The following is a 52,450-nucleotide window of genomic DNA, read 5'->3' as shown; positions in this document are numbered from 1 at the left end:
TCTTTTGTGTCAGCCGTTTGAGTGTTGCTCGCGGCGACAAGAAATAATATAACACGGTCAAAAAAAGATTGCAACCCCTTTTTTAAAAAAAGTTTACCCTCAGTAATATACTTCATTTACAGAAAAGCACCTGTAAATGGTTTATTCATATGTCGCTTTGTAATTGAAAATACTAGAATATTCGTATATTATTATTTACAGTTAACCTACTGTTTATTGACAAAGGAGTAATTGTGCAGCTGACTGTTCGCTCCATGACGATCAAGGCTGTCCCCTTCACTCGCACGCAGGATGGTCGAATGACCTTCGGCGGTGTCGTGTTCGAGAAGACAGATGAAGGTCTCACTCCTGTCTTTCAGGACTTTGAGATCAACGCAGACTGGCTCCGAGGAGTGAATGAAAACCGGTATCTTGAGGTGCAGAACGCTGGAGAGGCGATCGCATATCTCATGGTCAATGTGTGGCGAATCTCTATGGGGGACAAGTTCCTGATCTCTATTAGTACCGATGAAGAGGACAACCTCGTCATCACTGGTACACCTGAGCAGTTCAACTTCCTTTTCAAGAATAATGTCGTCTTCAAGGACTGACTAGAACTGCTGACGCGCCCCCCTGGAGCGTTCAAGGGGGGCGCGCTGATTTATTTTATCATTCATCCATTCAATAGACCTTCTTAATAAGGATCTGCTTCATGTCCTTTACTTATTGCTTCTTGTACTGCTTGTTCTCCTGCCCTACTTCCAAGAGACTTTTGACTAGAACCGCCTTTTGGAGCATGCTTTATCCCTTCTCGCAAACGGCGTCCATATTCTTCATCAGCTTTTTCCGCAAGTGCAATCATCGCTTCTTGTATACGATGATCACAAGGTGCTAGAGCCGAGATCAGATTCGTGATTAATTCATCTTTTTCCCATTGTTCAAACTGGCGATATGTTTCCCCTGCTTGCTTTGTATTATCTTGACGGTCAATCGATTGACGTACTAAATTTCCAGCTACAAGTGGAGTATGTTCTTTCCCAGACTGCGAAGCTTCCTTTAAACCACCTAAGAAGGAAGGCTCATAATTGATATGAGGGTTTTGAGTCATCCCGTTGTCCACTATATATTGCATTTGTCCGCCACTTTGATTGGTAGCAACTCGCTTTTTTGGTGCGTTGATCGGAAGTTGCAAATAATTTGCACCTACCCGATAACGTTGTGTATCGGAGTAAGAAAAAGTTCTTCCTTGAAGCATCTTATCATCAGAGAAATCCAAACCATCAACCAATACACCTGTCCCAAAAGCTACTTGTTCTACTTCTGTAAAATAATCCTCTGGGTTTTTGTCAAGCACCATTTTACCAACTGGCAGCCATGGGAACTTTTCTTCTGGCCATAGTTTCGTGTCATCGAGCGGATCAAAGTCCAGTTCTGGATGTTCTCCGTCACTCATAATTTGTACGAGTAATTCCCACTCTGGGTAATCCTTGTTTTCGATTGCTTCATACAAATCTTGTGTAGCATGATTAAAGTTTTTAGCCTGTATTTCCTCCGCATCTTCTTGGGTTAAGTTTTTAATGCCTTGTTTTGGTTCCCAGTGATATTTGACCAAAACTGCTTCGCCGTGTTCATTGACCCATTTGTATGTATTGACTCCAGATCCTTGCATCATACGATAATTCGCAGGAATTCCCCATGGTGAGAAGACAAACGTTACCATATGAAAAGTTTCAGGAGAGTTAGCACAAAAATCAAAAAAACGTTCGTTATCTTGTATATTGGTGACAGGGTCTGGTTTAAAGGCATGAACCATATCAGGAAATTTCATCGCATCACGGATGAAAAATATTTTTAAATTGTTACCGACCAAATCCCAGTTGCCATCTTCCGTATAAAACTTTACAGCAAAACCACGGGGATCACGCAGGGTCTCTGGAGAATGTCCTCCGTGAATAACAGAAGAAAACCGAACAAACACTGGAGTTCTCTTGCCTTTCTCCTGAAATAATTTTGCACGGGTATACTTGGAAACCGACTCTTTTCCTACTGTTCCAAAAGATTCAAAATAACCATGTGCACCAGCACCACGGGCATGAACAACTCGCTCGGAAACCCGTTCTCGATCAAAATGGCTGATTTTCTCAATAAAATCGTAGTTTTCTAACGTAGCAGGACCTCGATTACTAACCGTTCGGATGTTTTGGTTGTTTGTAATCGGATGTCCTTGCCGATTCGTTAATGTACCCCCTGAATTTTTTTGATCTTGGTTTCCTTGATTGTGTGACAATAAAATCCCACCTTTTTATGAAAATGTAGCTTCTCCTATCTATCGTAACCATATTTTTACAATCTACTCCAAATAAATTACCTGAAAATAAAAATCCCTGCCTTTGTTTTAGACAGGGACTAAAAAGGTTAGATATAAAATACCTAGCCTTACAAAGATCATACTTTGACTACCTTGTTCTTATAACATAATCTTTTTCCAAATTTGCTCCGTTTGTTGTAATGACATCTTGATACCAGAAGAATGACTTTTTCTTCTTTCGTTCCAATGTCCCACTGCCGTCATCCTGTTTATCTACATAAATAAATCCATATCGCTTTGACATTTCACCTGTAGAAGCGCTGACTAAATCAATACAACCCCAAGGAGTATAACCCATGAGTTCGACACCATCTTCAACTGCTTCAAGCATCTGTAAAATATGATCACGTAAATATGCAATACGATAATCATCAAAAATAGAACCATCTGCTTCTACTCTGTCTTTTGCACCTAAGCCATTTTCCACAATAAATAATGGTTTTCGATATCTGTCATACAACTCATTAAGCGAGATTCTTAAGCCGATCGGATCTATTTCCCATCCCCACTCACTCGCTTGTAAAAACCGATTTTTAACTCCTCCTAATATATTTCCTTCTCCTGTTTCCTCTGCATTTTTCTCCTTTTTTTCTGTACGCGACATATAATAACTAAGACTGATAAAATCAACAGGATACGTTTTCAACAATTCTAAATCACTTGGTTGAATGTCAAGTTGAATATGATGTTCTTTAAAATAGCGCTGAATAAAAGCAGGATATTCACCTCTGACTTGAACATCTCCGCAAAAATTATTGAACAAACGCGCTTCATCAAGAGCGTACATGACATTTTCAGGATTACAATCATATGAATACGTAGGTGCATATACAAGCATACAGCCAATTTTTGCATCAGATATGATCTCATGACATGCCTTCACAGCTAAACTACTCGCAACGAATTGATGGTGATAAGCTTGAAATGTTGGCTGGTATTTATCTTCTTCCTGATGAATAGCAAAACCTAGACCCATAATTGGCATTTCCAGACCAGCATTAATTTCATTAAAAGTTAACCAATACTTCACCTTATCTTTATAGCGGTGAAAAACAGTTTTTGCATATCTTTCAAAAAAAGCAACTACATCGCGACTTCTCCATCCTCCATAGTTTTTCACTAAATAAACAGGCATTTCATAGTGTGACAAGGTGACCACTGGCTCAATACCATGTTTTTGTAATTCATCGAAAACCCGATCATAAAAGGCTAAGCCTGCTTCATTTGGTTCTAACTCATCTCCATTTGGGAAAATCCTTGTCCAAGCAATAGACATGCGATAGCATTTGAATCCCATCTCTGCAAACAAAGCGATGTCTTCTTTGTAACGATGATAAAAATCAATCGCATCATGGTTAGGGTAGGTATATCTGTCGTTATGAATCTCAAAATCAAAACCAGTAGATTTTAAAATCTGCAGGCGCTCTTTTCCTCCTGGTAAAACGTCAGCAATATTTAGGCCTTTATTTCCTTCCCGAAATCCTCCTTCCAATTGATTAGCCGCAGTAGCCCCACCCCATAAAAATCCTTCCGGAAATCTCTTTTTATCATTCATTTTGTCAGCCTCCTTGGCAGCAAATAAAAAATACTTGATTAAAATAATTAATAGACTAATGTCAACAAAACATTTTTTTCGCGAATCGTTTCTTTGTCGGTTTCGATCACATCCACATAACGATTAGTATTTGTAATAATTATCGGGGTAATTACGGAATAACCAGCTTCTTTAATTTTCTCAATATCGAATTGAACCAATAGATCTCCTTGTTCTACTCGATCTCCTTGTTTGATCTGGGGTGTATAATATTTTCCTTCTAATTGAACCGTATTGATTCCAATATGAATTAAAATTTCTGCTCCATTATCAGAGGTAATACCAATTGCATGACCTGTTGGGAAAATAGTTGAAACTACACCATTTACAGGAGAAACTACTTTTCCAATCGTCGGCTCAATTGCGATACCCTTGCCCATTGCTCCTGAATTAAATACTTGATCATCTACTTCTGATAACGGCTTGACGATCCCCGTTAGCGGACTAATGATAGATTCTCTTTTTACCGTCAGTTGATCATTTGCTTCGATTTTTTCTCCTTCTTTCTTCTTTCTATCTTCATAACCGAATAATACAGTTAAAATCATGACCCCAAAAAAGGCTGTCAACATCGCAATTGCGTAAAATGCCATCGGTGTGACTGTTGGAATACTTGTAAAAGCAGGTGCGATAAATACTTTTGCTTTTGCTCCAACTGAACCAACGATTGCACCGCCAACCGCTCCGGCAATCACAACATAAGGAATAGTCTTTTTGTATCGAAGCAGCAATCCATAAAGAATTGGTTCTGTTATACCGGACAATACAGCAGGTAAAAACGCTGAGCCGGCAATTGTTTTTAAATTTTTGTCCTTTGTTTTTAAGAAAATACCGAGGGCAAGTCCCATCTGAGCAAAAGGAGCAGCACCTATCATCGCTAAAAGCGGATCGCCTCCAGATGTTATATTTTGTAAAAAGAGTGGCACCAAGCCCCAATGAAGACCTAATAGGGTTAAAAATGTCCAAGCTGCACCCATCACAGCTCCTGTTAAGATTCCACTTTTTGCACTCAAAAAGCTAACACCATGACTGATAGCATTTCCAAGATATACGCCAAATGGGCCAAATGCTATAACGGTCAATGGTACGATGATCATCAGCACGAGCATCGGAACCAAAAATATTTGTAAGTCTTTATGAATGATTTTCTTTAGAAATTTATCTAAAACCGCATATATACAGACAGCGATAAATACTGGAAAAACAGTAGATGAATAATTCATCAAAACAACTGGAATGCCTAGAAAATGTGAGATATCACCAGTATTTTTTAGCAAGCCAGTAAAGTTTGGTTCTAATAAGGCGGCCCCAATAATCCCCCCTACATAAGGATTCGCCCCTAGCTTTTTCGCCACTGTAATTCCTAGAAAAATAGGGAGGAAGTAAAAAATCGCATTTGCTGCTGCTGATAAAATAAAGTAAGTTCCACTTTTATCAGATAATAATCCTGTCATTGTTAAAATAGCTAATAATGCTTTTAGCATACCTGCTCCAGAAATCGCTCCTAGCAACGGAGAAAAACTACCCGAAATGACTTCAAAAATTTGTGTTCCCATATTCGACTTATTTTTTGATCCATCATTTCTTGCGTTATCTAGATCGGCGATTTTTTTAATTTCTTTATAAACCTCTGGAACATCGCTTCCGACCACAACTTGAAATTGTCCGCCACTTTCCACAACGCTTAACACACCCTGCAAATGCTGTAGATTTTCCTTATCTGCCTTCTTAACATCCTTTAATTTAAATCGCAAGCGAGTCGCACAATGTACAAGACTAGAAATATTTTGCTTCCCACCGACTAATTGGACTATTTCTTTGGCAAAGTCTTCGTAATTCATATTTACACTCCCTTATCTGAAGCTGTATTGTGTAGTCAAAAATAGGAATAAAAAAACCTAAGCAGCCATTCAAATGGAATGATCTGCTCAGGTTTTGCCCACAAGGTTACAACCCCTATTGTTCGTTATTATTTTTTACGACTCGCTCGATATGGATAGTCAAGTAAATCATTTCTTCATCTGTTAATTCGTAGGTATAACTATTTTCAATAAATTTCTTTATTTTCCGCGAACAACTATACGCTTCTGAGTACTTTTTTTGGATAATCTGATATAAATCATCATCCGTTTTACTATGATAATGACTTCCTTTGACTAAACGCTGGGAAAAAAACTTCAAATGAGTAATAAAACGATAATAGGTTAAGTTATTTTCATTAAAATCGATTTTAAAATGATAGCGTACAATCGTTAATATTTCTTGCAGTACTTTTGTCATATTTTTCAAAACAGGCATCTCTTCATTCAACTCAGCATTCACGATATGAAGCGCAAGAAAAGCAGCTTCATCTTCTGGTAAAATCACACCAAATTGATCACAAACCATATTTAATGCCTCTAAGCCAATTTCATATTCCTCTTTGTAAAATTGCTTGGTTTCCCATAGCAATCCATTTTTAATCGGTAAATTATTTTTATACCGATCGATAGCAAAATGAATGTGATCCGTCAAATGAATATAAATACTATCATTGAGCTTTTTTCCTAATTTCATTTTTGCATATGCAATTATCTTCTCAGATAACTCCATATATTCAATAGGCATATTCGTAATCAAGGACTTGAACTTTTTCATCGTATCTTCGTTTTCCAAAGTGAAAATCTTATCGATCTGCTGCTGGTCAATCTCATCTCCAACACGCTTACTAAAAGCAATTCCTCGTCCAATAACGATAATCTCTTGTTTATCTTTACTTGAGATAACTGCATTATTGTTTAATATTTTACTAATTTTCACCTTGTCACCTCCGATAACAGAAAAAGGCAAGACCTTACCTTTTCCAAGGTGATCGGTTTTGCCTGATTTAACAGTTACAATCCGTTCTGTATACGCTTTCATAAAGATTAGCACATCTTATATGAATTAACAATACTTTTATACTTATTTATAATGAAGTATACCTATTAAAGATTTAATTATTCATTTTACCTATCGATCTCCACATTAATAATTGATAATTGCCTTGCAAAAATAGCAACATTTCTAACTTGAACCATCTTATCAGAAGGTTCATTTTCTATTTGTGACAACAAAAAAGAAAAAGGTCTTCCATCCATTCAAAACGGATGAAAGACCTTTTCTGATATTGTTCAAGGTTTTATGATGTATATTACATCATGCCGCCCATTCCGCCCATGCCACCCATATCAGGCATAGCTGGAGCTTTGTTTTCTTCTGGTTTATCTGCAACAACAGCTTCAGTGGTAAGAACCATTGCAGCAACAGATGCAGCATTTTGCAGTGCAGAACGAGTAACTTTAGCTGGATCAACCACACCAGCCTGGATCATGTTAACCCATTCTCCAGATAGTGCATTGAAACCTACCCCAACATCTTCTTTTTTCAGACGCTCTACAATTACAGAACCTTCAAGACCTGCATTGTGTGCAATTTGGCGTACTGGTTCTTCTAGGGAACGTTTGATGATAGATACACCAGTTTTTTCATCTCCGATTGGAAGAGAAGCCTCTAGTTCTTCTACTGCACGAATTACATTAACAAGCGCAGTACCCCCACCGGATACAATACCTTCTTCCACTGCTGCACGTGTGGAGTTTAGAGCATCTTCGATGCGAAGTTTTTTCTCTTTCAATTCGGTTTCAGTAGCTGCACCAACTTTGATAACTGCTACACCACCAGAAAGTTTTGCCAAGCGCTCTTGCAATTTCTCTTTGTCAAATTCAGAAGTGGTTTCTTCGATTTGTTGACGAATGTGGGAAACACGAGCTTTGATGTCGGAAACTTCACCAGAACCATCTACAACAATGGTGTTGTCTTTGTTTATACGTACTTGACGTGCATTACCTAGAGATTCTAGACCAGTCGTTTTCAAATCGAGACCGAGATCTTCTGTAATAACTTGACCACCAGTGAGAATAGCGATGTCTTCTAGCATAGCTTTACGACGATCACCAAATCCAGGAGCTTTTACAGCTACAGCAGTAAAGGTTCCACGAAGTTTGTTCACAACGATAGTGGTAAGAGCTTCCCCTTCTAGATCTTCAGCGATGATCAAGATAGGGCGTCCTTGTTGTACTACTTTTTCCAAAATTGGAAGAATCTCTTGGATGTTGCTGATTTTCTTATCTGTGATAAGAATATATGGATCATCTAATACTGCTTCCATTTTGTCTGTATCAGTTACCATGTAGGATGCAATGTATCCACGGTCAAATTGCATACCTTCTACTACTTCTAGCTCGGTAGTAATCCCTTTGGATTCTTCTACAGTGATAACACCATCGTTACCGACTTTTTCCATCGCTTCAGCGATCAATTTACCTACTTCTTCTTCGTTTGCAGAGATAGCTGCTACTTGAGCAATAGACTCTTTACCTTCGATTGGTTTTGCAATCTCTTGGATTTGAGTCACAGCTGTTGCAACTGCTTTTTCAATACCTTTACGAACGATCATAGGATTTGCACCAGCAGCTACGTTTTTCAATCCTTCACGGATGATCGCTTGAGCTAGTACGGTAGCAGTAGTAGTTCCATCCCCTGCGATATCGTTTGTTTTGGTAGCTACTTCTTTTACCAATTGAGCTCCCATATTTTCAAAAGCATCTTCTAATTCGATTTCTTTTGCAATGGTAACACCGTCGTTTGTAATAAGTGGAGAACCAAATTTACGTTCCAATACAACGTTACGGCCTTTTGGCCCCAATGTTACTTTTACTGCATCTGCAAGTGCATCCACACCGCGAAGCATCGCACGACGAGAGTCTTCACTGAACTTAATCTCTTTAGCCATTTTTAAAAATCTCCCTTCTTATGTAAAAATTACTCAATAACTGCAAGGATATCGCTTTCACGTAAAATGAGGTATTCTTTCTCACCATATTTCACTTCGGTTCCAGCATATTTGGAGAAAATTACGAGGTCGCCAGCGTTTACTTCTAACGCAACACGGTTGCCGTTTTCATCGACACGTCCAGCACCTACTGCAACAATTCTGCCTTCTTGTGGTTTTTCCTTAGCGGAATCAGGTAGTACAATACCGCTAGCGGTTGTTTCTTCTTTCTCAACAGCTTCTAGAATGACTCGATCACCAAGTGGTTTGATCATGGTAGGAAAACCTCCTTTTTGTCGTTCGTTTATTAGCACTCATCGTCGGCGAGTGCTAACACCCACTACTTATATTAATCATCAAAGACACATTTTGCAAGCTCTCTGTGAAAAAAAATCCTAGTCTTCATTCTCTATTTCTTCTAGTGCTGTTTCTCTTTCGATCCGTCGATATAACCAAACAGATAATCCAATGCTCAACTCATATAACAAGATCAATGGAACAGCAACCAAGAAGTTGGAAAGTAAATCTGGTGTGATAATAAGAGCAATCACAATTAAAATCATGTACGCAACCTTACGCACTTTGATCAATAAGGAAGGTGTGATCAGTCTCAAACGTGTTAAAAAGAGAACAACAACAGGAAGCAAAAATAATAATGCCAAGGGCACAATCACATTCAACATAAAACTGATGTACTGATAAATCCCATACATCTGTTTAACACCAAGTTCTTTCGATATGTTCGTAAGGAAATCAATCATCAATGGAAAGACTAAAAAATACCCAAAAGCTAATCCCCCGATAAAAAGAAGGAATGCGACTGGAATATAGATGAGAGCCGCTTTTTGTTCTCTCTCTTCCAGTCCAGGACGTACAAATTGCCAAAGATGGTAGAGCAGCACAGGTAAAGCGAGAATAAATGCTGCTACCAGCGAGATTTGCATATAAATTTTAAATGAATCAGCTGGAGACAGAGCATACAACGCAAAATGCTCATTGGCATCCTTACTGATGATCTTAAAGATATCTGCTGCATAGATGAAACTCACAACTAAACCAACAACAAAAGTAGCAAGGACCCATATAAGTCGGCGCCTAAGTTCAGTGAGATGATCTACTAATGGCTGGTATTCTTTTTCACTCATGAATTAACCCCTTAAAACTCTTCCTCTTCCAGATTTTCATCTGTTGGAAACTTTTTCAGAAAATAAATAAGCGTCTGAAGTTCCGTAGTAAGATCTATATGGTGAATACGTACATGATCATGTGCTGTTATACGTGCAGGTGTAAAGTTTAAGATTCCTCTAATTCCAGCATCCACAATAAAGTCAGCAGTTGGCTGAGCTACATTTAAAGGAACAGTCAGAATCGCTACTTCCACATGATGCAACAAAATTACTTCAGCTAACCGATCCATCGAATAAACCGGAATACCATCTATATCGGAGCCAATCTTACTTATCTCTTGATCAAAACCAGCAACAATCTTTGTATTGTGAGATCGGTAAAAATTGTACCGCAATAAAGCTGTCCCTAGATTTCCAACTCCAATGAGTACCACATTTGTGACCTCATCTTGTTTTAGGAAATCTCTTAAAAACTGCAATAGATAGGTAACATTGTAACCATATCCTTTTTTCCCAAGTTCGCCAAGATAGGAAAAGTCACGCCGGATGGTGGCTGGATCAATCTGTAATGCTTCACTTAAGTCAGCAGAAGAAATCCGCTGTTTGCCAATGGCATGTAACTTTTCTAAATAGCGGTAATACAATGGCAATCTTTTTGCAGTTACCTTTGGGATTTTCTGTTCTGCCAAGGATAGCCACCCCCTCCCAGCTTATATTATACGGCAAAAAATCGAACAGGCAAAATATCACAGGAACATAGTTTATATCTCGTTAGTAGATAAGAGAGTATAAATTTTATCCTATCTACAAAGCGAGACTAGGAGCATAGAGACGTAACGAGACTTGTGCCCTTGTCTGAGGTGCATAAGTGCAACTAACCCTCTGTCTGCGCTTTGAAAGGCTTGCCAATCGGCAAGTTTTTATTATTAGGTGTAAGCACAAAGTCCATAGGAATATCATGTACTTCTGGATAGATGGTCTCCACTATTTGTTCGTCGTAAGCGATTCCACACTTGTAGACATCAGGTAAATTTTCAAAAAACCGATCATAGTGACCTTTGCCAAAACCTAATCGATATCCTTTTTGGTCAAAAGCAACACCAGGAACCAAAACCAAATCAAGTTTGGTGATATCTATTTTTTCACAAGATTTATCCGGCTCCAGAATATGAAAATCTCCTGTTTCCAAAGTACTGGGCGTCGTAAACAAACGAGGAACAATCTTATCTTGTTCCATACTTGGTAGCGAAACCCTCTTTCCTGATTTCCAAGCATCTTCGATAAGGGCATAGAGACTGACTTCATTGCGAACAGCAAAATAAGCCAAAATCGAAGTTGCTTCTTGGTAAATCGGAAGTTGCTTGATTTTCTCACAAATTTTACGTGATGCTTGCAGACGATCTGAAGAACTCATTTTTGTCCGAAGTGCAATTATTTCTTTTCGTATAGTTTGTTTTTCCAATTATATTTTCACCTACTCTCTATCTTCGATGAACTTACTAATCATACCACTTTTTTATAGAGGCATGAAAAAACCAAGCTATATTTTGCTTGGTCTTGGAGACTTTATTTTTTAAAAAAATATTTTCGGGGGACGAATGCATATGACTAGCGTGTTGCTACCATAAACAAACGTCCAATCGCCCTACTCCTACAAAAGTTAAATAAGGCGTCTTTAGTTTCTCTCCTTGAATGCAGCCCGAAAGACCAAGAAGCAGATGATCAAGATCAGACCTTCCCATACCAATGGGTTCGCAATGGAGAGTGAAAACAGCGTCTCGTCGAACTCATGACGTACTCCAGCTTTGATGATAGCTATGGAGTCATCTTCTGGAGAGAACAGATTCTGAGCAGTAGAGAACATTGGAACCTCATTTGTTACAGTTGCCATCTACAGGTACATAATCAGTATACCTGTAATGTTTTATTTTCAAAAGATATTTTCTAATTTGTAGAATATGACAGAAAAAGACTAGCCACAAGACCAGCCTCTTTTTTATATCAATGAGTTTTTTATCGGGGGACAGATGTGCGAGGATGTATGAATACCTCAACTCGACACACTGTCCTTCCGTCCAAATCGGCTCTTTGTTGGATTAAGCTGTATGGTACTCAGCCAGAGACTAGTACCTCTTGTTCGGATTGAGCTTGAAGTACAAGTACACACCCCCGACGATAAGGGTGATCCAAGCTATGACCTCAAGGACAGAGCCAAGAGCTTCGAAGATCTTGGTCATCGGGTTTTCGACCTCCAGACCGAGCATTCCAAGTCCGGATTCCAGCGCTTCAAGCTGCGCTCCGATGATCGAAAGGACGAAAAAACCAGCGACTGCCACAGCGAACAGTGCGACACGGATCCTCATGATCCCAGCTCCTAGATTGGACGGATGTTGTTATGTGCTTATTATATACAAAGATGAGGGGAATACAACCCTTGTAAAAAACACAAAAAAAGGCCAGCCTCTAGGCTAACCTCCCTATAATCTATATTTAAGTTATGGATTTACGGGGGACAGTGATGTGGACGAGTTGGTACTCGATCCAACATAACTGCCCTCCCGTCCTACAGGTGAGAATGTGTATTGGCTACGACTACCTTGCTTCCGACGCCGCGAGAGGGATGCACAGGATCAGGCTGACGATCGGTCCTCCGATCATCAGAACGATCATCCACCGGAGGAAGTTTCCGATGGTCGGGGCGCTGTGCTGCTCCACCTGCTCACCGGCGGTCTTCTTCCAACTGTTGAAGGTGCTCTTCACACCCTTCACGGTGTCGTCGACGTTGATGACAACGAAAGGACGCTGAACCTGACGCTCGGGGGAGTGCTCAACCGTGGACGTGGCCACAGGAGCATGCTGGACGTGCTCGATCATGTTGTACATACCCACCACGGAGTTCGTGATGACGTAGAAGACTGCAGTGATGAGAACACTGGCACCGGCGAGGAGCAGGTTCCGACGGGTACGCTCGGAGAGCTTGGACAGCTCGAACATCAGATGCTCACATTCTCCAGCAGTGCTGGTTGTAGGACGGGATACGATACTTTTATTATAACAAATTTTCCTTGTAAACAAAGGCTGATCTTCATACTAATATGACAATACAAATTTCATGCAAAAAAAAGCCAGCATTCTCGCTAGCATTTTATCATCTATATGGAATTCATTATATTACGGGGGGACGATCGGTGTGGGAGGAGACATTTCTGTCTGCTACTCAGAACCACACAAATCGCCCTTCCCGTCCCGGTCGATGGACTACTGCGCGATGTAGTTTCGCGTCGACCACTGCTCGCCGCTGCCCTCCTCGTTCCACTGGGGAGCGGCGGGAAGGATCGCGACGACGGCGTTCTTCCGGTTCCGCCAGTTGTCGATGCGGTTGGAGATGGACTTCACGACCAGCTTGAGCACGTGGAACACGAGACCCGTGATGAACGCGATCTCGAAGACCAGCTTGAAGTTGTCGAACGTGTACAGGGAGCTGATCCAGGAGAGGAACTCCATGTACAGGTCGAACACGTAGCCGGCCGTACGGATGGTGTAGAACTTGATCTCGGCGGGCGTGGTGCGGCCGGTCATGAGCATGGCCGTGAGAATGATGGCCACACCCAGAACGTACATCTTCAGGGCGCGGAAGGAGTCGCTGTTCTTGAAGTCGTTGATCTCGTTGCTGACGATCTCGAAGGCGCGACGAGCGGTCATGGCAGTATCCTCGATTTCTCCGAGATTACTCGGATAGGGACGGGTGGTTGTTGATATTTTTATTATATGTTACATTCCACAAAATGAGAATACTTAAAAAATGTTAAAAAACGCAAAAAAGCTAGCAATATCTGCTAACTTTGCCTTTTTCTTTGCTGTTTCATCCATCCATTTAATCTAGTAAAGCTTATTTACTAGTAGCATTTTCCTCTTTAGTTTCAGGTTCAATCATATCCTGTGAACCAAAAATCTTCTCCCAATACCCATATTTTTTTAATAAAACATATAAAACCGCAGAATAAATCAACACACTCTCTATCAGATGGAGTGCTTTTGTCAGGTCGAGTGCATATCCATTTATCGTAAATACAACTTGAACAGGTGCTAATAGTTTCCAGAGAATCCATTGCCCAATGCTAAATGCAGTGACAAATAAAACGAGTTTGCCGAATTTTTTCCATTCTGACTGTTTCATGTGCTCCCCATTTCCCCCAAAAAAGATACTTATAGTATCAAATGTATAATGGTTATAGTATACAAAAATTTAGAAGGGAAATTTACAACAAATTAAATCAATGGAAGATTTGCTACTGCATTGAGTTCTAAGTCAGCTTTCTTCTCAGCATCGTAAAGAAAGTATGCTGCGGACGCAATCATCGCTGCATTATCGGTACAGAGTTCTAGTGGCGGTATACATAATGTCATGTTATTTTGCTTCGCTCTATTGTGCAATCGGCTACGCAAACCGCTATTTGCCGCTACCCCTCCAGCTACGACAAGATGTTCTACATCTTTTTGCTCCATCGCTCGAAATGTCTTCTCAACAATTACATCTAACACTGCATCTTGGAAACTAGCTGCTAAGTCTTTTTCAGAGTAATGCTCATTTTGTTTGATAAATTGCATGACGGCGGATTTTAAACCACTAAAGCTAAAATTCAATGACTCTTTCTCCAGCCATGCCCGTGGCAAGGGATAGACAGGTGAGCCTTGGGCTGCTAAGCGGTCAATGTGCGGTCCTCCTGGATAAGGAAGGTTCATCAAACGAGCAACTTTGTCAAACGCCTCGCCTACTGCATCATCTCGTGTACGTCCAATCCGTTCAAAACGCATATGATCTTTCATATAAATAAGCTCCGTATGACCCCCAGAAACAACTAAGGCGATCAAAGGAAAGCGAAGTGGTGTTACCAAATGATTGGCATAAATATGCCCTGCGATATGGTGAACAGGTATCAAAGGAATACGAAGCGCAAACGCTAGTGCTTTTGCAGCAGCCACCCCAATGAGCAGAGCGCCGACTAAACCTGGGCCTTGAGTAACTGCAATGGCACTAAGCTGATCTTTGGTTACATTTGCTTCTTTTAATGCTTGTTCGATTATCAACGTAATCCGCTCCACGTGGCGCCTAGAAGCGACTTCTGGGACAACCCCCCCAAAAGCTTGGTGAATCTCCATCTGTGAACTTATGACGTTTGAAAGTACTTTTTCTCCGTCTATAACTACAGATACACTTGTCTCATCACAACTTGTTTCGATACCCAGTATCACCGTTCTATTCTTCATTCAAGACCAATCCCATCAGTATGGCATCTTCTCCATTGTCTGGATAATAATTTTTTCTCGTTCCGATCACAGTAAAACCCAAATTCCGATAAAGATGTTGAGCTCTTTGGTTGGACTTTCTGACTTCAAGTGTCACATCGGAAGCCCCTAGTTGCTTTGCAAGCTCGATCATATAAGCCAAGATTTCTTTTCCAGTTCCTTGCCCGCGATAATCCGGATGAAGAGCGACATTAGTAAGTTGCGCTTCATCTAACACCACCCACATACCCGCATATCCAACAACATTTCCATCTACAAGTGAGACAATATAATAAGCCAAATCATTCGCAGTAATCTCATCTTTAAACGAGTATTCACTCCAAGGATCAGTGAAAGAAAGTTCTTCAATCTCCATAACAGCAGGAATATCTGTTACCTTCATCGGGCGAAACAAAACCGTTTTGATAAAGTTCATGTTAACCGCCCCAATAAATTTTTCTCAGCCAATGTTAACTGCAAATAGTTAGGAGAGAAGTCATGTCGTTCACTCTTATTTGTTTCCAACCATTTTTGCAGGGCTAATATGCCGAGATTACTTGCACGTGGAAGATGTTGACTAGATGGCGTCATAATCGCTCTCTCTTTTAATGCAGATGTTATTTTATCACTAAACATAGTGACATCATCACCAATGAATAGTGTCTCATTTTCATTTTGTTTCAACTGTTCGAGCAGATCATCCATCAAAATAATCTGTTCTGGCATTTTTAGTTGCAGACCGTTTTCTTGCCTGTGGTATACAGCCGCATAGACTTGTTCACGCCTTGCATCAATTAAAGGAACAATATTTCCTGGGAAATGCAGTCCGTTCATCGCGATAACTTCCAATGTGGAGACAGCAAGAAATGGTTTATGTAAAGCCCATGCAAATGTTTTAACCGTAGTGACTCCGATTCGAACCCCTGTGTAGGAACCAGGCCCTGCGGTAACTGCAAATAAATCCATATCCGATAATGTCATATCCAAGTCTGTTAACAGTTCGTCAATAGCAGGCATCAATCGAACCGAATGATTTTTCTTCAGATTAGTAGACTTCTCTCCAAGTATTTTTTGCTCATTTAATACAGCAATACTTAGTACAAGTGTTGAAGTATCCACTGCTAATATATTCATGATCCCATCAACTCCTTGTACAGTGTGGGAGAATCAATTTTTATGGCTCTGTCCCCTGTTGGCAGGACTTCTATTTCAATAAAAATGGTCTCTTTCGGTAACAACAAAGCAATTCGGGATGGCCATTCAACTAAACTTACACCATCTCCATATAAATATTCATCTAAGCCTAATTCTTCTGCACTGTCTTCCTCTAATCGATACACATCCATATGATAAAGAGGTAATCTACCCTTATAAATTTTTAAGATAGAAAAAGTTGGGCTGTCTACATATTCTTCTACACCGAGTCCCTTAGCTAAACTTTGTGAAAAAGTTGTTTTACCTGCTCCCAATTCACCAGATAAAGCAATGACGGCTCCTTTAGATAACCTCGTCCCTATTTGAAATGCTAATGCTCTTGTTTCCTCTTCATCTACTGTATAAATAATCGGTTCATCCAAGGTTTAACACCGTCCTTCTTCATGAAATAATACTATCTTACCAAGAAACCGGAAAAGAAGAAAGTTTCGGAGTCCCAAATAAAGGAAAAAAGCTGTGCAGATGCACAGCTTTTTGTGATGGAGCGGGTGAAGGGAATCGAACCCTCACATTCGGCTTGGAAGGCCGATGTTCTACCATTGAACTACACCCGCATAAGCTTTGGTCGGGGCGACAGGATTTGAACCTGCGACCTCCTCGTCCCGAACGAGGCACTCTACCAAGCTGAGCCACGCCCCGGTCATAAAAAAAGAAAAGTTACGGTCATAACTCTTCGATGTGTGAATTGGTGCGGTCGATGGGACTCGAACCCATACGGCCTAGGGCCACTACCCCCTCAAGATAGCGTGTCTGCCAATTCCACCACGACCGCAAAATATAAAGTTTATGAAAATATGGTACGGGTGAAGGGACTTGAACCCCCACGCCTCTCGGCGCCAGAACCTAAATCTGGTGCGTCTGCCATTCCGCCACACCCGCATATTTTTGAAAATGGTGAGCCATGAAGGACTCGAACCTTCGACCCTCTGATTAAAAGTCAGATGCTCTACCAACTGAGCTAATGGCTCTTACTTATTTGAAATTGCTTTGAAAAAATGGCTGGGGAGGAAGGATTCGAACCTTCGGTACACGGTACCAAAAACCGATGCCTTACCTCTTGGCTACTCCCCAAAGTGTAAAAAAGTGGGGCGATCGAAGGGATTTGAACCCTCGAGTGCCGGAGCCACAATCCGGTGTGTTAACCGCTTCACCACGACCGCCACAAAAAAATGGCGGGGCTGACGGGATTCGAACCCGCGGTCTCCTGCGTGACAGGCAGGCATGTTAGGCCTCTACACCACAGCCCCGTATGGGTAAAAATAAATATTTTGAATCTGGTGGGCGTTGACGGGATCGAACCGCCGACCCCATGCTTGTAAGGCATGTGCTCTCCCAGCTGAGCTAAACGCCCAAAAATGGTGACCCGTAGGGGATTCGAACCCCTGCATGCCAGCGTGAAAGGCTGGTGTGTTGAACCGCTTCACCAACGGGCCATTAAAAACCGAAATGTCTGGCGGAGAGAGAGGGATTCGAACCCTCGCATGGCTGACGCCATCTAACGGTTTAGCAAACCGTCCTCTTCGGCCTCTTGAGTATCTCTCCTAAGTTGGCTCCCAAAGCAGGACTCGAACCTGCAACCTATCGGTTAACAGCCGATTGCTCTGCCAATTGAGCTATTTGGGAACATTTTTGAGACAAGAGTTATTTTAACAAAAAGCACTACTTATTGCAAGCTTTTTTTATCCGCTTTGAGCGACTTCTATAATCTAGCATGATTTGTCCTCCTGCGTCAAGCATAAATTTTCATTCTTACAAAAAAACCTCCTCACATGATGTGAGAAGGCTTTATTTGCTGCTAATTATTAGTCTCTGCTCAAAATATTGATCAAGTTTTGCAAGATCGCAATAAAGTCAATGTAAAGCATCAATGCTCCATAAATAGCGACTTTTGTAGCAGTATTTTCGTCCATGGATTGAATGCTGGCACTCATATGCTTAATGTTTTGCACGTCATATGCGGTAATTCCACAAAAAACAACAACGACAATATAGGAGAGGATTAAGCTTCCTGTACTGCTGTGCAAGAAGAGTACATTCACCAAAGTAGCAAGAGCTAATCCCAAAAGAAGCATCAAGAAGATAGAGCCCATTTTAGAAAGATCAGCTTTGGTTATAAATCCAATCGCTGCCGAAATACCAAACATACCAGCTGTAATTATAAAAGCTGAACCTATTGTACTGATATCTACATAAGCAAAATATAAGCTAAAGGTTACCCCATTAATCGCTGCGTATAAGAAAAACAAAAACGTCGCTGTAAAGGCGGAAATCCTGCCGATCAAAGCTGAGATAGCCATTACAATTATAATTTGAACAATGATGGCACCCCAGATGATACTGCTATTAAATTTGATCAGGGCAGATATGTCTGCATTACTACTTAAGAAATAAGCAATAATTCCTGTAAGTAGTAAGCCAGCAAACATCCACGAAAAAACGCGTTGAAATAAGCCTCGTTCTGTTCTAACCGCAGAAGAAGATTGATAGTATTGTGGTCCCACTACTCATTCCTCCAATATGGATATAAAAACAATTTCTCAACTCCAAGTATACTTGCTCGATCAAGAAAGATCAAGCAAACCTAGACTTTCTATGCTCTTTTTCGTCTCTTCTGTTCCCAATTGGTATATCGCTGAATAAATTTCTCGGACATTTTGGTCTACATCTGTGCTCGCTTTTTGTCGATCCTCGGTTCGAAAAGGTAAATGCGATTGCACATAAGTGTCCCAGTCATTATTGTATGCTTGTTGAAATAAATCTTGTACGTTTTTTATTTCCTCATCTGTTGCCTGAATTTCAAAATCATATGGTGCATCATCTAACAACTGTTCGGAGTGAATGGTTCCATCAACTGTTACATAATAGGTTTGTTTTTTCATTTAAAATTCACCTCTTCTACCTTTTTCCCTCAAACTTTTCATTTCATGCATACTTTTTTCGTGGAATCTCACAAGTATAGGCACAAGACAACCCCTGTCTGTAATAAACATAAGTAAATATCAGTTTTATACAGGGGGAGTATGCCATGCCCAATTGGCTAAGTAAGCAATTGATGCAAGCATTTCGGCAAAAAGATCGTGGTCAAATACGTTTTTTAAACCGATGCTGGTTTACTTTTATAAAAAAAGAATATGAGGACAAAGATAAAAATTTATTTTGAGGTTGAAAATGAAATTTTCAGCAAAAAAAGCTAGGTGAGCTACCTAGCTTTCCTTTTATTCTTGTACCATAGTAAGACTGACCCGGTCTCGGATTTTATCTACAGAAAGCACCCATACATCCACAATATCCCCGACTGTAACTACATCCATCGGATTGCGGACAAATCGGTTGCTGAGCTTGGAAATATGGACAAGCCCGTCATTTTTTAATCCGATATCTACAAATGCCCCAAAGGCCACAACATTGCGAATGGTTCCTTTTAAGTGCATTCCTGTCTCCAAATCTTCCGCTTTTAACACATCTGACCGAAGAATAGGACTAGGCAAAGATTCCCGAGGATCTCTTCCAGGACGGAGTAGTGAATCGATCATATCTCTAAGTGTCGGTACACCACTATTTAATGCCAATGCCATTTTTGATACATCGACTTTTTTTAACTTTTCCTTGGATTGATCGAGGCCCAATTCTTCTACTGAAATACCGAGTATCTGCAAAAGTTGTTCGGCAATGGGATAAGATTCAGGATGAATAGGTGTTTTATCGAGTGGATTATCTCCTTCACGAATACGCAGAAATCCAACAGATTGTTCAAATGTTTTAGCTCCGAGTTTTGGTACTTTCGTAAGCTGTTTTCGGTTCGTATATTTTCCAATCTTTTCACGCTCTGCTACTATGTTTTTTGATACTGTTTTGCTCACCCCTGAGATATATTGGAGCAAAGATGGAGAAGCAGTATTGACATCCACTCCGACATAGTTAACAGCTGACTCCACAACTTGGGTTAATGACTCTGATAGTCTCTTTTGATTAACATCATGTTGATATTGTCCAACACCAACCGATTTTGGATCAATTTTAACTAATTCTGCTAGCGGATCTTGCAGCCGCCTTGCTATTGAGACTGCACTCCTTCTGGCTGCATCTAACTCAGGAAACTCTTCTTTCGCCAGTGGAGAAGCAGAATAAACACTGGCACCAGCCTCATTGACAATCACATAGTACAGATCTTTATCAGATTCCTGAATAACTTCTGCAATGAAATTTTCTGTTTCTCTTGAAGCAGTTCCATTGCCAATTGCAATCAAACTAATTGGGTATTTTTCTAGTAGCGCATGAACTTTTTCCTTTGCTTCTTCCACTCGATCATTTGGCTTTGTAGGATAGATGACATCAATATCTAATAATTTTCCTGTATCATCTACTGCTGCTAATTTACATCCAGTCCGGTATGCAGGATCAACCCCGAGTACTACTTTGCCAGTAATCGGTGATTGGAGTAATAGATGTTTTAAGTTCTCTTTAAAGATATCAATCGCTTTTTCTTCCGCATCTGCCAGCATTTTTGCATGTATTTCACGATCAATAGAAGGAGCAATCAAGCGCTTATAGCTATCTTGCATAATCGGCAGCGTGTATGTATTTTCGTGAGGGAACCATTTACGAAGTAAAGTATAAACTTCTTCCTCTTGTAGCTTAATCTTTAGCTTCAGCACTCCTTCTCTTTCTGCTCTGCGAACGGCAAGAACACGATGAGAAGGCATGGTACGTATTGGTTCTTGATAGTCATAGTACATCTCATAAACAGTAGACTCATCAGCATCTACTGCCTTTGATTCTAGTACCCCTTGATTCCAAGTATAGGTGCGTACCCATTTCCTCGTGTCAGCGTCTTCTGAAATCTCCTCTGCGAGAATATCCAGTGCCCCCTTGATGGCTTCATCAACGGATTTGACATCTTTCTCTTCGTTTACAAAAGAGGCTGCCAATTCTTCGCTATTGACGATCTCTTTTGAATCTAAAATGATTTTAGCTAAAGGTTCCAAACCTTTTTCTCTTGCCATACTCGCCCTAGTTTTTCGTTTTGGACGGTAAGGGAGATATAAGTCTTCTAATTCTTGGAGTTTGGTCGCTTTCACTAATTTTTGATGCAGTTCTTCTGTCAGCTTCCCCTGTTCATCTATCAATCGGATAATTTCATCTCTTCGAGTATACAACCCTGCAATATAGCGATATCTTTCTTCAATTTGGCGAAGCTGTTCTTCGTCCAGTTCTCCAGTCATTTCTTTTCGATAACGCGCAATAAATGGTATCGTGTTCCCCGCTTCTAGCAATTCCATCGTTACTTTTACTTGTTCTACTCGAAATGATAACTCTCGAGCTACTTGCTCAATTAAATCCATAACATCTACAGTTGCTTCCATAACTTCCATCTTTACACCACCTAAACTTGTGTTCGTTCTCTATTTTGGCATACTTAACTATCACATGTAAAACAGGATAACGAAAAAAACTTGCCCACAAAGTGGACAAGTTGTAGCTTTCTTCAGCGGGTTCGGGAAAGCATTTGTTATGTAGAATCACAGTTGTCTAAATGATTTCCGACAAATCCATGCGTATCGTTTGACGAAGCTTTTTGAGGGCACGACGCTGCAATCTGGAAACATGCATTTGGGAAATCCCTAAACGATCCCCCACCTGTTTTTGACTCAAGTTCTCAAAGAAAATCAACTCTAAAATTTCTCTTTCACGACTACTGAGCGATTGAAAAATTTTCTCTAATAATAATTGCTTATCAATTTTTTCAAATGCTTCATCCTCTGCCCCCACAAGATCAAACAATGTAAGGGGATTTCCTTCGGTTGAAGATTCGATTGGAGAGTCCATGGAGACTGCTTGATAACTTCGACCCATTTCCATTGTCTCTAAAATTTCTTCAGGTGTGACTTCTAGGTATTCTGCGATTTCCGTAACCAATGGGGATCGTTGTAAATTGATAGTGAGCTGTTCCACTGCTTTTTTAATGCGAGGACCTAATTCTTTGATTCTGCGAGGAACATGGACGCTCCAGGTTTTATCACGTATATGACGTTTTACTTCCCCAACGATCGTAGGGACAGCAAAACTTTCAAAACTTCTGCCCACTTCTGGATCGTATCGTTTGATCGCAGCGAGTAAACCAATCATTGCTACCTGTACAAGGTCTTCATATAATTCCTGCCCGCGTGAAAATTTGTATGCGACGGATTCCACCAAGTCGCGAAACTGGGTGACTAGCTGTTCCTGGGCTTCTCTATCTCCTTCCCGCCTATACCGATCGACTAGTTCAATAATTTGATCTTCATCGAGTCGGGTAGGATGCGGGCGACCCGGCATGCTCCTCCACTCCATTCTCTTTTATAAATTTAGTCAGCTTAACTATTACCCCTCCCTCGTCTTGAACATCGACTTGATCCATCAGTGATTCGATAAAATATAATCCCAATTCTTGTTCACGTAATGCTTTTAATTCTAGGTTTTCTAAATCTTCTTCGTTTATACACTGATCTGCTACTTCAATTTCGAGGCGATTGGAGAATATATTACAACATACTCTGATGTCACCATCTCCATCCGTATATAGTGCATCTACTGCATTTGTACAAGCTTCAGATACTGCTAATTTTAAATCCTCAATATCATCATAAGAAAAACCCATCCGATTGGCAATCCCAGAGACCGCTAAACGAGCAATACTGACAAAATCAGTTTTGGCGGGAATGACTAAATTCACCAGATCAAGGGGTTGTTCCTTCATTGCAATTCATCCTCCTGAGGGTTTCAAAATCAAAAACCTTCTTCAATTTGTTTTCTTCATTTTTCCAAAATAGATATTAGACATGCTTTCCGTTTGAGACTAACCAAATACATTGTTATGCAAGTGCTAATGAACATTAGATGAATTCACAAAATCATTTCCCCGTAAAGAAGCGAAATAAACATAAAAAAAAGCAGGTATCCCTACCTGCTAAATAAAATGTTAAAAATCAATAAGTCCTAAACTTATCTGAAGTGCATCATTTACTCTACTCATCATTTCTTCATCAAGATGAGTAATTTTATCTGTCAGCCTCTGTTTGTCAATCGTCCGGATCTGTTCCAGTAAAATGACCGAGTCTCGATCAAAACCATATGCTTTAGCATTAATCTCCACATGGGTAGGTAGCTTGGCCTTTTGTATCTGGGCAGTAATCGCGGCGACGATCACAGTGGGGCTAAAGCGGTTTCCTATATCGTTTTGAATAATCAAAACAGGCCGAACCCCACCTTGTTCGGATCCGACCACAGGGGAAAGATCAGCAAAATACACATCGCCACGCTTTACGATCAAGATACCTACACCCCGCTAACCAAACGATCCAAGGTACAATCCGCTTCCTCTTCTGCTTGAAAAGCTTCGTGTGATATCCCTAGATTAATTCGAGCCATTTCCATGTACCCTTTTTTCATCATCTCTCGAATGAAGCGCTTTTTTCTCTCACGGAGATACAACTTCATCGCTTGACGAATAAATTCGCTTCGATTGGAGTTATCCTGTTCTACCAAACCATCCACTTCTTGAAGCAAATTTTTCGGTAGGCTGATCATGATTCTCTTGGTACTAGACAAAATATGTGCACCCCCAACCAATCTACACCGTTAGCGATATTTAGTAAAACCTACAATTTTTACTGTAATGTCCCTATAACACCACATAATACTACCATTATGTTGAATGGAACGCAAAAATATACGATACAAAACATCGCAAACGAAAAACATTCCTAGCAAATATAAAAATAGGCCATATTGAGATTCTAGGCAGTTAACGCACACATTCCATTTCTATTTTGTGCGACTCCTAATTAAGGGCTGTCTCATCAGCCCATCCTATGCAGTTAAAAATGACTGCATAGATGGAACACCTGCCACCAGCGTTCTAGTTTTTTTACCTCGAATAGATTTACCCCTTGAGAAAATTTATTCGTCTCAGAAATCGCAATAAAGAGGTAACCTACTACCAGTGGGATGAGCACTGCTCATGTGATCTAATTTACAAAATATTCCCTTCACTTGCAACTATTTTTTAAGGTTTCCAAGAAAGGAAGTATTTATTGTAACTTTATTCGTGCAAAATAGGAAAATTCCTTTTATCTTTTGTTCCCGCTTCAGAATAAAGTGCATTCCGAGCTGAAACAAGTTGACCATTTTGGAAATACAGGCGAGGTACTCGGCTACCGAGACGTGTTACAATCTCATAGTGTATCGTATCGATTTGCTCTGCAATCTCATCAGCTGTAATCTCCTCACCACCTTGTTTGCCAATCCAAACTACTTCATCATGGACAGCCACTGGCATTGCCTCACTTACTCTCAACATCACTTGATCCATGCAAACCCGACCTACGATTGGAACCCGGATACCACCGACTAGCGCTATCCCATTGTTGGAAAGATGTCGAGGCAGTCCATCAGCATACCCGATTGGAATGGTCGCGATCCATTCATCGGTGGAAGTCGTGTACGTCTTGCCATAACTGATACCTGAACCCTTAGGCAAACATTTAAGTTGTGTAATAGCTGATTTCAAACTCAATGCACGTTTCAACTTGACATCTGGATTTGATACATCCTGAAATCCATACATACTAATGCCTATGCGTACTAAGTTACACCATTTTTGCTTCATACGCAAAGCACCAGCACTATTAGCAGCATGCCTGAGTGAAATTTCAATCCCTAATTCATCTAATTGTTGCAAAATCTCCTCAAATAGACACAACTGATGCTCAAAGTAATTTGAGTTTTCATCATCAGCTGTAGCAAAATGCGTATATATTCCTTCAAGTTCCACCCATCTCAAGCTATTAAGCTGGTTGATAAAGGAAATAACTTCATTTGGTGCTATTCCTAATCTACCCATCCCTGTATCTACTTTTAAATGGATCTTCGCAGTTTTCCTCAATCTCTGCGCTACCTGTTCAATCTGTCTTACATGATTTTGATCAAAGACCGTAAAAGTCAAATCGAACGAAAGCGCTGTTTCAATAGCATGTGGAGGAATATACCCAAACACAAGAATAGGAGCTCTTATCTGTGCTTCTCTTAACTGAATGCCCTCATCTACAAATGCTACACCTAAATGGGTTGCTCCTGCAGAGATTGCAGCAAGTGAAACAGTAACAGCTCCATGTCCATATGCATCGGCTTTTACCGCTGCAAGGATTTTCGTTCCAACAGGTAAAATTTGACGAAACTGAGTGATATTATGCTCAATCGCATCAAGATCCACTTCAATACGGGTATCTCGATAATACGTATGCTCCACTACCGTTCACCCCAGCAATAGCCAAATGAAAATAATTAGTCTTATTATAACAAAATTGGCCATTGCTTAAAACAAATTATTATTTTTCAGTTTGATTTAATACCGAATTGGCGATTTTTTGCATCTCTTCTAGTGGGATATTTCCTACCAATTCAAAGTCTTTCCCATCCATTGTCCAAGAAAGATGTTGCTGGGTGGCAAATTTCATCCAAACACCTTCTGCATCAGTAAGATCAATAGGATCACCTTTCATCGACGTACTAGTTTCCATTGTTTTCGCTGCCCTTTGGGTGAGTGTAAACGGTTGTTTCCCCATAAATCGCATCACAACAATAGGTCCATGCATACCTTGAATAGTTTCTTCATCTACTAATCTACTACCACTAGGCAAGTATCCAGGAGTTACAGCAGATAATGTTTTTGATGTATCTGCCATGGTTTGCTTTGTGTTCTCTGGTAACCCTTGAAGATTACGGTCCATATCAAAAGCATTTTTGTCAAATGTAGTATCTAGTTTAAACTTATCGTACTTGACTTGGACCATCACATGATTATTCTCATCTAAAATGTTTACCCGTTTTGGTAAATAATCTTGATCCAACCATATTTGTTGTTTCACCCAAGTACGATGGTAATCATTATTCGTTGCTACGTCAAAACGATAATCATCCTTTTCTGTTCGAAATTGCCGCTTCGGATCTGTAATCACATTTTGTAAAATTGATTGATACAAATAAATTTGTCCACTATTAAGCGGCCAATCACTTTGGAAACGAAAACTTTTTTTCAAATGTGGAGTCAATACATACACACCATTTTTGTTTTTTAATAAGATTTGTGTAATATTTTTCTTTGTGTTTGTAAGTGCTACCCGATAAAAATTAGGCTTCTGATACCAAACCTCAATGTCAATGGATTGTGGCTCTTGTCCATTGTTTATCGTCATAGTTCCATGACTGGAATACGACTCCAAGTGCTGAGAACGATCAGTTAAATCTTCTATTACATCTTTTGAATCTTTCGGACCACAAGCAGTCAACAATAAAAATAAGCAGAGTACACCAGCCCATCTAGCTTGCATTTCTCTCCTCCTTATGATTTTTAGGAAGCAAGGTACTTGTCTAACCTCTAATTGGTACATGTTTATGCTTGCAAAAACCGGTTATTCGTGAAAAAAAATAGCCCTCTGTTGAAGGGCTATTTTTCCAAGACTACCATCGCTATTGCATAATGATCACTATGAGAAATAGACAAATGAATGGCAGGCTTATTTTCTTGGTTTTTCCATTGTGTTTTAGGAGCTCCAAGTCGATCCGAAAGAATCGAGACATCATAAAAAGCAAAATCCGCCCCAATTCCAGTGCCTAAAGCCTTGGAAATTGCTTCTTTTGCAGCAAAACGTCCTGCTACAAACTCTATCTTTCGCTTCTCTTTTACTGGTATCAAAGCTTGTTCGCTCGGAGTTAATATTCTGTTTATTAATCGGTCTATTCCAATCTGCTCTATACGCGACAACTCAACGATATCTGTCCCTATTCCTACAATCACTACTCCACACCTTTTCTAATTTTCAATTATATTCTAAGGTTTTTATCACACATATTACTCTCAAAGTGGAATCTTTGTTTTGCTTCATGATAATATATCATTGACAATTGTATAACATATTTTACATAGGTAAACGAAGGAGTAATACAAACATGTGGGATGTAAAAATAAGCTTGTTTATTCATGTACTTTGTGTAGCGACTTGGTTTGGTGCAACTACTTTGATGGCCATGTATCTTCGCAATGCAACCCGTACCAATGATGAAACCATCATGGCCAATTCACTCGCAACTGCACATCGCTGGAACCTTACCATGATGATTCCAACTTCTGTAATAGCTTTGATCACCGGATTGTATATGTTGATGAAATATGATGCAAATAAACCACTCTGGCTTTTGGTCAAAGAACGAGTTGGATCTCTCTTTGTTATCGTTTTTATTTTAGTTATTGCTTTTTATGGTAAAAAACTACTGAAAGCAGCAAAAGAATCTGCTGCAAGCAGTACAACTGCCTCATTCTTAAAACGATACATCATGATCTTAAACCTATCTTTACTCGTTATGTTGGTTCTCATTTTCTTTGTTACCACAAAAATATAAGCAAAAATATGATTTCTAGCTAGCCACATCAAGGCTAGCTTTTTTAGCTTCAAAAAAATCTTTGAATATATTATTGATTAAAGTCTTTTGACATCCAATAGACACATATTGCCCAAATTTTCTTACTAATTTTGTAAAAATATGAATATTGCAGATGGGTAATATATGGTTTATCATTAAAAATGTATCATAATTGGGGGTGGAGGGATGCTTAATGGAAGAAGATTATAAAAGTGGACAGGAGCGGAAAGAGGAGCTCCAAGAAAAAATTCTTCGCGACATCGAGGATCTAAAAGAAACCACCGACCAAGCAGAAAAAGAGGGTTGGTACTAGCCGTGAGCGATCGAAAAAGTTATGAAAAATGGACAACGGAAGAATTTGTGATCAAACGGGATGGCTTACGAACAAGAATAAAAAATGATATTGATTGGTTAGACCAAGTAATCGCACAAGAAGAAAGAGAACTAGCTCAATTGGAAGCAAAAACGAAATCGTTTCTTTCATACTTATTTTTACGCAAATAATGGGCTGACCAATAGGAAGCCCAATTTGTTTTTCATCTTATACACCAACTAATTGCTTTTTTCTACTTCATAACCTTCTTCCAACATAACATCCACTATCTGTTCAATCTCTAATTGCTGTTCATCGAAAGACACCGTTACTTCCCGTTTATTTAAATCGACCACTACGGTGTGCATTCCCTTTAGTGCGCCAACTGCTTGTTCAATAGCTCGAACGCAGTGTTGACAAGACATCCCATTCACAGATAAAAGTATTTTCGACATAACATTCTCACCTTTCAAATCGATAGTAGTTAATTCGGCAAAATAAAAGAAAAACCTTCTTAAACTAGAATTGCTTAATCTTCAGAGTATGCCCGCTTCTTGTATTCAAAAAGAATCGCTTCAAAAAAAGCGGTTATTCATAAAGTAGAAAAGCGCTGTATCTTTCATAGGAACAGCGCTTTTCTTATAGAAATTAACTAGCCATATTCGAACTTTTTAGTAACTCTTCTAACTTGACGATCGCATCATCCTCATCAGAACCTTCTGTGGTTATTTTAATTGTCTCGCCTTTTTTAATACCTAATGCCATTACACCCATGATAGATTTTAAATTAGCTTTTTTATCTTTATATTCTATGTTGATTTCTGAACTAAATTTACTTGCGTTGCTCACTAAAAGGCTAGCTGGACGCGCATGTATACCTGCCTCTTCTATCACCGTAAATGTTTTTTCTTTCATCATGATCCTCCTAATCTTTTGTAAAAATAAAAAAATCTCTAAAGAAAACTTGTCGATGTATCTTACCTTTCAAGGCGCAGACAGAGGCTCAGTTGCACTTATGCACCTCAGACTAGGGCACAAGTCGCTATACTCCTAATCTCGCTTTGTAGATAAGATAAAATTTATACCTCTCATCTACTAAAACAAAAATATAAAGTTCTTCTTTCCCTGCAACTCATTAACTTTGCTATGTACACTGCGGTTAGAGTTAAAGAGAGGTCAGATAAGGTTGTTCTGGTAGTATACTCATAAGCAAAGTGAAATACACAACCTCATCTTCCCTCATTATTTAGAACTATAATTTTTGTCCAGTATATTTAGTATTACAGTTCTTCACCATTAGATGCAACAACATTTTTATACCAATAGAAACTGTCTTTCTTTTTCCTTAACAGAGTTTCATTTCCTTGATCGTCTTTGTCAACATAGATGAAGCCGTATCTTTTACTCATTTCAGATGAAGAGCAACTGACAATATCAATTGGTCCCCATGGGTAATTCCTCTGACACTACGCCATCAGAAATTGCATTTTTCACTTGTTCGATGTGTTTCCGTTAATCAATCCGATAATCATCATGAATTTCGCCATTTTCATCTAGTTTATCATAAGCCACAATCCCATTTTCCGTGATCATGATTGGAACTTGGTATCGATCATAATACATATTTAGTGTGGTTCTTAATCCAATCGGATCAACGGACCAACCCCAGTCACTCGCTGGTAGTAATGGATTAATGTAGAATGAATTTTCCTTTTTTACACTTTCTGCATCTGGTATACGGGTGTAATAAAAAGAAAAAGTAAGGAAATCAGCTGTATTTTTAAGATCCTCTTCATCTTGTTCTTCAATTTGAATATCAAATCCATGATCTTCAAAAAATCAAAATACATACCCTGGATAAAATCCTCTGAGTAAGACATCCGCAAAGAAATACTCCATTTGATTGCGTCTCATGGTCGCAAATACATCTTCTGGTTTTGGCGTTGCATGATGAGATATTCCATCACATAACATCATCCCAAAACTGGCATAAGTATTATCAGCAATGATACACCTGTTCAATGGGGAGCAGAAAAAGTACAGATCATCGCGATGATTGCCGTCCAAAAGCAGGAAGAAAAGTTATTTACCAATGTCTTCGAGAGTTTTATCAGTGTTCTATCGGAATGGGATAATGTCAAAGAGCTGACCAAAGCAAACGATTATAACAGCTTTATGTACAAAATGGCTCAACTAATGGGAAAACAGCCGTTCTCGATTCATTGGCTGTTTCCTTTGTACTGGCTCATGATTTTTACTAGTATTTTCCTCATCTCATCAACTAATTCTACTGGTTTTTGTACCATAGCATCTGTTCCTAATCCAATAAATACTTTTGCTAAAAATAGTGTATCTCGTTTATGAATTTTAGCTTCTAACCATCCAGTTCCATCTTCCCTCACATTTACTGGAAAACGGCTCCCGATGTCAGCTTCACATCGCTGAACACCTTCTGAATTCAACTCTACATACATATCTAGGGGAGCATTATTCCCTTTTCTCATCGACATACGATTACCAAGATGAACATCTTTCAGATCAATTGGATTTGTCTCGGAAAATTGGATATCAGCGGTGATTTTATCACAGCGAAACAGTCGGATATCTTTTCGCATAAAACAATATGCGGGACAATACCATAGACCGCTGCTAGCATATACACCGATCGGTTGAATTTCTCGAATAGATTGCTCTGACTTGGATTTATATTCTATTTTAATCACTCGTTGCTCGACAGCTGCTTTTAATAAAATCGACAAATAAGGAGATTTTGTCTGACGAATAGGAATAACAAAATCGAATCGGTTTTTCATCTGATCAATTCGGTCCCGAACGTCCCCTGTCATATAAAAATAAAACTTTTTCAAAGCTGAAGCAGTTTCTTCTTCAAAAGGTAACGAAGAATAGTGCCTCAAGGCATGACTCGCAAAGAACATAGCAACTGCTTCTTCCTCTGTAAACGCAATAGGTGGCAATACACGCTCATTCAACACTTGATATCCACCATGCGGGCCGACTTCTGAATACAAAGGAACCCCCAATCCGCTTAAATCCTGCAAATCCCGTAATATCGTTCGCTTAGATACACCAAATTCATCAGCCAATTCTCTTACTGTAAATTTCCGCTTTCGATTTACTGTCATCATCAATTCAATCAGACGTTGAGATTTATTGGACATTTGTTTTTATTCCTTTTTTCATTTTCTTTTTAACTACGACAAGTTTTGTCACCATCATAGTCTAAGATAAAATCAAGTTCAACATAAGAAAATGATTTCGAGGAGGAAAACAAAATGAAACGACCTTTTCAAGTAGATAAATCAGAATACCCATTTGAAGATAAATGGATGGAATACAAAGATGGACATATTCATTATATTGACGAAGGTACAGGTCCAACGATCCTTTTACTACATGGAAATCCAACATGGTCTTATTTATATAGGAATGTGATTAAGGAACTCCGACAGGATTATCGGCTTGTTGCATTGGATTACCCTGGATTGGGAATGTCCAAGGCTCCAAGCAGCTACAACTATACACCACAAGAACATGCAGAAGCTCTTAACCAATTTATAGAACAGCTGCAACTAAAAGATTTTGTGATCGTTGTCCAAGATTGGGGTGGACCAATTGGAATGAGTTATGCCGTTAACCACCCGGAAAATATAAGCGGAATTGTTTTGATGAATACTTGGGCTTGGCCGGCAGCACTTCCAGCTATGAAACTTTTCTCACTTGCAATGGGCGGCTGGCCGCTTGGATATTGGCTGCAAACGAGAAAAAACTTTTTTGCAAAAACAATTGTTCCGGGTGGCATTCACCATAAGGAGAAAATTACAGAAACACTCAAAAAAGCATATACTGATCCTTTTCCTACTCCAGCATCCAGGAAGCCCACATGGGTATTTCCTAGAAGCATTCGTAAGGCACATAAATGGTTAGCGGAGACTGAGTCAAAACTATCCAGTTTGAGCCATGTTCCAACACAAATTCTTTGGGGAACCAAAGATAGTGCAGGATTTCCGCTTAGCGAAATGGAAAAATGGCAAAAATACTTACCAAACAATCAAACTGAAATTTTAGAAGATGCATCTCACTATGTTCAAGAAGATCGCCCTGATCGGATTGCAGCAGCGATTCGATATGTAGCAACCACAAAAAAATTTAAAAAAATAAGAGGAGTTATTTAACATGAAAACAATCTTATGGGCAACTTTATCTGCAAATGGAAACTATGCACAATCAGGTCCAGAAAATCCACCAAAAAAAGAAGCACTTGAAGACTTTGCCACTCATGCAAAAACTGCTGGGAACTTTATCGTCGGTCGAAAAACATTTGAAGGAATGCTAGCCAGCGGAGGCGGGGGAGAAGATTTTGCAAATTTAGACATAGTAGTAATTTCTCGCAGTAACAAAGAAATACCAGGTGTCACTATTGTTTCGTCTCCACAAGAAGCACTACAGTTTCTAAACGAAAAAGGGCATCACACTGCACTTCTCTCTGGTGGAGCTGATCTGCACAATAGTTTTCTTACCGAAAATCTAGTGGATGAAATTATCTTTAATATTGCCCCAGTGCTCGAAGGAAAAGGGTTGAATCTGTTAATAAATAAAACCGAGTATACATTTAAACCTATCGAATTGGTTGATGTTAAATCACTTGGAAATGGAGTTGTACATTTGCATTATAAGATTCAAAAATAAAAGCGTGTGTGCTAAACAACATTGGCGACTAGCTCGCTGTATTCACAAACCCAGCTGTTTTAGTACACAGCTGGGTTATTTTATTTGGAAAATTGGCTAACTGAATCAGCAAATAGCGATAAACAATAAAAGCCCGGATGGTCATTCCACATCCTTTGCAGGTTGCAGAATGACCATCCATCTAAAGGATATAGATCCCCTTACCCATCCTTTTTCCAAGCGGCAGAAGTTCGGAATGTCCACTCAAACAGCGGCAGAGAGATCAACATGAGCCCAGCAAGTGAAAGGTACATCACATCTGAACCCATCTGCTCTCGAATCCAGCCGAAACAGTTTACACCGACAATCCCCCCGATTCCATAGATCAAAACGGAGGTAGAAGCAGCTCGTCCCTTTTGATCAGTCAGTTTAAAGGTCTTTTCACCCAAAATCTGATTGAACACAGTGCTGTACGTAATTCCGATGATCAAAGAAGCAATGGTCAAAACGATGACGTTCGACCAGTTGAGCATCAGCATCGCACCAGCCATCGCAATGATAGCAATACGAATGAAGTTCCGCTCACTGAGATGCTGCTTGAACAAGAAAGCAAGCAGCCAGCCAGAGATACTTGCGCCAATGTAGATGACAGTCCTGACCAGCGAACCATTTCGCACACCAAGATCAATGACGATATAGGTGATCAACACATTTACAGAGACCGCAATCCCAATTACAGGGAAAGTCAATCGAAAAACTTCCTTGTCCGGAAGAATAGACGCGTGCTCTGGTACATGGTTGGACTGTTCCGACAACAGCAAGCAAATGATCGCTACTGCTGCTGCACTCGGACCAAGACAATACCATACTTCGCGATACTCACTCACGAGCACAGAACCAGTCAGTACCCCGAAGATCGAGACCTGTGTCCCAATCGATTTGAGTTTACCTACTCCTGACATCTTTTTCTCGCCTTCAGGGAGTAGGCCACGAAGCTGGGTATCATTGGCGATCCACAAGATCCCACAGAGAAAGAAGCGCAAGATCTGCCATGACAAGGCATACCAACCATCTGCCACCGCAACTCCAATTCCAGCGATCAGCATGAAAAGGAGAGAGCACAACTGAACTGCTTTGGTGCCGAATCGGTCTACGAGGACACCTACTAGTGCATAACCGATAAAGCTAGTGACAGTGACTAGAGTGGCGACAAGTGTGATGACAGAAGCTTGCCCTTGGAGCTTCATCCATAAGGTATAACTGCTCCCATAGACATCGATGTTGAGCATAATCGCACACTCCACTGCGACTGCGAGCAGAGTCTGCCGATTCCAGATTTCTTTATCTGGTTGCCACATTGGATTTCCTTTCTTCGAGTCGAAGGTCTATTCCTCACTATAATAAAATATCGAATTTATAAAATTGTCAAATTAATATTTTTGGAGACTTCTTATTCTTGTCGTTACACTATCTTTTTTTTCATCATTATTGAAACCGATCAATACCATAAGAAATACAACATTGATGCAATACTGATAGGAAAGTATCTTTATATTGTAATCAAAAAGAAGTTGAACTCTTTTAAATAAGATGAAGACGTTTCTGAAGAATGTGAGTAAAAGTGTCAGTAATAACTAAGGAGGAATAGAAAATGCCATATTTTAAATCAATAGATCAGACAAAACTTTTTTATCGAGAATGGGGAGAAGGGAAACCAGTCATTTTTATTTCAGGGTGGTCATTGAGTTCTACTATGTGGAATTACCAAATGATCGATCTAAGCAGCAAAGGGATACGTTGTATTGCTTATGATCGTCGTGGACATGAGCGTTCAGATGATCCAGGGAGTTGCGAAAATAGACGTCCCAACTTTAATCATTCACGGCGACAGTGATGAGTCCATGCCAATTGAATATTGTGGGGCAATATCAGCACAATTGATACCCAATAATAAATTTATTGTATATGAGAATGCTCCTCATGGTCTATATATCACACACCGAGATCGATTCAACAAAGATTTACTAGAGTTTATTAAATAATTACGCAAAATCCGCTAGATAATATACAAAACATTCAATAAATAAATCAACAGAGATCATCTGAGAACTCAGATGATCTCCTCTATTTTATCAAAATTGTTTATCTTAATAAGCAGACCAGCCTGCATCTGCCGTAATAACTGTACCATTTACAAAACTAGAATCGTCAGAGCCAAGAAATAATGCAACTTTTGCAATCTCTTCTGGTTTTCCTGTCCTCGGGTTAATTGCCATACCGAGTTGTTGGCGAGAAATTCCAAATTCATTGATGTTTGTCATAGATGACATGATGTTCGTTTCGACTCCACCGGGAGCGATCGCGTTACAGCGAATGCCTTGTTCCGCATACATAAAAGCAGTGTTTTTTGTCAAACCAACTACTGCATGTTTGGATGCAGTATATGCTGCACCTGCACGGGCCCCATACAATCCCCCAGCTGAAGCAATGTTAACGATTACACCACTTTGCTTTTCTAAGAAAATAGGCAGAAGTTTTCGAGTGGAACGCATGACACTCTTTGTATTGATAGCAAAAATGCGATCCCATTTATCATCTTCTACATCACCAATAGGCTCAAAGTTGTCCATTATGCCTGCATTATTCACCAATATATCTACTGTCCCATATTTCTCTGCTGTAGTATCGATTAAAGTTTGTATATCTGCTTCTTCAGCCACATTTGTTTTAATCGCAAAAGCAATACCTCCAGTAGCTTCAATCTCCTCCACTGTTGCTCTAGCACCGTCCAAATTCAAGTCCGATACGGCAACTTTTGCTCCTTCTTTGGCATACAAAATAGCAATCTGTTTCCCCATACCTGAAGCTGCACCGGTTACGATTGCGACTTTATCTGTTAATTTCATGATAAATTCCTCCAATTGTCCAATAAAATCAGAATTTTAATGAACAGATGTTTATTAATTTCTATAAAAAGTATAATACTCTTATGTAAAACATTTCAATCAGCAAAGACCAAGTGTTCTGTCGCCTAATCACTAATACCATACATAGTTGTTTGTTAACTTTAGAAAATCAACATGGGAGGCTGTAAATGACTAACATTGAAAAAAAGTTAGATCGAAGAATAATAAAATCTAAAACTGCATTAAAAAATTCCTTGCTTCTTTTAATGAAAAGCAAGGAATTCAAAGAGATTACAATTACCGATATCGTCCAGGGAGCAGACCTTAATCGCGGCACGTTCTATAAGCATTATCAATTTAAAGAAGAGCTGTTAGACGAAGTCGTCCATGATGTTATCAAAGATTTAATTGCATCCTATCTAGAACCATATGAAAAGGCAGAAACATTCGTCTTAAAAGATTTAACTGCTTCTGCTATTACGATCTTTCATCATGTTGAAAAGTATGCCAATTTTTATGTACTTGTTGTTAAAACAAACATTTTATCAAGCTTTCACAATCGAATTATAAATGAATTAAAGCAGCTAGTATTACAAGATTTATCCAAACATGTGGCATATGTTTCTGACTTAGACGAGGAATTGTATGCAAGTTATCAAGCTAATGCCATATTGGGAATGATCATTGAGTGGATCAATCAAGGGTTTAAATATAGTGCTACTTATATGGCTGAACAGTTATTAAAAATCATTCATCTAAAAAACCTATAAATTAAATAGAACGGCATGAAAATTTCATACCGTTCCTTAAAAAATATTTTATTACTCTACGGTTACACTTTTTGCTAGATTACGTGGTTTATCAACATCATATCCACGCTCCACACAAGCATAGTAAGCGAGAAGCTGTAGTGGTACTACTGCTAACACAGGAGCGAACAGATCGTGGATAGCAGGAATGTACATTACTTCATCGGCAGATTTTAAGAGTTCCTTATCCCCTTGGGAAGCCAATCCGAGTACATGTGCACCACGGGCTTTTACTTCTTGGATATTGCTGACCATTTTTTCAAACAAAGCATGTTGAGTAGCAAGTGCAATAACCGGAATACCTTCTTCGATCAAAGCTAGTGTTCCATGTTTTAATTCACCAGCTGCGTATGCTTCGGAATGGATATAGGAAATCTCTTTTAATTTGAGTGATCCTTCTAATGCTACTGCATAATCCATCCCACGACCTAAGAAGAATAGGTGTTCATGGTGAACAATTGATTTGGTAAAGGCAGCAATCTTATCTGCTTGTTCTAATACCTCTTCTGTTTTTTCAGGTAAGGACTGAATTTCTTCAAGCAGAGTACCAAATGATGCAACTGCGCTTGTTTCCAACAATTGTGCCAGATACATTCCTAACAGATAAATAGCGATCAATTGAGAAGTATAAGCTTTCGTCGATGCCACTGCGATTTCTGGGCCTGCCCAAGTGATAATAACATCATCAGCTTCACGAGAAACACTGCTGCCTACCACGTTGGTGATAGCTAAAACACGAGCACCATGTCTTTTCGCTTCTCTTAATGCAGCCAATGTGTCTGCGGTCTCTCCCGATTGGCTGACCACAACAACCAATGTATGCTCATCAATGATCGGATTGCGATATCGATATTCAGAAGCAACATCAATTTCAACTGGGATACGGGTTAACTGTTCTAAAACAGTTTTCCCTACTAACCCTGCATGATAAGCCGTACCACATGCAACGAAATGTATTTTATTGATCTGTTTTACACTTTCTGCTGTCAATCCAACTTCTTGGGAAAGGTCAACCAATCCATTTTTAATCCGTCCAGCTAAAGTATCGCGAATTGCCTTTGGTTGTTCGTAGATTTCTTTTAGCATGAAATGGTCGAATCCGCCTTTTTCAGCTGTTTCCATATCCCAAGTTACGCGCAAAACATCACGCTTAACAGGTGTACCCTCTGTGGTCATCAATTCCACACCGTTTTCATCCAAAACAGCCATTTCTCCATCTTCAAGGATATATACATCACGGGTATGTTTCAAAATAGCTGGGATATCAGAAGCGATAAAGTTTTCACCTTCACCAATGCCTACTACTAGAGGGCTGGCCAAACGTACAGCAACTAGTTTATCAGGCTCATAGTTACTGATAATTCCAAGAGCATATGCACCTCGAAGGCGTGCAACTACTTTTTTCACCGTCGAAACAAGATTTCCATCGTACATTTCCGATAACAACTTAGCAATCACTTCTGTGTCCGTTTCAGAAGTGAATGTATGACCTTTGCTGATGAGCTCTTCTTTCAACTCAATGTAATTTTCAATAATACCGTTATGAACAACAGCAAACTGTTCTTCTCCATCAACATGTGGATGAGAATTTGCATCGGATGGTTTACCATGTGTAGCCCATCGGGTGTGACCAATTCCTAGTTGGCCAGTTAATGTTTTCTCATCAAGATGTCCAGCCAAATCAGCCAACCGGCCTTTTGTCTTTTTTACTCCGATCGTATTTCCATTATAAATAGCTACCCCAGCGGAGTCATATCCACGATACTCCAGCTTTTCTAGACCTTCCAATAGTACATTTTGAGCTTGTTTCAAACCAATATATCCTACGATTCCACACATATGCAATCCTCCATCAATAATCAAATTTTCAAGGTACAGTATCCTTCTTCTCTTCGTCTTCCCTCTATTTTTGCTCAGCTGGTCACCCAATTGAATTGTATAGAGAGTCGTCGGTGTAGACGAAACACCGGGAGGCATCCGCCGATAAAAATCGATAAACCTCCTCCTCGTCAACTGCAACGCTTGCAGTCCTGGCGCTTAACGGCATATTAAAAATACATATCTCCTAATGCTCCAAGCATCACCCCTTATTCAAAAGATGGATAAACTATTTAGAATCCACTACACTATCCTATTCAAATTACACGTAAAAGTAAAGAGTTAAGGAAGAAAAAGCCAAGTTCAACCAAGAACCTGGCCGGATTTATTTACCCATTTCACGTTGAATTACATCTGCAATCTTTTGTACATACTGTTTCACTACCTCTTGATCTGGCCCTTCTGCCATGACACGAATCAGAGGTTCTGTACCGGAAGGACGAACGAGAACCCGACCATTTTCCTTTAATTGACCTTCCACTTCATGGATTGCAGTTTGGATTGCTTCGTTTTGTTCCCAGCCTTCTTTGCTCTTTACTTCTACATTTTTCAACAACTGAGGATATGTTGTTACACGAGCACTCAGATCAGACAAACGCGCTCCTGTTTCTTTCATCACTCGCAATAGCTGAATTGCAGAAAGCAGTCCATCTCCTGTTGTATTATAGTTGAGAAAAATAATATGACCGGATTGCTCACCACCAAGGTTGTAGCCTCCAGAAAGCATTCGCTCTAACACATATCGATCTCCCACTTTGGTTTTTTCTGTGAGCAGACCTGCATTTTCGGCAGCTTTAAAAAAGCCAATGTTACTCATAACAGTTGTCACAATGGTATCTTGATTTAATTGACCATGTTCTTTGAGGTATTGTCCGCAAATAAAGAGAATCTTATCCCCATCGAGCAATTCACCATTCTCATCTGCCGCAATTAATCGATCTGCATCCCCATCAAAAGCCAAACCGATATGAGCACCTTTTGCAATAACTTCTTGTTGCAACGATTCTGGGTGAGTGGACCCGCAATCAACATTGATATTTTTTCCATCAGGAGTACTATGAATAGTAGTTACGTCCGCTCCGAGTTCACGAAGCAATTGTGGAGCTAGTTGGTATGCAGCTCCATTTGCTCCATCGACCACTACATGAATACCGCATAAATCGATATCAATAGTCGATTTTAAATGGTTTAAATAATGTTGATAAGATTTAGAATCATCTACTACACGTCCGATGTTATCGGCTATTGGTCTTTGCAATGCATCTTCATCTTCATTGAGCAACTGCTCAATTTGATTTTCTATATGATCTGCTAACTTTTGGCCATTAGCATTGAAAAATTTTATTCCATTATCCGGGAAAGGGTTATGAGAAGCTGAGATCATTACACCTGCATCCGCTTCCAATTGTTTGGTTAAAAAAGCAACCCCAGGCGTACTGATAATACCTAATCGAACTACATCAACCCCAACTGAAGTGATACCTGCAATCAATGCGGCTTCTAACATTTCTCCAGAAAGCCTGGTATCTCTTCCGATTACCATTTTAGCATTTTGTTTTTGTTTGGTAAGCACATAAGCTCCAAAACGCCCTAAACGGAAAACTAGTTCTGGTGTTAATTCTAAGTTAGCTACTCCCCGAACACCGTCGGTTCCAAAATATTTGCCCATGTTATTCCTCCATCATCAAAGAAACAAAAAATAACCAATTCGATCATGTTCTACCTTTAAGAAGGTGTCCGACTCATTTTAACATAAATCTCTATCCTATTGGGGGACACTTTTTCGACTGGCGTAACAACCTTTACATCTTGTTTTATCGTTGTATCTTCTGTAACTTGTGACAAGTCGATTGCTCCTGCGGGATATGATTGTAGTGTTTTCAATTTTTCAACTGGTCCATAAACCCTTATCTTTAGAGGATTTGTTGTTATCGATTCGACTTTATACCCTTCTGGCGGCGGCTTACTCACTGTTATTTGAAGAGGGATATCCCGATAGCCATATTCCACTTGTGGCTGAGGAGACGGTGAGACTACAGGTAATTTTTCAATGGGTATTGTTACTTTGGCATGAATTGGTTCAACTTTCACATTTGGCTTTTTCGCCGTTTTGCTATGCACAGATAATGAAATATCCCGGTTCGTCGTTTGTCGTAATCCATTGACATTTACTAAAGCAGTGAGTTCAGTGATCTTTTCCACTTCCTGCCGAATTCCAGAAACACTCACATAAGTTGGAGTATATGTAAGAGACAACAACTTATAACCATCTGCCACTGCTCCCCTTGTAATGATCGTAATAGGGAAGGTTTTGGTAACTTTTTCTGCTATTTCAACCGATATTGTACTGGGATTTGGCTGAACTTGCACATTGGCTGGCAGACCTTCAACGGAAACTGGTAGAGCTAAATATTTACCTGCTGATAACTTCGTTAAATCAACAAAAACACGATATGACGGCAAACGATTAATCGTGTTTTTGTCCCCAGTGAACACAAGATCTACTTTATGCTTCTCGCTCAAAAGTTGGTACTTTTTTGTATTGTACCGATATTCAACTTTAATTCCTCTTACAGTAGTAGAACTGCGATTAACAGAAATAGGGAGGGTTGGCTCCGATACCATAAACCACAAAATAGCAGCAAGAATGAGCGAAATAACCCGAAGCACCCATTCCCGTTGAAACCATCTAGCCATTTTGGACACTCCTCTCTTTACCCAACTTTGCTGACTTCTGTTTTAATAGTTGGAAGAGATGAGATAAAAATGCCTCATTGGATAAATTAGTTTCCAACACCCCATTTTGAGCAATGGATACTGCGCTAGTTTCTTCGGAAACAACAATGACAATCGCGTCAGACATCTCTGACATACCTAATCCCGCACGATGCCGTGTTCCTAAGGACTTGGATATTCTCGTACTTTCACTCAACGGCAAAAAGCATCCCGCAGCTGTTATCTTGGATTCTTGAATGATAATAGCTCCATCATGAAGAGGAGTATTTGTAGCGAAGATCGTTCGGATAAGTTCGGAGCTGACATCTGCATTTAAGGTAACACCAGTACGTATATAATCATATAATCCTGTTCTTTGTTCTATTATGATCAGTGCTCCTACGTTATTGGAAGACAGATATTGTACCGCCTTTGCGATTTCCCCTACTAATTGGTTTACTTCTTCTTCCCGAATTACTCGATGACGACTAAAAAATCCCCCCCTGCCGATTTGCTCAAGTGCACGGCGTACCTCAGGTTGGAAAATGACAATAATCGCTATAACACCAACGGAAAAAAGATTTTCAATCAACCACGTAACAGTACGAAGCTCAAAGTAACGGCTGATGATCCAAAGCAAGACAACAACACTAATTCCTTTAACGAGTTGGACGGCTCTTGTCCCTCTGAGCAATAACAACAGCTGGTAAAATATGAAACTGACAATAAGGATATCAACTAGATCACTCAGATACTCTTTAACATCGCTGGTTAACATGGATGGGCCTCCAAGAAGTTACTTGTACCCTTAGTATGCACTATTTTAAAAAAAGAAGTTAGTTTTCATGTCGTTAGAAATCTAATATAGCAAAAGGCCTAATATTTTTTTAGTTGTAATTATTCTGATTAATACTTATAATTGAGTTTGACCACCCCTCTTGTCCTTGGAGGACATATGAACATGGCAGATCTGAAGGCGCTTGGCGAGAAGGTAGAGGCACAGGCCTCCCGGATCGAGAAGGCGCTGGAGGAGCAGGAGCGAGCTCAGAAGCGCGAGAAAGTGGAACGGAGCATCAAGTGGTCTGCGGATGCCTGTGAAAGGCTCATGGCTGAAGCGGAAAAGTTCCGCGAGATCGGGCACCTTACGTCGGCCGAGTCTTCCTCTAAGAGGGCTCAGTCCACCATCATGGTCGCGATCGCGCTCCAGGAACTTCTGGAAGCGGGCACTTTCCTGAAGGAGGGTACGTCCGACTTTTCCGAAGAGGCGGACTCCCTCCTCCTCGAGCTTGAGAGGCTTCTCTAGCTCCATCGTTCAACCTGAGGGAAAGGGGCACCGCTTTGAGTTCTTCTGGACTCAAAGCGGTGCCCCGACTGATTGAGATTACGATAATAAATTACTTTGAAACTCAGTTTTAAAAAATCAAGTACAAAACCTACTACGTAATATTCCCCAATTCCTTTTCATGAAAAAATCCATCACCAAATTATGTTTTCACTTGAATTATTAATATAAAATGGTTGATCCTTTAACAGTTGGTATTTCACAAACTAGAGAATTTTCTTCCCAAATAAAGAACTGATAAGAGCAACTGCTACTTTTGCGGTAATATTTTCTCGATCGAGTATTGGATTTACCTCCACAAATTCAGCAGAAGTAATTAACCCAGACTCCGACATCATCTCCAAGGCAAGGTGACTCTCGCGATAGGTGATCCCACCAGGCACAGGAGTACCAACTCCAGGAGCATCACTTGGATCTAATCCATCTAAATCAAAACTCAGATGTACTCCATCTGTATTTTTCCCTACTATAGATAAGGCTTCTTCTATTACTCTTGTCATGCCTAAACGATCGATTTCATGCATCGTAAACACTTTTAATCCCATTTCCCGGGCAATAGCTTGTTCTCCTTTATCCAGCTCACGAACACCGATGAGGACTACATTTTCAGGTTTTACTTTTGGCGTATATCCTCCTATATGAACCAAATCAGGATGACCAACACCAAGACTCGCTGCTAATGGCATACCATGGATATTTCCAGAAGGTGATGTTTCTCCTGTATTTAAATCCCCATGTGCATCGTACCAAATTAGCCCAAGATTATGATAATGTTTTGCTACCCCAGCAACCGTTCCGAGCGCCATGCTATGATCTCCACCGAGAACAAGTGGAAAGCGCTTTCTTTTGATCACATCAGATACAACGTTTGCTAAAGATTCACTTACGTCACATACCGCCGATAAAAATTTTAAATGATTATCTCCAATATCTATCGATTCTGGACTAGGCACTTGAACATCACCAAGGTCCTCTACATCAAACCCTAAAGCTTTCAAAGTTGTTTGTAGTTGAGCGTAACGTATTGCACTTGGCCCCATATCTACACCGCGTCTACCTTGGCCTAAGTCCATCGGCATACCTATCACGCTTATTGGATTCTGTTTGCTCATAGGTTTAACCCTCTTTCTGATTCTGATAAGCGCATTGTATCATTTTTTAATACAATTTGTAAAATTTTAATATTTATTCTAGAAAATGTATATTTATGATCACCGATTACTTTCACGGATTACTTTTCCCGAAAAAGATAAAAACATAGCTAAAAAAATCTCAAGCTATAAAACACTATTTCTTCTTGAACCCCCACTACTTTTGTTGTCATTCCACGAAATCGATTTAAAGCATTTCAAATTAGCCAAATTAAAAAAAGATACCTATTAAGGTATCTCTTGTTTATGGAGCGGGTGAAGGGAATCGAACCCTCACATTCGGCTTGGAAGGCCGATGTTCTACCATTGAACTACACCCGCATATATGGAGCGGAAGACGGGATTCGAACCCGCGACCCTCGCCTTGGCAAGGCGATGCTCTACCACTGAGCCACTTCCGCAATATATATTTAATACTATGATCAAAGGTTATAAATGGTGAGCCATGAAGGACTCGAACCTTCGACCCTCTGATTAAAAGTCAGATGCTCTACCAACTGAGCTAATGGCTCTCAAGATGAAAAATGGCTAGGGAGGAAGGATTCGAACCTTCGGTACACGGTACCAAAAACCGATGCCTTACCACTTGGCTACTCCCTAAAAGTGGATTTTACATATGTAAGTGGTGGAGGGAGTAGGATTCGAACCTACGAAGTCGAAGACAGCGGATTTACAGTCCGCCCCAGTTGGCCACTTTGGTATCCCTCCGTAAAATGGTGGGCGCTGACGGGATCGAACCGCCGACCCCATGCTTGTAAGGCATGTGCTCTCCCAGCTGAGCTAAGCGCCCGTATGAAACTATGGTGACCCGTAGGGGATTCGAACCCCTGCATGCCAGCGTGAAAGGCTGGTGTGTTGAACCGCTTCACCAACGGGCCGAGACAATGTTTGTGGAGCTCTCTACCAGGCTCGAACTGGTGACCTCTTCCTTACCATGGAAGCGCTCTGCCGACTGAGCTAAGAGAGCATGGCTCCCAAAGCAGGACTCGAACCTGCAACCTACCGGTTAACAGCCGGTTGCTCTGCCAATTGAGCTATTTGGGAATAGTCTTTCATTTCGACAAATTGTATTCTAGCAAGAACACTTATGTATTGTCAAGTTATTTAACAATAATTTCAAATCATTATTTTCTAGCGTTTTATCGCTTTTGGCGACAAGGATTAATATACCACAGGTAGTATACCATTGCAAGGATTTTTTTATCAAAAAGAAGATGAATTTTTCTTACCCCAACTGTAACAGCAGATCTAATCTGTTGTTATGATTCATTTTCGTAAACATAATTGTAGTTGTTATTACCTATAAGAAACAACTAGGAATATCTATCATATTTAATTGCCTTTTCATTACCTGAATACTTTAGAAATGAATGGATTTATCTAACAAACTACTATTCTCCAAGAAAATAGATAAAAATCGATTCAACATTTTTCATTTCTATTCTGTCAACAAAAATTCACATTCGAGCAAAGTCCTTATAAAATCATGCTTTTGATATTTAGTTCTAAAGAAATCAACTAACATATTTTCCATCCCCTTACTGGAAAAGAAAGACACGATCATAAGTAATATTTACCTTGAAAAAGAAGCGAAAGAGTTGGGAAAAGTAAAATCGTGAAATGTATATATCTCTCACTGTGATTTCTTTTTTTACACTTTACAGCATATAAAAGTAATTTTCATTTGACATTTCTCCTATTGATATTTCGTATCCGAAATAATATAATACAAAATGTTAACGGGGTGAAATATTAATGTGAGGTGATATTCGATTGACGGATGATGAAGTACTAGAATTTGTTAGTGCCATGCGTTATTGCGTGAAAAGATCTTTTCACATCCTGCATGAGCATTTCAAAAAGTACAACCTGACTATTCCGCAAGGGCAGGTTTTAAGAGTGCTTAATCAAAAAGGCCCCATGTCCCTAGTGGAAATCAGCAAAGAATTGGATTCAAAGCCCAGCTCCATGAGTGGACTGATTGACCGTTTAGTGAAAGCGGGTATGGTGACCCGAAAACGAGATGAAGAGGACCGCCGAGTGGTTTGGATCGCATTAAGCGATAAAAGCAAGCAAATATTCGCTAATTTCCCATTTACACAAGCACAGTATTATCGGACTTATTTAGAAAAACTTTCAGAAGAAGAATTTACTCAGCTCTCCGTTAATCTACAGAAGCTTGTGAGGATTTTAGAGGAAGGATAAGCCTATGAAACAATGGTTAACCACGTTTGTCGTAATTATCGTGGTCTTGGGGATAGCCGTTTTTGGATATCAATATGTCACAGATGCACAGACGTATGTTTCTACCGACGATGCAACTTTAGAAGCCGATATGTACTCTATTGATGCAATGCATACAGGGGTTTTAACTGATTGGAAGATTAAAGAAGGAGATAAGGTAAAAGAAGGAGACATAGTAGGGAAAGTCCAAAATAAATCTCTTACTTCCAAAGTAAATGCAACTGTTGTAAAAACGAGTGTTTATACCAATCAAAATGTTTTTCAAGGTCAAACACTAGCCAAAATGGCAAACCTAGATGAAACATACGTATTAGCCTATATTGATGAAGATCAGATTAGTAAAGTAAAAACCGGCAAAGATGTCAAAGTCACGATAGAGTCCCTATCAGATGAACCCTATAACGGAAAAGTAATACAGATTGGATCGGGCGCAGGTGGAGTGTACGAATCAAGCTCAAGCTCTACTTCTTCTTCAAGTTCTGAAAAAGAAGTACAACGTGTCCCTGTAAAAATTTCCGTCAACAATTTACCTATTGACCGCTTGACTCTAGGAGTCCACGCAGAAGTTAAAATAGAAAGATAAGGTGATAAAGAATGAAAGCTGGAAGACTGATTGCAATTAATACTGTTGTATTCTTGATTGTAATAGCAGTTGGAATCGTAGGTATCAACTACTATCGTAATACTACTGAGTATATATCCACTGATAATGCCAAAGTTTCTGGGGATATGGTACCCGTTACTGTTGTCAGTTCTGGTAAAATAACGGATTGGACCGCAGCCGTTGGACAGCAAGTAACCGAAGACGAAGAAATTGGTAAAGTTACCAGCACAAGTACTGCATCTATCACTTCTCCTATCGCAGGTTCAATTGTCCAAAGCAAAGGAATTAAAGGAGAAACAGTAGCAGCCGGTCAGACTTTAGCTCAAGTAGTAGATCTCAACAAATTGTATGTCATTGCTAATATTGAAGAAACAGAAATCAAGAATGTAAGTGTAGGTCAAGATGTAGACGTAGTGGTAGATGTTGACAAAGGCACTACTATTGATGGAAAAGTAAAAGAAATTGGGAAAGCAACGAACTCCGAGTTCTCTTTGTTACCATCTCAAAATGCAAGTGGTGACTACACCAAAGAAGTAGAATATGTACCAGTAAAAATTGAACTGGAAAGTTATTCTGATCAAGTTGTTCCAGGAATGAATGCAACTGTAAACATACATCGCTAAAGGATGTGAACCAATATGACAGATTCATCGAATCGTACTATCCGTTCACAGATTCCTTTGCTTGCGATTATTATGCTAGGAATGTTTATATCCGTCTTAAACCAGACATTGTTAAATGTAGCAATACCACATTTGATCACCGAATTTAATGTAACAGCGACCGATGCAGAATGGTTATTGACTGGATATATGCTCGTGAACGGGATTTTGATTCCTCTATCTGCATTTCTGATAGAACGTTTTGGAATTCGTAATTTATTTTTCATAGCTATGATCTTTTTTACTGGCGGATCATTTGTTTGTGGTCTAGCTCCTACTTTTTCGATACTCTTAATAGGTAGATTATTACAAGCTGTTGGCGGCGGGCTTCTCATGCCGCTGAGTATGACCCTTGTCTTATCTATCTTCCCACCTGAAAGCAGAGGAAAAGGGATGGGGATTTTTGGACTTGGTATTATGTTTGCCCCAGCTATCGGACCTACTCTTTCTGGCTGGGTGATGGAACATTATAGTTGGAGATTATTATTTAATGGTATTGCTCCGCTAGGTTTATTGGTCCTAATCCTGTCTATCTTTTTATTGAAAGACTTAGGCGGAACCAACAAAAACCTAAAACTCGATTTTATAGGAACGATTCTATCTACCATTGGTTTTGGAGCATTGCTTTATGGACTAAGTGAAGCGGGAAGTAAAGGCTGGGACGATGTGATCGTCGATGTATCACTTGCAGTTGGAGTGATATGTATTATCTTGTTTGTCATTCAGCAATTGAACTCCAAACGTCCGATGTTAGATTTTCGGATTTTAAAATATCCTGTCTTCACTTTATCCAGTGTCATTAATATGATCACTACCATCGGAATGTATGGCGGTATGTTCCTCGTGCCAATTTATTTGCAAAATTTACGAGGATTCACACCTCTAGAGTCAGGATTGCTCATGCTTCCTGGTGCAATTCTCATGGGGATCTTATCTCCTGTCTCAGGTATCTTATTTGATAAAGTTGGACCTCGTCCCCTTGCTGTTATCGGGATGTTAATCACCCTAGTCACAACTTATGAGTTTACAAACTTAACTTTGGCAACAAGTTATACCTTTATCGTTGTTCTTTATATGGTTCGAATGGTTGGAATGGGTCTTCTGATGATGCCTATCCAAACAGCTGGGATTAACGAATTGCCGCAAGAAAAAAATGCTCACGGTACAGCGTTATCCAATACAACAAGACAAATTGCAGGTTCAGTTGGGATTAGTCTCATCACAACTATCTTTACCAATCGCGCCTCATTTCATCTGGGACTATTGCGAAACTCAGCAAATACCATGGACCCACAGTTTCAGCAATCGTTTATGGATCAAGCAATCCAAATGTCTCAGCAACTTGGTATACCGATTGAACAAGCCCAAGCTTCCATAAGCAATATACTCTATGGGCAAATCAGCCTCCAAAGTTCCATGTCTGGTATACAAGATGCATTTTACTGGACAACTGGCCTTACAGTACTAGCGTTTATACTCAGCTTCTTTTTAACAGATGTTCGCAAAAGGAAGAAACCAGTAGTACCAGCAACTGCACCTAAATTAGAGAAACCAAAAGAGTCTTTAGAACCCGTTACAACTTAATAAAGAAAAGCTGCTGATCAACAAAAATGTCCCTTCACAGAGGGGACACTTTAAACATCAGCAGCTTTTTTTATGCACTGCACTATATACGAGTCGAATCCGTCTGCTGTCAGCAAACGGATTCGAATGAAGGTTTATTTACTTCGACTTACTGGCCAAACGAAGTTTGACGAGCATTCCGAAGATATGGAAAGGAAACAGCATCCACCAAACTCCAGCATAACCCCATTGGGTTACGATTGAACCAGATCCCCAGTGACCAATTGGTGTAGAGAGCTTTGCCGGAAGGTTGTTGATGGCGCTTTGTTTTCCTTTATCTTTCTGCTCCGCCTGATCATACTGATCCTGCATAAAACCAAGCAAAAATGCAGATGTAGACCAGCCATTGAGTACCATAGCAGCGATCATAAGGGGAATAACATGAAAAAAAAACAATGTAATGAAGAGGCTGAGAATATGAATCCCATGTACCACCTGCAATACTTGGAACTTGGTCCACCGCTTGATGATCTTGATCACCAACCATCCGGAGAAAGCGGCAGTAATCGTTTGAATTGTAGTGAGCCAAGCCGACCACATTCCTGGCATGTACAGCGGCAAATAGCGACCATACATGGCATTGGTGAGTGGAATTGCCACTAGAGAACTGTTGAGGAGAAGGAGTTCCCAGTCAACAGATCGGAAGGATTCTTTTGTCTTTTCCCTCCAGTTTTGTTGGGTGGTGTTCTGATCCTTCTCTGCCACTTTTTCTTTATACAGAGGAATATCTTGCTGTTTCAAGACAATCAGCAGAATCACGAGTCCGCAGCAAAGCGGGATGCTTCCCCATGCTACGAGAAACTCTCTATAGAGCAACCAAGCTCCTAGTGGGATTCCCAAGGAAATGACAATAAACTCGCCGGCAAGAGAAACGCTATTTGCTTCCTTGCTTTGATCTTTGGGCACAGTCTCCATAAACTGTACATACAGGCTGTTTGTAATACTTACCATAACGAATTCATGGATCAGACGTACACCAATGAGTATCCAAAATTGTTCTGCCCACACATAGCAGAATGAAAGAAAGCACCAGACTGGCAAAAAGCGAAATACCAGCTTCCGAGGGCCCCAGCGATCTACCAATTTCCCTGTGTAAAAGAGGGTACACAAAGCGATGAGACCTGTAACTCCATAAAAAATCGAGGCATCCTCTGCTAGCCCCTTCTCCATCAACAACCTCGTAAGCGAGTTGTTCATATAGGCATTCCCAGCAGTAAACAGAACAAAAGTGGTCATGGTCGCCATATTTTGTTTATTACACCATGCTAGGTTACGACACCACCATGACTCTGGGTTGAACAGCGGACTTCTTTTTTTCATCTCTCCTCAATCGGGTAGTAACTAGTGTTTGATTTCAATGCTTGATTCCTCTACCTATAAACCCTCAGCTTTCTTGTTTCTGTTTATAGTATTCAAAAAAATCAAAACATATAATGAATGGCAGTGTCAATGGATTTACTGTAATGAGCTAATGTTTTTATAGAATAAACCAACCGTGGATGAAACTTGATAACTATACAAAAATACATTTTTCCAAAAAAAAATTTTAGAATACCCATTGCATTAAGTGTATTAGTTGTTATAATACACTTATAAGAACAATAACAGCAGGAATTAAAAAGGAGCGAAATACAATGTATCAATATGCCATATACGGACTTGTTTTTCTTATCGTGAGTTTAGTCGTTTGGAGAAGAATCAGAAGTGGAACCAAACCTATTAAAGGCAATGGTATAAGAATATTAATTCCTATTCCTATTTTTTTGTTAATGAGTTTTCTCGCTATTTCACAGCAAAAAGGAACAATTCATGTTTGGTATGAGTTAGCGGGAATTATATTTGGATTAGTAATGTCTATACCATTGATACTCACAACGAATTATGAAATGCGTGAAGAAGGACAAATTTTTGCAGTGAGAAATAAAGTTTTCATTTATACTTTTATCGCAATAATCATCATCCGAATTCTTCTCCATCAATACTTGCAAATGTTAGGAACGCAAACAGAAATGATGATATTGCTTGCAGTTGCTTTTGGATATGTGATTCCTTGGAGAGTTGCTTCTTATATCAAGTTTCGCAGATTAAAATACACGATGAGCGCATAAAAAATCCACCACAATGGGTGGATTTTTCTTTATTTCACCGAGTCCAAAAACTCGATTACTTGTTCTTTTGTTTTGGCATATCTACTTGGGAGACGCCCTACTTCTTTTCCTTCTTCAAAAACGATGAAAGTAGGAATTCCTTTCACATTATATTGCTCGGCAACTGCTTGTTCACTGTCTACATCAATCTCAGCAAACTGGAACTCATCAGTAAATGTTTGTGTGATCTCAGGCATATCTGGTGCAATTCGTTTGCAATCTCCACACCAGTCAGCACTAAACTCAACCACTTTTCTTCCTGAGCTCGTAAATTCAGCAAATGTTTTTTCGTTGAGCATGTCCATTATAAATCCCCCTCAAATCTGTTTGAAGTAGTGGTGTAATAGTGGCAATATGAGCTTAGCATTTCTTGCTACAGTAGAAGATGCGACTTTATACTTCTCCGCTACTTGTACTTGAGACAGTGATAAATCATAGTATTTTGCAACTACATATTCAATAGCTGCTGCCATCCCTTCGACTTTGCGAATCATAATTTCGGAAAACTGTCGAAGAAAATCCCAAAGCATCTTTGCATCTTGTTGTTGGGCACTTTCATAAGTATCCATATTTTCGAGTAGACAAGCGAGAACTAGTTGCCACTTTTTCTCTTGGCTGTTCGAAGAATCCTCTAATGCTAACATCTCACCATTATATAATACCTCATATGGAGGTTCTGCATCCATATGACGCAAAGCAAAAAACGCGATCTGCTTTAATTCATCATCTTCCATTGGCTTACGCAAAAAATGGCGCAGCAAAGCCTCAGCTTCTTTATGTTTTATCCAACGCATGAAGGTGAGAACTTGTAACTTTGTCTGACGATCACCATGAGTAAGTGCCCAAGTCAGAGAAGTATGAAGAAGTGAATTTTTTTCATATTCCAATGCTACTTTTTCTACCATCTCTCCTTGATTGATCTTTAGCATATACTCTTCAAAAGGAAGATGATAATGATAGCAAGTCAGGGATGGAATGGAGGTTGGGTCCTTCATCCAAATCTCCATCTGTTCTAAATAAAACTTTGGTATCTCGGAACGCGGATCAAGCCAAGCAGCTCTTCTCCAATACCGATGTGCTACAGAGAGTTTCCCTACATGAACAGCTGCTGTTGCTGCATGGTGATACAGACTTGCCTCAGGCTGTTCATCCACTTTCAAAAGCCAAGAAAACAACTCATATGCTACTTGATGTTCCCCTAGCATCCCCATTGTGACTGCTAATTTATAGGCAGCAGCCGGTTGAACAGGAACTAGGTTTTTCAGCATATCCATGATCCCTCTTGTCATGGTTTCGTTTCCTTCATGTTGACTCAATATTGCTAAATTACATAATGCATGTAAATTGTTCGGGTCTGTCTCCAAAATAGTTGTTACGATCTCACGAGCTTTTTCCAATTGTCCAGTATAAAAATATGCCAAACCAAGATTATGATAGGTCGGAAGATAGTCAGGGTTTTCTTTCGCTAATTCTTCTAACAATTCCGTAGCCT

At 39.8% G+C, this 52,450-nt stretch carries 58 protein-coding genes, 21 tRNA genes and 1 pseudogene (1 of these 80 cut by a window edge); 16 read left to right on the top strand and 64 right to left on the bottom strand.

Annotation, left to right across the window (positions count from 1 at the left end):
- The first annotated feature begins 233 nt into the window (after positions 1-233).
- The gene (locus AC5WOE_RS12115) at positions 234-590 is read left to right on the top strand and encodes a hypothetical protein (protein WP_496050425.1); all 357 of its coding nucleotides are present in this window, start codon (positions 234-236) and stop codon (positions 588-590) included.
- Between the two features lie 83 nt (positions 591-673).
- Here the strand turns inward: AC5WOE_RS12115 and AC5WOE_RS12110 are convergent, their stop codons facing one another.
- The 32 genes from AC5WOE_RS12110 to AC5WOE_RS11955 all read right to left on the bottom strand — a co-directional run bounded on the left by AC5WOE_RS12110 (position 674) and on the right by AC5WOE_RS11955 (position 19,300).
- Positions 674-2,266, bottom strand: coding sequence for a catalase (locus AC5WOE_RS12110; RefSeq protein WP_496050424.1), 1,593 nt, complete (start codon positions 2,264-2,266; stop codon positions 674-676).
- Between the two features lie 169 nt (positions 2,267-2,435).
- Positions 2,436-3,902 carry a glycoside hydrolase family 1 protein gene (locus AC5WOE_RS12105; protein WP_496050423.1) on the bottom strand — a complete coding sequence of 489 codons (1,467 nt, stop codon included), beginning with the start codon at positions 3,900-3,902 and terminating at the stop codon, positions 2,436-2,438.
- 47 nt (positions 3,903-3,949) lie between these two features.
- Positions 3,950-5,782, bottom strand: coding sequence for a beta-glucoside-specific PTS transporter subunit IIABC (locus AC5WOE_RS12100; RefSeq protein ID WP_496052671.1), 1,833 nt, complete (start codon positions 5,780-5,782; stop codon positions 3,950-3,952).
- A 115-nt stretch (positions 5,783-5,897) separates the two neighbouring features.
- Positions 5,898-6,740, bottom strand: coding sequence for a BglG family transcription antiterminator LicT (gene licT / locus AC5WOE_RS12095; RefSeq protein ID WP_496050438.1), 843 nt, complete (start codon positions 6,738-6,740; stop codon positions 5,898-5,900).
- A gap of 373 nt (positions 6,741-7,113) precedes the next feature.
- Positions 7,114-8,754, bottom strand: coding sequence for a chaperonin GroEL (gene groL, locus AC5WOE_RS12090; protein WP_496050421.1), 1,641 nt, complete (start codon positions 8,752-8,754; stop codon positions 7,114-7,116).
- Positions 8,755-8,783: 29 nt separating this feature from the next.
- Positions 8,784-9,068, bottom strand: coding sequence for a co-chaperone GroES (gene groES, locus AC5WOE_RS12085; RefSeq protein WP_496050420.1), 285 nt, complete (start codon positions 9,066-9,068; stop codon positions 8,784-8,786).
- 120 nt (positions 9,069-9,188) lie between these two features.
- Positions 9,189-9,938 carry a twin-arginine translocase subunit TatC gene (tatC, locus tag AC5WOE_RS12080; protein ID WP_496050419.1) on the bottom strand — a complete coding sequence of 250 codons (750 nt, stop codon included), beginning with the start codon at positions 9,936-9,938 and terminating at the stop codon, positions 9,189-9,191.
- A gap of 11 nt (positions 9,939-9,949) precedes the next feature.
- On the bottom strand, positions 9,950-10,609 hold the full coding sequence (locus AC5WOE_RS12075; protein WP_496050418.1) for a redox-sensing transcriptional repressor Rex: 660 nt from the start codon (positions 10,607-10,609) through the stop codon (positions 9,950-9,952).
- A 185-nt stretch (positions 10,610-10,794) separates the two neighbouring features.
- A complete protein-coding gene (locus AC5WOE_RS12070; protein WP_496050417.1) occupies positions 10,795-11,382 on the bottom strand; it encodes a 5-formyltetrahydrofolate cyclo-ligase in 588 nt (195 codons plus the stop codon).
- 213 nt (positions 11,383-11,595) lie between these two features.
- The gene (locus AC5WOE_RS12065; protein WP_496052670.1) at positions 11,596-11,811 is read right to left on the bottom strand and encodes a hypothetical protein; all 216 of its coding nucleotides are present in this window, start codon (positions 11,809-11,811) and stop codon (positions 11,596-11,598) included.
- A 232-nt stretch (positions 11,812-12,043) separates the two neighbouring features.
- Positions 12,044-12,283 carry a hypothetical protein gene (locus tag AC5WOE_RS12060; RefSeq protein ID WP_496050415.1) on the bottom strand — a complete coding sequence of 80 codons (240 nt, stop codon included), beginning with the start codon at positions 12,281-12,283 and terminating at the stop codon, positions 12,044-12,046.
- A gap of 229 nt (positions 12,284-12,512) precedes the next feature.
- Positions 12,513-12,914, bottom strand: a complete 402-nt coding sequence (locus AC5WOE_RS12055; RefSeq protein WP_496052669.1) for a hypothetical protein — start codon at positions 12,912-12,914, stop codon at positions 12,513-12,515.
- Between the two features lie 264 nt (positions 12,915-13,178).
- The gene (locus AC5WOE_RS12050) at positions 13,179-13,622 is read right to left on the bottom strand and encodes a hypothetical protein (RefSeq protein WP_496050413.1); all 444 of its coding nucleotides are present in this window, start codon (positions 13,620-13,622) and stop codon (positions 13,179-13,181) included.
- A 187-nt stretch (positions 13,623-13,809) separates the two neighbouring features.
- The gene (locus AC5WOE_RS12045) at positions 13,810-14,097 is read right to left on the bottom strand and encodes a hypothetical protein (protein WP_496050412.1); all 288 of its coding nucleotides are present in this window, start codon (positions 14,095-14,097) and stop codon (positions 13,810-13,812) included.
- Between the two features lie 92 nt (positions 14,098-14,189).
- Positions 14,190-15,188 carry a tRNA (adenosine(37)-N6)-threonylcarbamoyltransferase complex transferase subunit TsaD gene (gene tsaD, locus AC5WOE_RS12040; RefSeq protein ID WP_496050411.1) on the bottom strand — a complete coding sequence of 333 codons (999 nt, stop codon included), beginning with the start codon at positions 15,186-15,188 and terminating at the stop codon, positions 14,190-14,192.
- Complete coding sequence (rimI, locus tag AC5WOE_RS12035) at positions 15,178-15,642, bottom strand: ribosomal protein S18-alanine N-acetyltransferase (protein WP_496050410.1); 465 nt, start codon at positions 15,640-15,642, stop codon at positions 15,178-15,180. The genes tsaD and rimI overlap by 11 nt, the downstream gene beginning before the upstream one ends.
- Positions 15,639-16,340 carry a tRNA (adenosine(37)-N6)-threonylcarbamoyltransferase complex dimerization subunit type 1 TsaB gene (gene tsaB / locus AC5WOE_RS12030; protein WP_496050409.1) on the bottom strand — a complete coding sequence of 234 codons (702 nt, stop codon included), beginning with the start codon at positions 16,338-16,340 and terminating at the stop codon, positions 15,639-15,641. The genes rimI and tsaB overlap by 4 nt, the downstream gene beginning before the upstream one ends.
- Positions 16,337-16,783 carry a tRNA (adenosine(37)-N6)-threonylcarbamoyltransferase complex ATPase subunit type 1 TsaE gene (gene tsaE, locus AC5WOE_RS12025; RefSeq protein WP_496050408.1) on the bottom strand — a complete coding sequence of 149 codons (447 nt, stop codon included), beginning with the start codon at positions 16,781-16,783 and terminating at the stop codon, positions 16,337-16,339. The genes tsaB and tsaE overlap by 4 nt, the downstream gene beginning before the upstream one ends.
- Before the next feature lie 118 nt (positions 16,784-16,901).
- A tRNA-Gly gene (locus AC5WOE_RS12020) sits at positions 16,902-16,975 on the bottom strand.
- A gap of 8 nt (positions 16,976-16,983) precedes the next feature.
- Positions 16,984-17,060, bottom strand: a tRNA-Pro gene (locus AC5WOE_RS12015).
- A gap of 47 nt (positions 17,061-17,107) precedes the next feature.
- Positions 17,108-17,193: transfer RNA gene (locus AC5WOE_RS12010), tRNA-Leu, on the bottom strand.
- A gap of 23 nt (positions 17,194-17,216) precedes the next feature.
- Positions 17,217-17,300, bottom strand: a tRNA-Leu gene (locus AC5WOE_RS12005).
- Between the two features lie 13 nt (positions 17,301-17,313).
- Positions 17,314-17,389: transfer RNA gene (locus AC5WOE_RS12000), tRNA-Lys, on the bottom strand.
- A 28-nt stretch (positions 17,390-17,417) separates the two neighbouring features.
- Positions 17,418-17,492 (bottom strand) — tRNA-Gln (locus AC5WOE_RS11995).
- 13 nt (positions 17,493-17,505) lie between these two features.
- A tRNA-His gene (locus AC5WOE_RS11990) sits at positions 17,506-17,581 on the bottom strand.
- Positions 17,582-17,591: 10 nt separating this feature from the next.
- A tRNA-Asp gene (locus AC5WOE_RS11985) sits at positions 17,592-17,668 on the bottom strand.
- 28 nt (positions 17,669-17,696) lie between these two features.
- Positions 17,697-17,772 (bottom strand) — tRNA-Val (locus AC5WOE_RS11980).
- A 5-nt stretch (positions 17,773-17,777) separates the two neighbouring features.
- A tRNA-Glu gene (locus AC5WOE_RS11975) sits at positions 17,778-17,854 on the bottom strand.
- 18 nt (positions 17,855-17,872) lie between these two features.
- A tRNA-Ser gene (locus AC5WOE_RS11970) sits at positions 17,873-17,963 on the bottom strand.
- A 5-nt stretch (positions 17,964-17,968) separates the two neighbouring features.
- Positions 17,969-18,044, bottom strand: a tRNA-Asn gene (locus AC5WOE_RS11965).
- Between the two features lie 179 nt (positions 18,045-18,223).
- Complete coding sequence (locus AC5WOE_RS11960) at positions 18,224-18,922, bottom strand: Bax inhibitor-1/YccA family protein (RefSeq protein WP_496050407.1); 699 nt, start codon at positions 18,920-18,922, stop codon at positions 18,224-18,226.
- 60 nt (positions 18,923-18,982) lie between these two features.
- The gene (locus AC5WOE_RS11955; protein ID WP_496052668.1) at positions 18,983-19,300 is read right to left on the bottom strand and encodes a hypothetical protein; all 318 of its coding nucleotides are present in this window, start codon (positions 19,298-19,300) and stop codon (positions 18,983-18,985) included.
- 146 nt (positions 19,301-19,446) lie between these two features.
- Between AC5WOE_RS11955 and cmpA the strand changes: the two genes are divergently transcribed.
- A complete protein-coding gene (cmpA, locus tag AC5WOE_RS11950; RefSeq protein WP_496050405.1) occupies positions 19,447-19,581 on the top strand; it encodes a cortex morphogenetic protein CmpA in 135 nt (44 codons plus the stop codon).
- Positions 19,582-19,636: 55 nt separating this feature from the next.
- Here the strand turns inward: cmpA and AC5WOE_RS11945 are convergent, their stop codons facing one another.
- The 8 genes from AC5WOE_RS11945 to acpS all read right to left on the bottom strand — a co-directional run bounded on the left by AC5WOE_RS11945 (position 19,637) and on the right by acpS (position 27,255).
- Complete coding sequence (locus AC5WOE_RS11945; protein ID WP_496052667.1) at positions 19,637-21,793, bottom strand: Tex family protein; 2,157 nt, start codon at positions 21,791-21,793, stop codon at positions 19,637-19,639.
- A 157-nt stretch (positions 21,794-21,950) separates the two neighbouring features.
- Positions 21,951-22,736 (bottom strand): RNA polymerase sigma factor SigB, encoded by a 786-nt coding sequence (gene sigB / locus AC5WOE_RS11940; protein WP_240875850.1) that lies wholly within the window; start codon positions 22,734-22,736, stop codon positions 21,951-21,953.
- Positions 22,702-23,157 carry an anti-sigma B factor RsbW gene (rsbW, locus tag AC5WOE_RS11935; protein ID WP_496050403.1) on the bottom strand — a complete coding sequence of 152 codons (456 nt, stop codon included), beginning with the start codon at positions 23,155-23,157 and terminating at the stop codon, positions 22,702-22,704. The genes sigB and rsbW overlap by 35 nt, the downstream gene beginning before the upstream one ends.
- A gap of 222 nt (positions 23,158-23,379) precedes the next feature.
- Positions 23,380-23,730: a type II toxin-antitoxin system PemK/MazF family toxin gene (locus tag AC5WOE_RS11930; RefSeq protein ID WP_240875848.1), complete on the bottom strand. Its 351-nt coding sequence runs from the start codon at positions 23,728-23,730 to the stop codon at positions 23,380-23,382.
- 5 nt (positions 23,731-23,735) lie between these two features.
- Complete coding sequence (locus AC5WOE_RS11925) at positions 23,736-23,987, bottom strand: CopG family ribbon-helix-helix protein (RefSeq protein ID WP_160800440.1); 252 nt, start codon at positions 23,985-23,987, stop codon at positions 23,736-23,738.
- A 514-nt stretch (positions 23,988-24,501) separates the two neighbouring features.
- Entirely contained in the window at positions 24,502-25,707 is a 1,206-nt protein-coding gene (gene alr / locus AC5WOE_RS11920) for an alanine racemase (RefSeq protein ID WP_496052666.1), read from the bottom strand.
- Positions 25,708-25,786: 79 nt separating this feature from the next.
- The gene (locus AC5WOE_RS11915) at positions 25,787-26,788 is read right to left on the bottom strand and encodes an outer membrane lipoprotein-sorting protein (protein WP_496050401.1); all 1,002 of its coding nucleotides are present in this window, start codon (positions 26,786-26,788) and stop codon (positions 25,787-25,789) included.
- Positions 26,789-26,904: 116 nt separating this feature from the next.
- Positions 26,905-27,255, bottom strand: a complete 351-nt coding sequence (acpS, locus tag AC5WOE_RS11910; protein ID WP_496050400.1) for a holo-ACP synthase — start codon at positions 27,253-27,255, stop codon at positions 26,905-26,907.
- A gap of 152 nt (positions 27,256-27,407) precedes the next feature.
- On the opposite strand from acpS, the gene AC5WOE_RS11905 reads away from it, so the two are divergent.
- The gene (locus tag AC5WOE_RS11905; RefSeq protein WP_496050399.1) at positions 27,408-27,857 is read left to right on the top strand and encodes a DUF2269 family protein; all 450 of its coding nucleotides are present in this window, start codon (positions 27,408-27,410) and stop codon (positions 27,855-27,857) included.
- Between the two features lie 336 nt (positions 27,858-28,193).
- Positions 28,194-28,382, top strand: coding sequence for a hypothetical protein (locus AC5WOE_RS11900; RefSeq protein ID WP_496050398.1), 189 nt, complete (start codon positions 28,194-28,196; stop codon positions 28,380-28,382).
- Between the two features lie 48 nt (positions 28,383-28,430).
- Here AC5WOE_RS11900 and AC5WOE_RS11895 read toward each other — a convergent pair whose 3' ends face one another.
- The 4 genes from AC5WOE_RS11895 to AC5WOE_RS11880 form a co-directional block, all read right to left on the bottom strand.
- Entirely contained in the window at positions 28,431-28,646 is a 216-nt protein-coding gene (locus AC5WOE_RS11895; RefSeq protein WP_496052665.1) for a heavy-metal-associated domain-containing protein, read from the bottom strand.
- A gap of 193 nt (positions 28,647-28,839) precedes the next feature.
- Positions 28,840-29,106, bottom strand: coding sequence for a phosphocarrier protein HPr (locus AC5WOE_RS11890; RefSeq protein WP_496050396.1), 267 nt, complete (start codon positions 29,104-29,106; stop codon positions 28,840-28,842).
- A 365-nt stretch (positions 29,107-29,471) separates the two neighbouring features.
- Positions 29,472-29,600 carry a family 1 glycosylhydrolase gene (locus AC5WOE_RS11885; protein ID WP_496052664.1) on the bottom strand — a complete coding sequence of 43 codons (129 nt, stop codon included), beginning with the start codon at positions 29,598-29,600 and terminating at the stop codon, positions 29,472-29,474.
- A 103-nt stretch (positions 29,601-29,703) separates the two neighbouring features.
- The gene (locus tag AC5WOE_RS11880; protein WP_496052679.1) at positions 29,704-30,000 is read right to left on the bottom strand and encodes a family 1 glycosylhydrolase; all 297 of its coding nucleotides are present in this window, start codon (positions 29,998-30,000) and stop codon (positions 29,704-29,706) included.
- A gap of 180 nt (positions 30,001-30,180) precedes the next feature.
- Between AC5WOE_RS11880 and AC5WOE_RS11875 the strand changes: the two are divergent.
- Positions 30,181-30,309: pseudogene (locus tag AC5WOE_RS11875) on the top strand (hypothetical protein); the annotation flags it as partial.
- A 101-nt stretch (positions 30,310-30,410) separates the two neighbouring features.
- Here AC5WOE_RS11875 and AC5WOE_RS11870 read toward each other — a convergent pair.
- Positions 30,411-31,370 carry a helix-turn-helix transcriptional regulator gene (locus tag AC5WOE_RS11870; protein WP_496050394.1) on the bottom strand — a complete coding sequence of 320 codons (960 nt, stop codon included), beginning with the start codon at positions 31,368-31,370 and terminating at the stop codon, positions 30,411-30,413.
- 114 nt (positions 31,371-31,484) lie between these two features.
- Between AC5WOE_RS11870 and AC5WOE_RS11865 the strand changes: the two genes are divergently transcribed.
- Positions 31,485-32,384 (top strand): alpha/beta fold hydrolase, encoded by a 900-nt coding sequence (locus AC5WOE_RS11865; protein ID WP_496050393.1) that lies wholly within the window; start codon positions 31,485-31,487, stop codon positions 32,382-32,384.
- Between the two features lies 1 nt (position 32,385).
- The gene (locus AC5WOE_RS11860; RefSeq protein WP_496050392.1) at positions 32,386-32,898 is read left to right on the top strand and encodes a dihydrofolate reductase family protein; all 513 of its coding nucleotides are present in this window, start codon (positions 32,386-32,388) and stop codon (positions 32,896-32,898) included.
- A 200-nt stretch (positions 32,899-33,098) separates the two neighbouring features.
- Here AC5WOE_RS11860 and AC5WOE_RS11855 read toward each other — a convergent pair whose 3' ends face one another.
- On the bottom strand, positions 33,099-34,235 hold the full coding sequence (locus tag AC5WOE_RS11855) for an MFS transporter (protein ID WP_496052663.1): 1,137 nt from the start codon (positions 34,233-34,235) through the stop codon (positions 33,099-33,101).
- Positions 34,236-34,528: 293 nt separating this feature from the next.
- Between AC5WOE_RS11855 and AC5WOE_RS11850 the strand changes: the two genes are divergently transcribed.
- Entirely contained in the window at positions 34,529-34,771 is a 243-nt protein-coding gene (locus AC5WOE_RS11850) for an alpha/beta fold hydrolase (protein WP_496050390.1), read from the top strand.
- A complete protein-coding gene (locus AC5WOE_RS11845) occupies positions 34,686-34,919 on the top strand; it encodes an alpha/beta fold hydrolase (protein ID WP_496050389.1) in 234 nt (77 codons plus the stop codon). The genes AC5WOE_RS11850 and AC5WOE_RS11845 overlap by 86 nt, the downstream gene beginning before the upstream one ends.
- Before the next feature lie 105 nt (positions 34,920-35,024).
- On the opposite strand, the gene AC5WOE_RS11840 is transcribed toward AC5WOE_RS11845, so the two are convergent.
- Positions 35,025-35,783 carry an SDR family oxidoreductase gene (locus tag AC5WOE_RS11840; RefSeq protein ID WP_496050388.1) on the bottom strand — a complete coding sequence of 253 codons (759 nt, stop codon included), beginning with the start codon at positions 35,781-35,783 and terminating at the stop codon, positions 35,025-35,027.
- Between the two features lie 188 nt (positions 35,784-35,971).
- Here AC5WOE_RS11840 and AC5WOE_RS11835 point away from each other — a divergent pair, with 188 nt between their 5' ends.
- Positions 35,972-36,553, top strand: coding sequence for a TetR/AcrR family transcriptional regulator (locus AC5WOE_RS11835; protein ID WP_496050387.1), 582 nt, complete (start codon positions 35,972-35,974; stop codon positions 36,551-36,553).
- Positions 36,554-36,604: 51 nt separating this feature from the next.
- Here AC5WOE_RS11835 and glmS read toward each other — a convergent pair whose 3' ends face one another.
- The 4 genes from glmS to cdaA form a co-directional block, all read right to left on the bottom strand.
- Positions 36,605-38,431: a glutamine--fructose-6-phosphate transaminase (isomerizing) gene (glmS, locus tag AC5WOE_RS11830; RefSeq protein WP_496052662.1), complete on the bottom strand. Its 1,827-nt coding sequence runs from the start codon at positions 38,429-38,431 to the stop codon at positions 36,605-36,607.
- Between the two features lie 364 nt (positions 38,432-38,795).
- Positions 38,796-40,139, bottom strand: a complete 1,344-nt coding sequence (glmM, locus tag AC5WOE_RS11825; RefSeq protein WP_496050385.1) for a phosphoglucosamine mutase — start codon at positions 40,137-40,139, stop codon at positions 38,796-38,798.
- 56 nt (positions 40,140-40,195) lie between these two features.
- The gene (locus AC5WOE_RS11820) at positions 40,196-41,167 is read right to left on the bottom strand and encodes a CdaR family protein (RefSeq protein ID WP_496052661.1); all 972 of its coding nucleotides are present in this window, start codon (positions 41,165-41,167) and stop codon (positions 40,196-40,198) included.
- Complete coding sequence (cdaA, locus tag AC5WOE_RS11815) at positions 41,160-41,963, bottom strand: diadenylate cyclase CdaA (RefSeq protein ID WP_496052660.1); 804 nt, start codon at positions 41,961-41,963, stop codon at positions 41,160-41,162. The genes AC5WOE_RS11820 and cdaA overlap by 8 nt, the downstream gene beginning before the upstream one ends.
- A gap of 183 nt (positions 41,964-42,146) precedes the next feature.
- Here cdaA and AC5WOE_RS11810 point away from each other — a divergent pair, with 183 nt between their 5' ends.
- Positions 42,147-42,488, top strand: a complete 342-nt coding sequence (locus tag AC5WOE_RS11810; RefSeq protein ID WP_496050382.1) for a hypothetical protein — start codon at positions 42,147-42,149, stop codon at positions 42,486-42,488.
- A gap of 245 nt (positions 42,489-42,733) precedes the next feature.
- Here AC5WOE_RS11810 and rocF read toward each other — a convergent pair whose 3' ends face one another.
- The 10 genes from rocF to AC5WOE_RS11760 form a co-directional block, all read right to left on the bottom strand.
- Complete coding sequence (rocF, locus tag AC5WOE_RS11805) at positions 42,734-43,639, bottom strand: arginase (protein WP_496050381.1); 906 nt, start codon at positions 43,637-43,639, stop codon at positions 42,734-42,736.
- Between the two features lie 286 nt (positions 43,640-43,925).
- Positions 43,926-43,999 (bottom strand) — tRNA-Gly (locus AC5WOE_RS11800).
- Between the two features lie 5 nt (positions 44,000-44,004).
- Positions 44,005-44,079: transfer RNA gene (locus tag AC5WOE_RS11795), tRNA-Gly, on the bottom strand.
- A gap of 35 nt (positions 44,080-44,114) precedes the next feature.
- Positions 44,115-44,190 (bottom strand) — tRNA-Lys (locus AC5WOE_RS11790).
- A gap of 13 nt (positions 44,191-44,203) precedes the next feature.
- A tRNA-Gln gene (locus AC5WOE_RS11785) sits at positions 44,204-44,278 on the bottom strand.
- Between the two features lie 23 nt (positions 44,279-44,301).
- Positions 44,302-44,386, bottom strand: a tRNA-Tyr gene (locus AC5WOE_RS11780).
- A 6-nt stretch (positions 44,387-44,392) separates the two neighbouring features.
- Positions 44,393-44,468 (bottom strand) — tRNA-Val (locus AC5WOE_RS11775).
- An 11-nt stretch (positions 44,469-44,479) separates the two neighbouring features.
- Positions 44,480-44,556, bottom strand: a tRNA-Glu gene (locus AC5WOE_RS11770).
- 13 nt (positions 44,557-44,569) lie between these two features.
- Positions 44,570-44,645 (bottom strand) — tRNA-Thr (locus AC5WOE_RS11765).
- A gap of 1 nt (position 44,646) precedes the next feature.
- Positions 44,647-44,722: transfer RNA gene (locus tag AC5WOE_RS11760), tRNA-Asn, on the bottom strand.
- Positions 44,723-45,451: 729 nt separating this feature from the next.
- On the opposite strand from AC5WOE_RS11760, the gene AC5WOE_RS11755 reads away from it, so the two are divergent.
- From AC5WOE_RS11755 to AC5WOE_RS11740, 4 genes are read left to right on the top strand one after another with little or no spacing between them, the layout of a single operon-like run.
- On the top strand, positions 45,452-45,883 hold the full coding sequence (locus AC5WOE_RS11755; protein ID WP_496050380.1) for a MarR family winged helix-turn-helix transcriptional regulator: 432 nt from the start codon (positions 45,452-45,454) through the stop codon (positions 45,881-45,883).
- A 4-nt stretch (positions 45,884-45,887) separates the two neighbouring features.
- Positions 45,888-46,505 carry an HlyD family secretion protein gene (locus AC5WOE_RS11750; protein WP_496052659.1) on the top strand — a complete coding sequence of 206 codons (618 nt, stop codon included), beginning with the start codon at positions 45,888-45,890 and terminating at the stop codon, positions 46,503-46,505.
- An 11-nt stretch (positions 46,506-46,516) separates the two neighbouring features.
- Positions 46,517-47,149 carry an HlyD family secretion protein gene (locus AC5WOE_RS11745; RefSeq protein ID WP_496050378.1) on the top strand — a complete coding sequence of 211 codons (633 nt, stop codon included), beginning with the start codon at positions 46,517-46,519 and terminating at the stop codon, positions 47,147-47,149.
- A 15-nt stretch (positions 47,150-47,164) separates the two neighbouring features.
- The gene (locus AC5WOE_RS11740) at positions 47,165-48,772 is read left to right on the top strand and encodes a DHA2 family efflux MFS transporter permease subunit (protein ID WP_496050377.1); all 1,608 of its coding nucleotides are present in this window, start codon (positions 47,165-47,167) and stop codon (positions 48,770-48,772) included.
- 138 nt (positions 48,773-48,910) lie between these two features.
- Here the strand turns inward: AC5WOE_RS11740 and AC5WOE_RS11735 are convergent, their stop codons facing one another.
- Positions 48,911-50,131, bottom strand: coding sequence for an MFS transporter (locus AC5WOE_RS11735; RefSeq protein WP_496052658.1), 1,221 nt, complete (start codon positions 50,129-50,131; stop codon positions 48,911-48,913).
- A 314-nt stretch (positions 50,132-50,445) separates the two neighbouring features.
- On the opposite strand from AC5WOE_RS11735, the gene AC5WOE_RS11730 reads away from it, so the two are divergent.
- Positions 50,446-50,919, top strand: a complete 474-nt coding sequence (locus AC5WOE_RS11730) for a CcdC protein domain-containing protein (protein ID WP_496050375.1) — start codon at positions 50,446-50,448, stop codon at positions 50,917-50,919.
- Positions 50,920-50,948: 29 nt separating this feature from the next.
- On the opposite strand, the gene AC5WOE_RS11725 is transcribed toward AC5WOE_RS11730, so the two are convergent.
- Complete coding sequence (locus tag AC5WOE_RS11725) at positions 50,949-51,263, bottom strand: thioredoxin family protein (protein ID WP_496050374.1); 315 nt, start codon at positions 51,261-51,263, stop codon at positions 50,949-50,951.
- A gap of 12 nt (positions 51,264-51,275) precedes the next feature.
- Positions 51,276-52,450 carry the 3' portion of a tetratricopeptide repeat protein gene (locus AC5WOE_RS11720; protein WP_496050373.1) on the bottom strand. The gene runs 517 nt beyond the window's last position, so only the last 1,175 of its 1,692 coding nucleotides appear in the window; its start codon lies beyond the right edge, outside the window; the stop codon is at positions 51,276-51,278.

This window comes from Shimazuella sp. NTD248 (assembly GCF_059510395.1).
This window is presented reverse-complemented; position numbering and strand designations above follow the sequence as displayed.

What these genes read in the sequence shown, in the direction of transcription:
- groES (WP_496050420.1), bottom strand. Translation starts at nt 9,068, where the DNA reads ATGATCAAACCACTTGGTGATCGAGTCATTCTAGAAGCTGTTGAGAAA.
- cmpA (WP_496050405.1), top strand. Translation starts at nt 19,447, where the DNA reads ATGCCCAATTGGCTAAGTAAGCAATTGATGCAAGCATTTCGGCAAAAA.
- AC5WOE_RS12105 (WP_496050423.1), bottom strand. Translation starts at nt 3,902, where the DNA reads ATGAATGATAAAAAGAGATTTCCGGAAGGATTTTTATGGGGTGGGGCT.
- AC5WOE_RS11945 (WP_496052667.1), bottom strand. Translation starts at nt 21,793, where the DNA reads ATGGAAGTTATGGAAGCAACTGTAGATGTTATGGATTTAATTGAGCAA.
- AC5WOE_RS11820 (WP_496052661.1), bottom strand. Translation starts at nt 41,167, where the DNA reads ATGGCTAGATGGTTTCAACGGGAATGGGTGCTTCGGGTTATTTCGCTC.
- AC5WOE_RS12060 (WP_496050415.1), bottom strand. Translation starts at nt 12,283, where the DNA reads ATGAGGATCCGTGTCGCACTGTTCGCTGTGGCAGTCGCTGGTTTTTTC.
- AC5WOE_RS11925 (WP_160800440.1), bottom strand. Translation starts at nt 23,987, where the DNA reads ATGATCAGCCTACCGAAAAATTTGCTTCAAGAAGTGGATGGTTTGGTA.
- AC5WOE_RS11855 (WP_496052663.1), bottom strand. Translation starts at nt 34,235, where the DNA reads ATGTGGCAACCAGATAAAGAAATCTGGAATCGGCAGACTCTGCTCGCA.
- cdaA (WP_496052660.1), bottom strand. Translation starts at nt 41,963, where the DNA reads ATGTTAACCAGCGATGTTAAAGAGTATCTGAGTGATCTAGTTGATATC.
- tatC (WP_496050419.1), bottom strand. Translation starts at nt 9,938, where the DNA reads ATGAGTGAAAAAGAATACCAGCCATTAGTAGATCATCTCACTGAACTT.
- AC5WOE_RS12050 (WP_496050413.1), bottom strand. Translation starts at nt 13,622, where the DNA reads ATGACCGCTCGTCGCGCCTTCGAGATCGTCAGCAACGAGATCAACGAC.
- AC5WOE_RS11750 (WP_496052659.1), top strand. Translation starts at nt 45,888, where the DNA reads ATGAAACAATGGTTAACCACGTTTGTCGTAATTATCGTGGTCTTGGGG.
- AC5WOE_RS12045 (WP_496050412.1), bottom strand. Translation starts at nt 14,097, where the DNA reads ATGAAACAGTCAGAATGGAAAAAATTCGGCAAACTCGTTTTATTTGTC.
- sigB (WP_240875850.1), bottom strand. Translation starts at nt 22,736, where the DNA reads ATGCCGGGTCGCCCGCATCCTACCCGACTCGATGAAGATCAAATTATT.
- AC5WOE_RS11730 (WP_496050375.1), top strand. Translation starts at nt 50,446, where the DNA reads ATGTATCAATATGCCATATACGGACTTGTTTTTCTTATCGTGAGTTTA.
- AC5WOE_RS11865 (WP_496050393.1), top strand. Translation starts at nt 31,485, where the DNA reads ATGAAACGACCTTTTCAAGTAGATAAATCAGAATACCCATTTGAAGAT.
- rocF (WP_496050381.1), bottom strand. Translation starts at nt 43,639, where the DNA reads ATGAGCAAACAGAATCCAATAAGCGTGATAGGTATGCCGATGGACTTA.
- AC5WOE_RS11840 (WP_496050388.1), bottom strand. Translation starts at nt 35,783, where the DNA reads ATGAAATTAACAGATAAAGTCGCAATCGTAACCGGTGCAGCTTCAGGT.
- groL (WP_496050421.1), bottom strand. Translation starts at nt 8,754, where the DNA reads ATGGCTAAAGAGATTAAGTTCAGTGAAGACTCTCGTCGTGCGATGCTT.
- AC5WOE_RS11895 (WP_496052665.1), bottom strand. Translation starts at nt 28,646, where the DNA reads ATGTCGAAAATACTTTTATCTGTGAATGGGATGTCTTGTCAACACTGC.
- glmS (WP_496052662.1), bottom strand. Translation starts at nt 38,431, where the DNA reads ATGTGTGGAATCGTAGGATATATTGGTTTGAAACAAGCTCAAAATGTA.
- AC5WOE_RS11735 (WP_496052658.1), bottom strand. Translation starts at nt 50,131, where the DNA reads ATGAAAAAAAGAAGTCCGCTGTTCAACCCAGAGTCATGGTGGTGTCGT.
- AC5WOE_RS12065 (WP_496052670.1), bottom strand. Translation starts at nt 11,811, where the DNA reads ATGGCAACTGTAACAAATGAGGTTCCAATGTTCTCTACTGCTCAGAAT.
- rsbW (WP_496050403.1), bottom strand. Translation starts at nt 23,157, where the DNA reads ATGAAGGAACAACCCCTTGATCTGGTGAATTTAGTCATTCCCGCCAAA.
- AC5WOE_RS11860 (WP_496050392.1), top strand. Translation starts at nt 32,386, where the DNA reads ATGAAAACAATCTTATGGGCAACTTTATCTGCAAATGGAAACTATGCA.
- AC5WOE_RS11905 (WP_496050399.1), top strand. Translation starts at nt 27,408, where the DNA reads ATGTGGGATGTAAAAATAAGCTTGTTTATTCATGTACTTTGTGTAGCG.
- AC5WOE_RS11955 (WP_496052668.1), bottom strand. Translation starts at nt 19,300, where the DNA reads ATGAAAAAACAAACCTATTATGTAACAGTTGATGGAACCATTCACTCC.
- AC5WOE_RS11745 (WP_496050378.1), top strand. Translation starts at nt 46,517, where the DNA reads ATGAAAGCTGGAAGACTGATTGCAATTAATACTGTTGTATTCTTGATT.
- tsaB (WP_496050409.1), bottom strand. Translation starts at nt 16,340, where the DNA reads ATGAATATATTAGCAGTGGATACTTCAACACTTGTACTAAGTATTGCT.
- AC5WOE_RS11845 (WP_496050389.1), top strand. Translation starts at nt 34,686, where the DNA reads ATGATCGTCGTGGACATGAGCGTTCAGATGATCCAGGGAGTTGCGAAA.
- glmM (WP_496050385.1), bottom strand. Translation starts at nt 40,139, where the DNA reads ATGGGCAAATATTTTGGAACCGACGGTGTTCGGGGAGTAGCTAACTTA.
- AC5WOE_RS12100 (WP_496052671.1), bottom strand. Translation starts at nt 5,782, where the DNA reads ATGAATTACGAAGACTTTGCCAAAGAAATAGTCCAATTAGTCGGTGGG.
- AC5WOE_RS11725 (WP_496050374.1), bottom strand. Translation starts at nt 51,263, where the DNA reads ATGGACATGCTCAACGAAAAAACATTTGCTGAATTTACGAGCTCAGGA.
- tsaD (WP_496050411.1), bottom strand. Translation starts at nt 15,188, where the DNA reads ATGAAGAATAGAACGGTGATACTGGGTATCGAAACAAGTTGTGATGAG.
- AC5WOE_RS11890 (WP_496050396.1), bottom strand. Translation starts at nt 29,106, where the DNA reads ATGAAAGAAAAAACATTTACGGTGATAGAAGAGGCAGGTATACATGCG.
- AC5WOE_RS11810 (WP_496050382.1), top strand. Translation starts at nt 42,147, where the DNA reads ATGGCAGATCTGAAGGCGCTTGGCGAGAAGGTAGAGGCACAGGCCTCC.
- AC5WOE_RS11835 (WP_496050387.1), top strand. Translation starts at nt 35,972, where the DNA reads ATGACTAACATTGAAAAAAAGTTAGATCGAAGAATAATAAAATCTAAA.
- AC5WOE_RS11885 (WP_496052664.1), bottom strand. Translation starts at nt 29,600, where the DNA reads ATGAGTAAAAGATACGGCTTCATCTATGTTGACAAAGACGATCAAGGA.
- AC5WOE_RS11740 (WP_496050377.1), top strand. Translation starts at nt 47,165, where the DNA reads ATGACAGATTCATCGAATCGTACTATCCGTTCACAGATTCCTTTGCTT.
- AC5WOE_RS11850 (WP_496050390.1), top strand. Translation starts at nt 34,529, where the DNA reads ATGCCATATTTTAAATCAATAGATCAGACAAAACTTTTTTATCGAGAA.
- AC5WOE_RS11870 (WP_496050394.1), bottom strand. Translation starts at nt 31,370, where the DNA reads ATGTCCAATAAATCTCAACGTCTGATTGAATTGATGATGACAGTAAAT.
- AC5WOE_RS11915 (WP_496050401.1), bottom strand. Translation starts at nt 26,788, where the DNA reads ATGCAAGCTAGATGGGCTGGTGTACTCTGCTTATTTTTATTGTTGACT.
- AC5WOE_RS12055 (WP_496052669.1), bottom strand. Translation starts at nt 12,914, where the DNA reads ATGTTCGAGCTGTCCAAGCTCTCCGAGCGTACCCGTCGGAACCTGCTC.
- rimI (WP_496050410.1), bottom strand. Translation starts at nt 15,642, where the DNA reads ATGAACTTTATCAAAACGGTTTTGTTTCGCCCGATGAAGGTAACAGAT.